This window comes from Proteus sp. G2669 (genome assembly GCF_009915245.1).
GTDB lineage: Bacteria > Pseudomonadota > Gammaproteobacteria > Enterobacterales > Enterobacteriaceae > Proteus.
In genome coordinates this window covers 1-46,528 of sequence record NZ_JAABLX010000053.1, presented here as the reverse complement: position 1 = coordinate 46,528, position 46,528 = coordinate 1, and the positions used below count along the sequence as shown (strand labels likewise).

The window sequence follows — 46,528 nt, the reverse complement described above, 5'->3', positions numbered from 1 at the left end:
CAGGAGCCGCTACGCCAACCAGTAACAACAGACTCATCAAGAAAGGTCTGAAGTTACTGTTGTTCATGCCGTTCTCTTAGTAATCCAGTACTGCACGACGGTTTTTCGCGTAAGCGGCTTCGTCATGACCCAGTACAGCTGGTTTTTCTTTACCGTAAGAAACGATTGACAGTTGATCAGCAGATACGCCTTTACCTTGCAGGTACATTTTCACAGCGTTAGCACGACGTTCGCCCAGAGCGATGTTGTATTCTGGAGTACCGCGTTCGTCAGCATGACCTTCTACAGTGATACGTACTGATGGATTTGCACGCAGGAATGCAGCGTGTGCGTCTAACAGGTTAGCGTAGTCTGAGCTAATGTCATATTTGTCGAAACCGAAGTAAACGATGTTTTGTTGTTTCAGTTGTTCTAATTGCTGACGTGCTAATTCTTCAGCAGTAGGACCTTGTTCAACAACTGGTACATTGTTTGTATCAGTTTGATCTTCGTTTTTGTTTGAGCTACATGCTGCAACAGCAACGAGTGGTAATGCTAACATCAACCCTTTAAACACTTTGTTTAATTGCATCTCTATTTGTTCCTTTATTTTGTTTGCCATACATAATTTTTATGCATCACATAAACGGTGACCAGGCAGGTGATTTAACCTGACCATCAGTCGCCGGAAGACGCGCTTTGAAACGTCCATCAGTCGATACTAGCTGCAAAATGGTGCCTAAGCCTTGTGTAGAGCTATAAATAACCATTGTGCCGTTAGGCGCGATGCTTGGCGTTTCATCCAGAAACGTATCTGTTAGATATTGTACGGAATTCGTTTCCAGATCCTGCTTAGCGATATGTTGCCTACCGCTTTCAGAACTCACCATAACTAAGAAACTACCATCTGGGCTTACTGCAGGATTTTGGTTTTGTTTACCTTCCCACGTAATACGCTCTGGTGTTCCACCGTTAATATTAACTTTGTATATTTGTGGACGTCCACCTTGATCTGAAGTATAGACTAAGGTTTGTCCATCTGGCATCCAATTTGGCTCAGTATTATTGCTTCTGCCATTGGTTACCTGTGTCATATTCCCACTTGCTAAATCCATAACATACAGATTTAAGCTACCACTCTTAGAAAGAGCAAAGGCAAGTTTAGAGCCATCAGGTGAAAACGAAGGTGCACCATTATGTCTTGGGAATGATGCAATTTGGCGAATTTCACCTGTTGCTAATGTTTGTACCACTAAAGCAGATTGACCGCTTTCAAAAGTTACATAAGCCAGTTTAGCACCATCTGGTGACCATGCTGGTGACATTAATGGCTGTGATGAACGATAAACACGATCTTGGTTAAATCCATCATAGTCAGAAACGCGCAATTCATAAGGATATGCGCCCCCATTAGTCACAACAACATAAGCAATACGTGTACGGAATGCGCCACGAATACCAGTCAGTTTTTCGAACACTTCATCACTGGCCGTATGAGCAGAATAACGTAGCCATTTAGATGGGACTTTAAACTCGCTTTGAGATAAAACCGCGCCTGGAGAACCAGCAACGTCAACTAACTGATAGCTTACTAAATATTGGCCATCCGCTGACGGTTGTACGCGTCCAACAACAACAGAATCAATCCCTAATGCAGTCCATAATGCAGGTTGGACTTCAGAAGCCGTGACAGGCTGTTGAGGTATACGTGATACATCAATAGGATTAAATTTTCCGCTATTACGTAAATCAGCTGCAATCACACCAGCGATATCTTCTGGCATTTGACCAGTGCCTTCCCATTTAAAAGGAACGACACCAATAGGGCGTGCAGTATTCACCCCTTGTGTAATTTCAATTCGAACTTCAGCGTTAGCCAGAGTGGTTACGCATAAAATTAAAAGTCCGAAGATAACATTTAATGCCTGCTTCATCATGTCTCCCTTTTATTATTGCGGTTATTACGCAATAACGCACAGAATAGTAACAAACGCTTTTCAACAACACCATACAACACATCAATAACATTCTAAAATAGCTATAAATTAGTGTATGTTTTCCTACTATCAGACAGTTTTATGGCTTAAACTCAATTGTCGATGATTTTACTTGTTCATAAACATCTTTTGGTGGCTTAGGTAATTTAGCAGTATTTGCTGCTCTTAATGCCACTTGGCATAATGCCGCGTCACCACCTAAAATTTTCGCATTAATTAACATCCCATCAGGTGCAATACTAATTCTTAGTTCACAAGTTTTACCTTTGTATAACTCTGGATCAATGAACTTCTGTTCTATTGCAACTTTCAGCTGACCTTTATAGCGATCTACACCTTCACCATTTGCACCAGTGCGGTTTCCACCACCTTGCCCTGCTGCAGAGGCACCGCTTTGTTTATTACCATCAGCCATTAAACCATCGAGCAAACTATCAACGGCTTTACTCTGCTGTTGAGCAGCGGCTTTCGCTTTAGCTTCTGCGGCCGCTTTAGCTTTTGCCTCTGCGGCTGCTTTTGCTTTAGCGTCTGCTTCAGCTTTCGCTTTTGCATCAGCTTCGGCTTTTGCTTTAGCATCTGCCTCGGCTTTAGCTTTCGCCTCTTCCGCTTTTTGTTTTGCGGCTAACTCAGCTTGTTTTTTTGCTTCGGCTTCAGCTTGTTGTTTAGCATCCGCTTGTTCTTTTAAGATGCGATCACGCTCTGCTTTCGCTTGCGCAGCCGCTTCTTCTGCCACTTTTTGTTCTTCTTTCGCTTTGGCAGCAGCTAACGCGGCTTCACGTTTTTGAGCTTCTGCTGCCTCTTTTGCTTGTAAACGTTCAACTTCTAACGTTTTCAAACGTTCTTGTTCTTTCATTTGCTGCTGACGCAACTCTTCTTCTTGTTGCTCTGCACGCGCTTTACGTTCTTGTTCTGCTTTTTGGACGTTAGCCTGTTGCGATTTTTGCTGGTTATACTGTTGTACTACAGCATTAGGATCGACCATAATAGCATCAATAACTTGCCCACCTTCACCACCGCCACCACCTAAATCCCACTTCTGAGTTAATGACCCCCAGATAAGCAATGCGATAACAAGCAAATGCAAGGCAGTAGACAAGATAACTGAACGGCTCAATTTACTTCGGATTGGCTTCGTCTTCTTTCCCACGCTATTATCCAAACTTATTTCAACCTATTACATAGGCTGAGTCATTAAACCTACAGATTTAACACCTGCTTGACGTAACATGTTGAGCGCTTTAATTATCTCATCATAAGGAACATCTTTAGCACCGCCAATCAGAAATATAACTTTCGGATTTTTTTCCAATTGCCGTTTAGCTTCAGCCATAATCTGTTCTTGAGGCAATAATTCTAATACTTCTTGATCAACACGAATATTATATTGCCCAATTCCTGCAACCTCGACAATCACTGGAGGATTATCACTGGTTGAAACAGTTTGTGTATCTGTTGCTTCAGGAAGATCAACTTCAACACTTTGCGAAATGATAGGCGCTGTTGCCATAAAAATAAGCAAAAGCACTAACAATACGTCAAGCAAAGGAACAATGTTAATCTCTGATTTTACGCCTCGGCGGTTACTGCGACCTCGTGCCATCAGCTATCTCCTTCTGCGTTAACTATTTCTTTTCTGCTGAGGCAAAAGCTTGGCGATGTAAAATCGTCAGGAACTCTTCCATAAAGTTATCGTAACTTTGTTCCAGTTTAGTTACACGCTGCGTAAACCGGTTATAAGCCATAACTGCGGGGATTGCCGCAAATAAACCGATAGCCGTTGCAATCAACGCTTCAGCAATGCCGGGTGCGACCATTTGTAATGTTGCTTGTTTAACACTACCTAATGCAATAAATGCATGCATAATCCCCCATACTGTACCAAATAGACCAATATATGGGCTGATAGAACCAACAGTACCGAGGAAAGGAATATGAGTTTCTAGTGATTCTAATTCACGATTGAAAGAGACACGCATTGCTCTTGATGCACCATTTACAACTGCATCAGGGGCATGAACGCTTGCTTGATGTAAGCGTGCAAACTCTTTAAAACCGGAATGAAAAATTTGCTCTGAGCCTGATAACTCATCACGACGAGCTTGGCTATCTTTATATAAACGAGCCAAGTCAGTACCTGACCAGAATTTATCTTCAAAATCTGCGGCTTCACGATCAGCGGCATTCAGAACTTTAGTTCGCTGAATAATAATCGCCCAAGATGCAATAGAAAATCCGATTAAAATCAACATGATCAACTTAACTAAAAGCCCAGCTTTTAGAAAGAGATCGATAACATTCATGTCAGCCACTACTTAAACTCCGCGATAATGGACTTAGGAAGCGCTACAGGCTTCATTTTTAATGAATCTACACAGACAACGAGCACATCTGCGCTACACAAAACACAACCATCTTGATTAATAAGCTTTTGAGAAAATGTCATTGAGGCACCACGTAATGTGGTAATTTCACTTTCTACTTGTAAAAGCTCATCAAGTCGAGCTGGTGCAATATATTCTATTGATAATTTACGTACAACAAATACAACATGATCATACTCCCGTAAATCATGCTGATGAAAACCTTTTTCTCTGAGTAGTTCTGTTCGGGCGCGTTCAAAATATTTTAGATAGCTGGCGTGATAGACCACACCACCGGCATCAGTATCTTCATAATAAACACGAACAGGCCAAAGAAACTGCATAATATCTTCCTTACATTTTCTGAGTTAAGTCCATAAATAATTAAGCTATAAGTCACTTAACTATACTTAAGAGGTAGCTCTAAGGGAATCATAGTAACGTAAAGAATAGAAAACACAGTTTTCAGGCGCCAATCATAAACTCTTCTTTGCAACACGCAATATGCTTTGTGCTCTGAATAGAAAAAATATTTTCATTAAGACAGCATAAAAATGCTTGCTAATTAGAAATTCATAGATTGTCTTATTTATTAGTATTATTTTTAATGGCCTAAAAAAACCAGTTTAAAAACTGGTTTTTCATATAAATCAATTAATTATTTATGATTGGTGTCTCATGGAGGTAGTGCCACTGCCAACTCGTTTCATGAGAATTGCGTCTCAATAACGCCACTGACTCCCGCATAAGAATTTTCTTATTTTCACTGTGTATTTCTTGATATCTGACAACCACCAAACAATCTGATTGATAAATTATTTTATAATCATCTGTTTTTATTTTCAGTCCACTTCTTTTTCCTGCATTTTGTCTGAACATCGCAATAACATCATCATAACTCACTGCTTTTCCATTGATCCCAACCATAGAAAACTCACTAGATAAAAGATTTTCTATCTTAGTTATTGCATCAATAGAAAGAGGAAATTGCGTAAAAACAGCTTCAATTTCATCATGTAAAGATCTAATGCTTTCTATAATTAAATCTGTATTAAATTTCATCTTGTATTTCCTGTACAATATTTTTTTTCTTTAATGTAAATAATAATGTGATAGGCAATATGCCAATTAAAGCACATATTAAAAATGTCATGTTATAAGCGGTTTGTGGTAAGCAAAAAAGTGAAAGAATATTAAATAACATAGCAACAACGGTTGCTCCGACACTAAAAACGACCTGCCTATTAATATTCCAAATAACACTGGCCTGAACTAATTTCTGTGAGTTAAAATCATATAATGCTGTTGTTTGCGCAGTATTAGCACCAATTCCGCCACCAATCCCGATAACTAAATAAGCAATAATTAATAAAGGTATATCCGTATTACTATTTACAAATATTAATAAAGCAATACCTATACTGTGTAATAACAGCGCGAAAATAAATAAACGTTTCATGCCTAATTTATTATAAAATACACCACTTATTGTCATTGAAATAAAAGCCCCAAGTGCATATAACAACATGAAAACACCTGTGCCTTGAGCAGTAAATTTTAAATATTGTTGTAAATAAAATATCGCAAGAATATTTACACCAGTGAAAACACCAGGAATACAGTAATAAACAAAAATAGAGATCGATAAATTTCTATTTTTTAATAATGATAAATTAATAACTGGAGATATATGGCGTCGATAATGATAATAATAAAGTACTGCAAAACATGCCGATAATGCCGCTATGACTAATGCAAGTAATGTTGAGTGATACTCACCATAAGCCGATAGAGCAAACAATCCTGAAACAATAACCAAACTAATAAGAATGATACCTTTGATATCAGGTATAGCGTTTTCTTTAGGTAAAGGCTCTTTTACCCAAATAAAAGCTAAAAGTGCGGTTAGTAATGAAAAAGGAATATTGCTATAAAATACCCAACGCCAAGAAGCCATATCAACAATAAATCCACCTAATGTAGGTGATATTGCTGGAGCGATTAAAGCTATCGCCATAATGATCGTTGATATTTTGCTTCTTTCATGTCCTTGAAAATATTGAAAAGTTAGTGCTTGTCCAATTGGGATCAATAATCCACCACTAACACCTTGAATAAAACGCCACAAAATAAGTTCACTAAATGAATGTGAGTCCCCTACTAGCGCCACAGACACACTAAACATCAGCATTGATGTCACCATCAATGCTCTAATACCAAAACGTTGTGATAACCAATGACTTAATGGAATAATTAACGTCAATCCCAAAATATAGCTATTTGAAACCCAAGTCACTGAAACAATGGAAATTTGCATATCATCAGCGACTGCGGGTAATGCAATGGCTGACATAAAAATGTTGATACAATCTATAAAGAAGCCCAGCAAAAATATAGATGCAATTCGATAGCGGTAAGTCATAAAAATCCTCCGCGCATAGAGTACGGAAGATTGACGAATTTCGTCTATCTGACAAAATAGAACTTATTGTTTAATCAGAGTAAACAATCATGCAAAATCAAATTGATCGAATTCGCTCTTTTATTGCTGTTGTTGATACAGGATCTTTTACTCAAGCAGCAAAATATTTACGCTTGAGTAAATCAATGGTGAGTATTCATATCAAAGCATTAGAAACCGAGTTAAATGTCTCATTACTCAATCGCAATACTCGTCGATTTTCACTGACAGAGACTGGAGAGATGCTTTATCAAGATTTTCGTCAAGTGTTAATTCAATTAGAGCAAACATTAGATAAAGCGAGATTGGGTCAGCAGGAACTACAGGGATCATTGCGATTAAGTTCAACAGCTGAATTTGGTGAATATTATATTTTGCCGTTACTTAGTCAATTTATGCAATTACACTCAAAGTTGAAAGTACAGTATGCGTTTAATTCTTCTATTGAGGATTTAATAAATCATAAGTTAGATTTGGCTATTCGTTTAGGCACATTAAAAGACAGTAATTATCGCTCTACCAAATTGGCTAATTACGAGATAAGTTTAGTTATTTCACCTGATTTGTTACAAAAATTCTCGATAAAAACTATCAACGATTTAAGCGCTATTCCTTATTTAGCAAACAGTAATTTACGTCAAAGTAAGCTTTCATCATCTTCAGAATTTAATACCCTACTCTCTCAGTTAGCTCAAGATGCTTATTTTGAAACTAACACCATTGCCGCATTAAAAAAAATGGCTCTTGCGCACTCAGGGATGACTATTTTGCCACATTGGTATATTCGTCAAGAATTATTAGAAGGCCAATTGGTTGTACTGTTTCCTGAACATGCACTTTTAACTCAATCCGTTAATATTATTTTCCCTTATAGCGAACATATCCCAAGAAAAACACGTCTCTTTATTGATTACTTAAAAGAAAATATCCAGCTATAACGCTAGATGTGCGAGAGAATTTAGAAGAAATAGTTAGGAAATAAAATACCTTATTTCTTTCTCATACACTGAGCAGAAATAAGGTATTTTTTAGAAGAAAAAGTAACTTAGCCCAACAACTAAAATAATAATTGCAGGGATTGGATGTAATAAACATTTTGCAACAACATGTTTAGGGCGAAATGCTAAACCAAAAGTTGCACCAGCACACACAGACCAAATAAGAAGGACACCTTGCCAAATTGCAAGTGAACTGGTGTTCGCTGCAAATCGACTAGGATCCCACATGATACAAAATGCCATTACCAACGCCATGATTAAAACAAGAGCCCTAATAGGGCCCTTGTCTAGTAGTTGGTAGCTTTTATCCAACATTATTCTTCACTTTCTGAAGCTTTTTTCGCTTCAGCGTGCTCGAAAGCTAGTCCTGCGATCACCGCAATACTACAAGCGAAGAGCGTTCCGAGAAGCCATGCAAAATACCACATTCTCTATGCTCCTTAGTACAGAGTATGATTATTGCCTTCGATAAATTTCTTATCGAGGCGACCATGCATTTTCCAGTAACACCAGATGGTGTAAAGGAGAACGATAGGTACAAAGATAATCGCAACAACTGTCATTACCTGAAGAGTAAACAGGCTAGAAGTTGCATCCCACATTGTTAAGCTCACATCTGGGAAAGTGCTTGAAGGCATCACAAATGGGAACATAGTCACACCACAAGTCAGGATAACACAAGCAATTGTCAGTGAAGTGAACAGGAATGCCCAACCACCTTTATTTGCTTTAGTCGCAACAATCGCCAGTAAAGGACATAACAGACCTAATGCAGGCAGAGCCCATAATACTGGATAGTTGTTGTAGTTAGTCATCCAAGCACCAGCTTCGTGAGAAACGGTTTTCAGTAGTGGAGATGAAGGACCAGCTGTATCAACAGTACTTGTAATAATGAAGCCATCGATACCATAGATTAACCATACACCAGCTAATGCGAAACCAACGAAAGTGATTAATGAGGTAATGTAAGTTGTCTTACGAGTACGCTCATGTAATTCACCAGTAGTACGCATTTGAAGATAGCTTGCACCGTGTGCAACAATCATCATTAAGCTAATTACGCCAGCTAATAAACCGTATGGGTTTAGTAGGTACAGCAGGTTAATGATACCGTTAGTTGTACCATTATAAGATACACGTTGCATGCTATCGACTTCTAATGGAACACCTTGTAACAGGTTACCAAAAGCAACACCGATAACTAATGGTGGAACGAAGCTACCAATAAAGATGCCCCAATCCCACATACCACGCCATTTTGGTGATTCTAATTTAGAACGGTAATCAAAACCTACTGGACGGAAGAATAATGCCGCCAATACGAAGATCATACCAAAATAGAAACCAGAGAATGCCGCAGCATAAACCATTGGCCATGCAGCGAATAATGCACCACCTGCTGTGATTAACCATACTTGGTTACCATCCCAGTGAGGTGCAACAGAGTTAATCAAAATACGGCGTTCAGTATCATCTTTCGCGATAACGCGTAGTAACACACCGACACCCATATCAAAACCATCAGTGACTGCGAAGCCAATCAGTAAGATACCAATCAGTAGCCACCAAACAAATCGCAATACTTCATAATCAAACATAGTGGACTCCTGTGTTACTTACTTTGTGCAGAAGATGCGTTCTTCTGTTCAAAGTGATAGCGACCCGTCTTCAGGCTACTCGGCCCAAGGCGACCAAATTTGAACATCAGGAACATTTCGGCAACTAAGAACAGAGTATACAGACCACAGATAAGACCCATAGATATTAGGATATCAGCCTGTGTCAGTGAAGAAGTTGCTACAGCCGTAGGCAGGATTTCACCAATCGCCCATGGTTGACGTCCATATTCTGCAACAAACCAACCTGCTTCAATCGCAATCCAAGGTAATGGAATACCCAGTAACGCAGCACGTAGTAACCATCTATAGTTACCAATACGGTTTGATAGAACAGTCCAGAAAGAGACAGCAATAATCATTAACATCAGGAAGCCAACGGCAACCATGATACGGAATGACCAGAACAGAGGTGCAACATTAGGAATAGTGTCTTTTGCAGCAGATTTGATTTGTTCTTCTGTTGCATCGACAACATTTTCAGTATAACGCTTCAGTAATAAGCCGTAGCCTAAATCTTGTTTAGCGTCATTAAATGCAGCACGAATAGCAGGATCAGTATTACCTGCGCGTAGTTCGCTTAATAATTCGTAAGCTTTCATACCGTTACGAATACGAACTTCATGCTGACTCATCAGATCGTTAAGACCTAATACAGGCGTATCGAAAGAACGCGTTGCAATAATACCCATGACATAAGGGATTTGTAATGCAAACGAGTTTTCCATTTTTTCTTGATTAGGGAATGCAATCAGATTAAATGCAGCTGGAGCGGCTTCTGTATGCCATTCACCTTCAATTGCAGCCAGTTTGGTTTTTTGCACGTCACCCATTTCGTAACCAGATTCATCACCCAGTACGATAACAGATAATACAGCTGCGATACCAAAAGTAGCGGCAACTGCGAAAGAACGTTTTGCAAAACCGATGTCACGACCTTTGAGCAGGTAGTAAGAGCTGATACCCAGAACAAAGAATGCACCAGTACAGTAACCAGCAGCGACGGTGTGAACAAATTTAACTTGAGCGACAGGGTTTAAAACCAGATCAGCAAAACTCAACATTTCCATTCGCATGGTTTCAAAGTTGAAGTCTGCAGCGACAGGGTTTTGCATCCAACCATTCGCAACAAGGATCCATAGCGCAGAGAAGTTAGAACCGAAAGCAACTAACCAAGTTACCATCAAGTGCTGCTTCTTACCTAAGCGATCCCAGCCAAAGAAGAACAATCCGACGAAAGTTGATTCTAAGAAGAACGCCATCAGACCTTCGATTGCTAAAGGCGCACCGAAGATATCACCGACGTAATGAGAGAAATATGACCAGTTAGTACCAAATTGGAACTCCATGGTCAACCCAGTTGCGACACCCAGAGCAAAGTTAATACCGAATAACTTACCCCAGAACTTTGTCATATCTTTGTAAACTTGTTTACCCGACAGGACATATATCGTTTCCATGATTGCCAGCATAAACGCCATACCTAACGTTAACGGGACAAACAGGAAGTGATACATCGCTGTTAAGGCAAACTGTAACCGTGACAGTTCGACAATATCAAACATCTTGACTCCTTGCTCCTAGCAGGAAGACACCGACTTGCGGCAACCCGACTTTATTAAATTATAAAGCCTCATAACTACCAGCAATAAATGCCTCTAAAAACAACAACGAATATTAAAGACCAAAAACACAATACCTTACAAATAGTACGCTTATATTTACATATAATAAATATATTTTGCGTGACCCAGATTTGAATTCTGAGCTTAGGTCAACAATACGACTTTTAGGTTTGTAACAGCATATTTGATCGTGTGCCAATTTAAGCATATTCAGAAATTTTTGCCACAATTAATAACTTGACCTACATCAAAAAAACACTTTAATGTTAACTAGTTGCGAATAAATTACCCAATAGTTACCATTGTGTTAATGCAATGTTGTTTTTATTTTTAAGTGTAATTTATCTCCTTATATTTTCCATAATAAAATTAACTTTTTATTTTCATAAAAGCCCTAAAAATAAACACTTTTAGTTGTGTTTTATTAATTTTAATATCAAAATCATTTTTTTGCAGGTAAAAAATAAATATTTAAAAAAAATAATCTATTAATTAATAAGTTGAAATTTACAAAAGTGTAAATACAGAAAATGACATCTAGTTAATTTATCAAATAAAGATAAAATTAAAATCCAATAGTGATTATCTATTTTTAATATTAATAACTATTTATTTTGTTTTTTATTTCAGATAAGTAAACTGTAATTAATCTATGTTATATACCTAAAATACAAATCAATAATTCAATAAAATTAAAAATAACCTTTTAAATCAATTAAATAAGAAAGCCATCAAACCAGGTTCACGAAAAAGGAAAACAATTTGTCTTTATTGTATTTTATTATTTTTGTGGAACATTTCTTACAACAATCATAAGTGTTTCATCATTACTCTTGATAGGTATAAAAGAGCCTAGTTTCAGCTTTAATCTCCTTTTTGATGCCCTATCATAATAAAAGAATATTTTCTCAGGCACGCTTCTTTACCTGCCCTCCTTTTCACTTATTCATTAACATGTTTAAAAAAACATTTTTGTAGTAAAAATGTGCCTTACAGCGATGCTGAAGGGGGATTTAGGAACCATTATTACGATACTTATAGGAAAGGTATGATGATCACAACATAAAATAACTACTTACTTTTTTGTTAGTCCGTTTTTCATCTAAAAACATGTATTTAAAATGTTATTTTTAATAACAAAGAATGGATACAAACAGTATTTATCGTTATTTTCATTTTATGTAAAAAGCTTATAAAAAGAAAAAAGAGCGATTTTGCATAGAGATCAATATTTAAAAAAATCAATTAAAAACAAGTAATTACAATTAATTCATATAGATGTTTAATGTGTTAATCACAATACTTGATATAGACATTAATATTTAAATGAAGCTAGATATAAAAATGCCAGCTCCTATTAAGAAACTGGCATTTAAGATAGTATCAACCTGAAATTATTAACAGTATTGTTACTTACTTGATCATTGATTTAATAGCTTCGCCAATATCGGCCAAGCTACGCACAGTTTTAACACCCGCAGCTTCAAGAGCAGCAAATTTCTCATCTGCTGTGCCTTTACCACCCGCAATAATAGCTCCCGCATGTCCCATACGTTTACCTTTAGGGGCAGTCACACCGGCAATGTAACCTACAACCGGTTTAGTCACATGATCTTTGATATAAGCGGCTGCTTCTTCTTCTGCTGTACCACCAATCTCACCGATCATCACAATTGCTTCTGTTTGTGGATCTTCTTGGAATAGCTTCAGAATATCAATAAAGTTAGAACCCGGAATTGGGTCACCACCAATCCCAACACACGTTGATTGACCTAAGCCAACATCTGTTGTCTGTTTAACTGCTTCATAAGTTAATGTACCTGAACGAGATACAATACCTACTTTGCCCGGTAAGTGAATATGACCAGGCATAATGCCAATCTTACATTCACCTGGAGTGATAACACCCGGACAGTTAGGGCCAATCATGCGTACACCCGCTTCATCTAATTTTACTTTTACTGTTAGCATATCCAACGTAGGAATGCCTTCTGTAATAGTAATGATGAGTTTGATGCCCGCCTCAATCGCTTCTAAGATTGAATCTTTACAAAATGGTGCAGGTACATAAATAACTGTCGCAGTTGCACCTGTTGCCTCAACAGCTTCGCGTACAGTATTAAATACAGGAAGTCCTAAGTGCGTAGTACCACCTTTACCCGGCGTAACACCACCAACCATTTGTGTACCATAAGCAATTGCTTGCTCAGAGTGGAATGTTCCTTGGCTACCAGTAAAACCTTGGCAAATTACTTTGGTGTTTTTATCAATTAAAATAGACATTATTTTGCCTCCGCTGCTGCAACAACTTGTTTCGCGGCATCAGTTAAGCTTTTAGCTGCGATAATATTTAATCCACTATCTGCTAATTTTTTGGTGCCTAACTCTGCATTGTTTCCTTCAAGACGAACAACCACAGGAACATTAACGCCAACTTCTTCAACTGCGCCAATAATACCGTCTGCGATTAAGTCACAACGAACAATACCGCCGAAAATGTTGACTAATACAGCACTGACATTTTCATCAGACAAAATAATTTTAAATGCTTCTGTTACACGCTCTTTTGTTGCACCACCACCTACATCGAGGAAGTTAGCGGGTTCGCCACCGTGAAGTTTAACAATATCCATAGTACCCATTGCTAAACCAGCACCATTGACCATACATCCAATGTTGCCATCTAATGCAACATAGTTCAGTTCCCACTGCGCAGCTTGCGCTTCTCGCGGATCTTCTTGCGATGGATCATGCAGTTCACGCATTTCAGGCTGGCGATATAATGCATTGCTATCTACGCCTAATTTACCATCAAGACAAATCAGATCATCTTCTTTTGTGATAACCAGAGGGTTAATTTCAATTAGCGCAAGATCGCGCTCTAAGAAAATAGTAGCTAATCCCATAAAGATCTTAGCAAATTGGCTGACTTGCTTGCCTTTTAAACCTAGTTTAAAAGCAAGTTCTCTTCCCTGATAAGGCATAGGGCCTGTCAGTGGATCAATAATTGCGCGATGAATAAGTTCTGGCGTTTCTTCCGCCACTTTTTCAATTTCTACGCCGCCTTCAGTTGAAGCCATAAAGACAACGCGACGGGTACCACGGTCAATAACCGCACCAAGATAAAGCTCTTTAGCGATATCAGTTGCAGCTTCAACCAAAATCTGTGTAACAGGTTGACCGTTAGCGTCTGTTTGATAAGTCACTAAACGTTTGCCTAACCATTGTTCAGCAAATGCGCGGATCTCTTCTTTAGATTTAACGACTTTTACGCCGCCCGCTTTACCACGTCCACCCGCGTGAACCTGACATTTCACGACCCAAGGGCCTTGACCGATTTTTGATGCAGCTTCTTCTGCCTCGCGCGGCGTGGAGCAGGCGAAACCAGCAGGTGCTGGTAATCCATACCGTGTGAAAAGCTGTTTTGCCTGATACTCGTGTAAATTCATGATGTTCTATCCATAATCTTGTTGAAAGTCGGGCTTTCTTATTTTTTTGACTATAAGCCAGAGAAATCTGACTTCACGAACACACTGTACTTCTTTGATGCTTGTGTCTGTTGCTAAGTAGGCAGGAGGAGCATCTCCTGCCTAGAAGCGATATTTATTACCTATACATCAAGTAATAAACGGGCTGGATCTTCTAGCATCTCTTTGACGGTTACTAAGAAACCGACAGACTCACGACCGTCAATTAAGCGGTGGTCATAAGACAGAGCCAGATACATCATTGGTAGAATAACAACCTGACCATCAACGGCCATTGGGCGATCTTTAATAGCATGCATCCCTAAAATGGCACTTTGTGGTGGGTTGATAATAGGCGTTGACATTAATGAACCGAAAACACCACCATTTGTAATAGTAAAGTTACCACCCGTTAAGTCTTCAACGGTTAACTTACCATCACGGCCTTTTACTGCTAATGCTTTAATGTTTTTCTCAATATCCGCCATGCTCATTGCATCCGCATCACGTAATACTGGTGTTACCAGACCACGAGGTGTTGATACCGCAATACTGATATCGAAATAGTTGTGATAAACCACATCAGTGCCATCAATAGAAGCATTCACTTCTGGGTAGCGTTTCAGTGCTTCAACAACCGCTTTAATATAGAAAGACATAAAGCCTAAACGGACACCGTGGCGTTTTTCGAAAGCTTCGCCATATTGAGCACGTAAATCTTTGATTGGTTGCATGTTGATTTCGTTAAACGTTGTCAACATTGCAGTAGTGTTTTTCGCTTCTAATAAACGTTCTGCAACACGTTTGCGTAAACGTGTCATTGGAACACGTTTTTCGCTACGATGAGATAACAGCGCTTGAGGCGCTTCTTCAACAGGTTTCGTTGCAGTTTTATTTGCAACATGACCTTCGATATCTTGGCGAGTTAAACGACCACCTACACCACTGCCTTTCACATCAGCAGGATTAACATCGTGCTCTGCAACTAAACGACGTGCTGTTGGACTTAATGCATCGTTATTACCTTTTTCAGCAATATCAGCACTTTGACGTTGTGCTGGTGTACTATCTTGAGCTGGTTTCACATCAGCAGGAATACCGGTGCTATCACCTAAACGAATGCGGCCAAGTAATTGGCGTGAACCAACGGTAGCGCCTTCATCTTCAAGAATACTTTCTAATACGCCCGCTTCACTTGCAGGAACTTCTAAAACAACTTTATCTGTTTCGATTTCAACCAGCACTTCATCGCGTTGAATGCTATCACCAGGTTTTTTATGCCAAGTTGCGACCGATGCGTCAGCAACTGATTCAGGGAGATCCGGTACTAGAATGTCTACACTACTCATTTTCTATCCTTATTTATTCAACTTTCAGTGCGTCTTCAACCAGAGCTTTTTGTTGCTCCTGATGAACAGAGGTATAACCGACTGCTGGAGAGGCTGATGCCGGACGTCCTGCATAACGTAATGTTGCGCCCGTAGGGATCGCATCACGGAAATTATGCTGGCTGCAATACCAAGCCCCCTGATTTAAAGGCTCTTCTTGACACCAAACGAAATCTTTCACATGGGAGTAAGATGCCAGAATTTGCGCAATATTTTCGTGTGGGAATGGATACAGTTGTTCAATACGAATAATGGCAACGTTGTTTTGCTCATTAGCACGACGTTGTTCTAATAAATCGTAGTAAACCTTACCTGAGCACATCACAACACGTTTTACATCAGCCGGTTTTAAATCATCCATTTCACCAATTACAGGTAAGAATTTACCGTTGGCTAACTCATCCAATGCAGAAACCGCTAATGGGTGACGTAACAGTGATTTTGGTGACATTACGATAAGTGGGCGACGCATACCACGTAACGCTTGACGGCGTAACATATGGTAAACCTGAGCTGGTGTTGATGGCACACAAACCTGCATATTTTGCTCTGCACACAGTTGCAGATAACGTTCTAAACGTGCAGAGGAGTGTTCAGGGCCTTGGCCTTCATAACCGTGTGGTAGCAGCATCACTAAACCACACATACGACCCCATTTTTGCTCACCTGAACTAATAAATTGGTCTATAACAACTTGAGCAACGTTTGCGAAGTCACCAAATTGTGCTTCCCAAATTGTTAAATCACGAGGTTCTGTTGTGGCATAACCATATTCAAATGCAAGAACAGCTTCTTCTGTTAATACAGAGTCCCAGACATTAAATTGCCCTTGAGCATTATGAATATTAGCCAATGGAACATAAACAGAACCATTAGTTTGATTATGAACAACGGCGTGACGGTGGAAGAATGTACCACGACCAGCATCTTCACCAGAAAGGCGAATTGTGATCCCTTGGTCAACTAAAGTCGCATACGCTAATGTTTCCGCAGCACCCCAGTCGAGTAGTTTTTCACCTTCTGCCATGACAGCACGGTCAGCATAAATTTTCTCAACACGAGATTGCATGACGATTTCTGATGGAACAGTACTCACACGGCGTGCTAAATCTTGTAAACGTGTTTTCTCTACTTTATGTGGATACTCTTCATTCCATTCGTGATTTAAATACGGCTCCCATGTGTAAGAATGCAGCCCCATTGGGCGGTATTCTTCAACGACACAATCACCACGATCCAGTGCATCACGATAGAGATTAACCAGTTCAGTCACATCATTGGCATCAAGCAGTGATTGAGCAACCAGTTTATCTGCGTAAATTTTACGTGGTGTTGGGTGTTTCTTGATTTTTTGATACATCAGAGGCTGAGTCGCATTTGGCTCATCCGCTTCGTTATGGCCATGACGGCGATAACACACCAAATCAATCATTACGTCACGTTTAAAAGTATTACGGAAATCCAACGCAAGGCGAGTCACAAACGCAACCGCTTCTGGATCATCAGCATTAACGTGGAAAATTGGTGCCTGAACCATTTTCACAATATCAGTACAGTATTGTGTTGAACGAGCATCTTTTGGATTTGACGTGGTGAAACCAACTTGGTTATTGATAACAATACGAACTGTACCGCCAACTTCATAACCACGCGCTTGGGACATATTCAAGGTTTCTTGAACAACACCTTGACCAGTTACCGCAGCATCACCATGGATTGTAATAGGAAGAACCATATTACTACGCGCTTCATCTAAACGATCTCGACGAGCACGAACAGAACCGATAACAACTGGGCTAACAATCTCTAAGTGAGAAGGGTTAAAGGCTAATGCTAAGTGAACTTGAGCCCCTTCAGTTGCAAAATCGGATGAGAAACCTTGGTGATATTTAACGTCACCAGTTCCCAAATGCTCTTTATGGATCCCCGCAAATTCATCAAATAAATCAGCAGGTTTTTTACCGAGGATATTAACCAAAACGTTTAAACGTCCGCGGTGCGCCATACCAAGAACCACTTCACGAGTATCTTGTTTACCAGCATGACGGATTAAATCTTTTAACATAGGTACTAGTGCATCACCACCTTCTAAAGAGAAGCGTTTCGCACCTGGGAATTTCGCACCTAAATAGCGTTCTAAGCCTTCAGCAGCTGTTAGCTCTGTCAGGAAGCGTAATTTTTCTTCTTTTGTAAATTGGTCTGCAACATTAACTGATTCTAAACGTTGTTGGATCCAACGTTTCTCTTCAGTGTTAGTGATATGCATATATTCAGCACCGATTGAACCACAATAAATGCGTTTCAGGGCTTCGTATAAATCACTTAATTTCATGGTTTCTTTGCCGATGGCAAAAGAACCAACATTGAAAGTTTCTTCAAAATCTTCTTTAGTCAGATTATGGAAAGCAGGATCTAAATCTGGAACAGATTCTTGTTTCCATAAACCAAGTGGGTCGAGGTTCGCATTTTGATGGCCACGGAAACGAAAGGCATTGATGAGCTGCAAAACTTTGACTTGTTTTGAGTCCGTTGCCGGATCGCTTACCGAGGTATGGTATCGAGTGGATTCTTTTGCGAGGCGTCTGAAGTAGTCGCGGGTCTGAGAATGCGACTGCTCTATGCCTTGACTTGCGGGCAGTTGTTGAAAAATCTCTCTCCAACTTTCGTCAACAGAGTTGGGGTCAGTTAGGTAATCTTCATAGATATCTTCTATGTAAGACTGATTCTCTCCTGCTAGAAATGTTGATTCTAGCCAGTCCTTCATTGCGCCGTTCTGCATTATGATCCCTTAAGCTATACAGCTTTAGTTCGCCGTGGATAACTAATACCGTGATTAAACGGTGTCGATTGCAAGGTTCTCTCATGACCCGCTATCTCGCAGGTTCTTTAAATATGGAGCTTTAGCTCTCAAGGAACCTTTAAGCACTGTCTAACAGTGTTTAAAGGTGCCTTACTATTTACCGCAAACGTCTAACTTAGTTTTTCCATTAACCGCCCTAACTATTTTAGGGCGGTTATTATTTTATGCACTACGTTTTAACAACATCGACTTAATATGGCCAATTGCTTTTGTTGGATTGAGTCCTTTAGGACATACGCTGACACAGTTCATAATGCCATGACAACGGAATACGCTGAACGCATCGTTAAGATCATCAAGGCGAGATTCTGTTTCTGTATCACGACTATCAATCAAGAAACGATATGCAGCTAACAATCCAGCTGGCCCGATAAACTTATCTGGATTCCACCAGAATGACGGGCAAGAGGTTGAACAACAAGCACAAAGGATACAATCGTAAAGTCCATCAAGCTTTTCACGTTGTTCTGGTGACTGTAAGTTCTCACGAGCAGGAGGATTTTTTCCATTATTAATTAAATACGGACGAATTTTCTCATACTGTGTATAGAACTGAGTCATATCCACTATTAAATCACGAATTACTGGTAAACCGGGTAACGGTCTGATCACAATTTTCTTACTTCCTTTCTGTAAAGATGAAATAGGTGTGATACAAGCCAAACCATTTTTACCATTCATGTTCACGCCATCAGAGCCGCAAACACCTTCACGACAAGAACGACGGAACGATAAGGTAGGATCTTTTTCCTTTAATTGAATTAATGCATCCAACAGCATCATGTCACGCCCTTCAGGAACTTCGAGGGTGTAATCTTGCATATGCGGCGCATTATCAACGTCGGGATTGTAACGATAAATCGAAAATTCAAGTTTCATATTTAAGTCTCCGCAACTTCAATAACACCGCTAATTAATATGTACGCACTTTTGGTGGGAAGGCTTCACGCAGTTTTGGCTGCATATTGACTTCACGGCGTGTCATTGTTTCGGTTTGCGGTTGATATAATGTATGGCATAACCAGTTCGCATCATCACGCTCTGGGAAATCGAAACGGCTATGAGCACCACGACTTTCTGTACGGAAGTTTGCAGATACTGCAGTGGCATAAGCTGTTTCCATCAGGTTATCTAATTCTAAGCATTCAATACGCTGAGTATTAAACTCGCTTGAATTATCATCCAGTCGGGCATTTTGTAAGCGCTCACGAATAACTTTTAGTTCTTCTAAGCCTTTTGCCATTGCATCGCCTTCACGGAATACTGAGAAGTTATGTTGCATACAAGATTGCAGTGCTTTACGGATCTCAACAGGATCTTCACCAGAACGATTGTTTTCCCAGCGATTTAAACGTGTTAATGCTGCTTCAACATCCGACTCGCTTGCATCACGCATCGTGCCTTGTTCCATCAGAGATTCTTTTAAGTGAACCCCTGCTGAACGACCAAATACAACGAGGTCTAACAGTGAGTTACCACCTAAACGGTTGGCGCCATGAACAGATACACAGGCAATTTCACCGACAGCAAACAGTCCAGGAATAACAACATCTTCGCCCTTCTCATTTACACGAATGGCTTGGCCTGTCACTTTTGTTGGAATACCACCCATCATATAGTGGCAAGTAGGAATAACCGGAATTGGCTCTTTGATAGGATCAACGTGTGCGAATGTACGAGACAGATCAAGAATACCCGGTAAACGTGATTCAAGGACTTCTTTACCAAGATGGTCGAGTTTCAATTTCGCATGAGGACCCCAAGGACCATCACAACCACGGCCTTCACGAATTTCAATCATGATAGAACGAGCCACTACGTCACGACCAGCAAGGTCTTTAGCGTTTGGTGCATAACGTTCCATAAAGCGTTCACCGTCTTTATTCAACAGATATCCGCCTTCACCACGACAACCTTCGGTCACTAACACACCCGCACCCGCAATACCGGTTGGGTGGAATTGCCACATTTCCATATCTTGCAGTGGAACACCTGCACGAACCGCCATGCCAACACCATCACCAGTGTTGATATGTGCATTTGTGGTAGATTGATAAATACGGCCCGCACCACCTGTGGCTAAAATAGTGGCATTAGCTTTGAAATAAACGACTTCACCCGTTTCGATGCAAATTGCAGTACACCCAACAATATCACCATCTTGGTTTTTCACGAGATCCAGTGAATACCACTCTGAAAAGATAGTTGTGTGATTTTTTAAATTTTGCTGATACAGGGTATGCAACAATGCGTGCCCAGTACGGTCAGCAGCGGCTGCAGTACGCGCAGCTTGTTCGCCACCGAAGTTCTTAGACTGACCACCAAACGGACGTTGATAAATACGGCCATCATCTAAGCGAGAAAATGGAAGCCCCATATGTTCCAGCTCTAAAATTGCTTCAGGGCCAGTTTTACACATATATTCGATTGCATCTTGGTCACCGATATAGTCGGAACCTTTTACTGTATCGTACATGTGCCATTCCCAGTTATCCTCATGAGTATTACCTAACGCAACAGTAATACCGCCTTGAGCTGAAACAGTATGAGAACGAGTAGGAAAAACTTTAGAAATTAGTGCGCAAGACAAACCCATTTGGGAAATCTGTAAAGCAGCACGCATACCCGCGCCACCAGCACCAATAACAACGGCATCAAACTCTCTTACTGGCAGATTCATTACACACCCCACACCACAATTGTTCCATAAATAAGATAAACCAACAGCGCAACAACAATAATCAGTTGTAAAGTCAGGCGTAATGCCAGCGGTTTAATATAGTCCGTTAACACTTGCCACATGCCTATCCACGCGTGGATAAGAATAGAAAGCAACGTCAAGATGGTGAACACTTTGGTTAGGGATGAGCTAAAGAACCCTCGCCATACTTCATAGGTAATTTCTGTGGTTGCAATAAAACCCACAAGATAAAGAACATATAAAACGATGATGATGGCTGAGGCACGCAGAAATAACCAATCCTGTATGCCAGTACGACCTAAAGTAGAAGAATTACTTACCATACTAATACCCCCGCCAATATTGATAAAATTACTGTAATAACCATAGATGCAGCCGCTGAATTGCGACCTACAACCAAGGTTTCATCAATAAAGCCGAAGTCCATTAACATGTGACGAATACCACCACAAATATGGTATGCCAATGCCGTTAGGATGCCCCACAAAATAAATTTTGCGAAGAAGCCAGTCATTATTTCAGCAGCTTGCTGAAAACCTTCAGGAGAGGAGAGAGAGGTGCCAAGTAACCACAGTAAGATGCCAACTGCGACTAACATGATAACCCCAGAGACACGATGCAAGATCGATGCGATAGCAGGGAGTGGAAACTGTATCGTCTGTAAATCCAGATTGACAGGTCTTTGTTTTTTCACAATTTATGCCCACACAGCTTTTATAATTTTTCCTTCCTCCGGACCTGGATGGAAATCAAACAGCGAATGGGGTACAAAGGCACATTTTAAGTAAAATGTTAAATCCGTCTATTTTACAAAAATTGTGGATTCGTTACGCTGGTTCTCCATACAACAAAGGTTCCGGAGACCTGCGCGCAGTATAAGTGGTTCACAAACTTATTACAATTACCACACAACTTGTGTGCTGGACATTTGCCTCGAACAGTGAGAGGGATCACTATTTAATATATCCGATGCAAAAATGATTATCATTTTTGACACACGCACAACATTTTTATTACATTTACCACATAATTTTAATGTTTATGTTTTTTTTGTGCGCAAACACGCTTCCAGAAACCTCAAACTTATGTAAAAGTGTTGTCAGTACTAATTCTAAGTGCATTGCATAAAAAAGCACCTAAAAAAACATAACATCAAAAGCTCCTTAACATAAGTGACACACTATAGACCCAGATATGACGGGCATAAAATAAAACCCGACTGGGTACCTTACATCAACTATAGTTTCACTATCGAAGTGCATCTTTATTCTTTATGGAGATACCCTCGACTTTGTTAGGAGACATATAAGCGCTAAGGAGATTATAAATGGCTGATAACAAAGCTAAGCTAACGATTGATGAAACATCTGTAGACTTGGACGTTTTATCCCCTACACTCGGTTCCAAAGTTATTGATATTCGTACTCTCGGCTCCAAAGGTTATTACACCTATGATCCCGGCTTTACCTCAACCGCCTCTTGTGAGTCAAAAATCACTTTTATTGATGGTGATAACGGTATCTTACTTCACCGTGGTTTCCCTATCGGGCAATTAGCGACTGAATCAACATACTTGGAAGTTTGTTATATCCTGCTGTACGGTGAAGCTCCGACCCAAGAGCAATACGACAATTTTAAAACGACTGTCACTCGTCACACCATGATCCATGAACAAATCACCCGTCTGTTCAATGGTTTCCGCCGTGACTCTCACCCAATGGCTGTATTGTGTGGTGTAACAGGGGCCTTAGCTGCGTTCTATCATGATGCATTGGATGTCAGTAATCCGGTTCACCGCGATATCACGGCTTATCGCCTGTTATCCAAAATGCCAACCGTGGCAGCAATGTGTTACAAATACTCAATTGGTCAACCTTTTGTGTATCCAAAAAATGACCTATCTTATGCGGGTAACTTCTTGCATATGATGTTTGCAACACCATGCGAAGAGTATGTCATCAATCCAGTACTTGAGCGTGCTATGGATAGAATTTTCATCCTTCATGCTGATCACGAACAAAATGCGTCAACATCTACAGTACGTACAGCAGGCTCTTCAGGTGCAAATCCATTTGCCTGTATTGCTGCGGGTATCGCGTCACTTTGGGGACCCGCTCATGGCGGTGCGAACGAAGCGTGTTTACGAATGCTGGAAGAGATCAAAACAGTTGAACACATTCCTGAATTCATTAAACGAGCAAAAGACAAAAATGACTCCTTCCGTTTAATGGGCTTTGGTCACCGTGTTTACAAGAACTACGATCCTCGTGCAACAGTTATGCGTGAAACTTGTCATGAAGTGTTAAAAGAATTAAACCTCAATGACAGCCTACTTGAAGTGGCAATGGAATTAGAACGCATCGCATTAAACGACCCGTACTTTATTGAGAAAAAACTGTACCCTAACGTAGATTTCTACTCTGGTATTATCCTTAAAGCGTTAGGTATTCCATCCAATATGTTTACTGTTATTTTTGCGATTGCACGTACAATTGGCTGGATTGCTCACTGGAATGAAATGCACGAAGATGGTCTGAAAATTGCGCGTCCTCGTCAGCTTTATACTGGTTATAATGAGCGCGATTTTAAAAGTGAAATTAAAAAGAAATAATTGAGTTCTATTAATTATTTATCTTGATAAGCCCCGTTTTAAATCGGGGCTTTATAATTTTAGCTACTATTAGCGACTAAAAGTTAATCAGCTTTTTAAATATTCTTGTGGCGTCTGCCCTGTCATTTTCTTAAAAAATGTAATAAAGGCACTGTCACTAGCAAATCCTAATATCTGACTAATATCTATATAACGATGATGAGTAGCTAATAATTCAATGGCTTTCATTAATCGCCACTGTTGACGCCATTGTTGGTAACTTAAACCTGTTTCTTTATAAAATAAACGCGTGATCGTTTTTTCACTCGCTCCCACATATTTCGCCATTTCTTGTAACGGTGGAGGTAAATCATCAAACGATAAACGTTTTAATCGCCTATCTTTCGGCATAAATAAATGATTGGGTTGTCGTTGAGCCTGCATGATTTCATCAAAGAAAACAGCTAATAGATTCGCATAACGCCCTTCTTCCCATTGCGTATCAAAATCAGCCACAGAAATACGCTCAAGAATTTCTCGCAAAAGAGGAGAAAGCGTAAATATCTCACTCTCACTTGGAAATTTATCATGATATTTATCGGAAATATAAACAGAACGATATCCCACAGAGGCATACATTTCGACTCGATGTTCCAATTTTGCAGGTATCCACGCAATTCTCATGGGAGGCAAAACAGAAACCCGAGAGGCTAAAGTAATTCGCATACATCCTGACTGCGTAAATAATAATTGTCCTCTATCATGAGAATGAAATCCTGAATCGTGCTTTCCCATTTCTGCTGCAATACCCACTACTGATGCAAGATGCTCTTCTGGCACAAAGTGGTCGTATTGATTAAGCCAAGCCATCACTTGTCCTATTTGAAAAATAATATGTCTTTATGTTTATAAAAAGACATTCATTATCTCTGTATTCTGTTCATCAAGATTTAAGGATGTAGGATAAAAAGATGAACAAAAAACTCTCTTTATGGTTAGCAATTGCGTTAATGATGTTTCCACAAATTGCAGAAACCATTTATAGCCCAGCACTTACTGATATTGCAAACGGCTTTTATGTCAGTGCAAACGAGGCTGGACAAACACTTTCGCTCTATTTCTTTGCATTTGCATTGGGGGTCATTATATGGGGTCGGTTATGTGATGTCATTGGTCGTCGTCCGACAATGTTAGCTGGGTTGTTTATTTATGCTATTGCTTGTCTTGGTGTTTTCATGACACAAGATTTTTCAGTATTACTTGGATTGCGCATGCTTTCCGCTTTTGGTGCTGCGGTAGGCTCGGTCGGCACACAAACCATTATGCGTGATGTCTATAATGGTGATGAGTTAGCAAAAGTATTCTCAGTTATGGGAGCGGCTATCGCCTTAAGTCCAGCAATAGGTATGTTAAGTGGTTCATTATTAGTGAGTTATGCAGGCTACCAAGGTGTATTTAGTGGCCTAGCCTTTCTTGCTGTGATTTTACTGTTATGGAGCACTTTTTCTTTACCTGAAAGCCGTCCTGAAACAGTAAAAACAGCGCCGTTAGGGGAAACTGCAATAAAAATGCTTAAAGATAAGCAAATTGCTAAAACAGTATTATTAATTGTTTTTTTTAATATCAGCCTCTTTGCTTATTATCAGTTAGCACCTTTTATGTTTGATAAACAAGGTTATAGCGCAAGCACTTTTGGATATAGTGGCATTGTGTTAGCAATAGGTGTCGGTATTGGCTCTTATATTAATAAAGCATTATTAAATCATCATTGGTCATGTGGAAGACTAGTTTTACTCGCGAGTTTTATTGCATTAGTCAGTGCTGTGGGTGTTTATTTTTTACGTGACCACATTAGCTTTATTATTCCGATGATGACGAGTGTTATTGCTTATGGCATTGCTATTCCAAATATCTTAGCCACAGCATTAGTACAGTATAAAGATCGCTTAGGTACTGCGGGGGCATTATTAGGCTTGTTCTACTATCTATTAATTGGTGGTGGGCTTGTACTTGCAGGATGGGGACAAAGCTTAGCAATCACCTTACTAATCTGTAGTCTAAGTTCATTGCTACTCTCTTTTTCTCGTCAAACGACAAAATAAAAAGGAATAAACTGACTAATATTACCTTGGTAGACGCTATTCATTGATGATTCTCTTATCCCGTACTAAATGAAAAGTACGGGATTATTTCTAGCAATATTAAGTTTCGTTTTTTGCTGTTAATTCTCAATCAATTTAACTAAGGGTTAATGCTTATTTTGTTAAACAGACAATTCTTAAATTTTTCAAATACCTCAAAAAATGCCTTTATTATCACTTCTTCATTTTCAGCACTTTTTCCTGATATAGCGTTTTATATATTGCAGAATTGAATATTAATAAAGCTAGGGTAGCTTTTTTAGCGTTTATATCTATAAATTTAACAAATGATATATCTTGCCATCGTTTCTAGTAGTGATAATCAAATTGTTCGTTTCGCTATTTCATGGTAAAAAAAACTGTTTATCCATACATAGCTTAAGGAACTGGCGTGATAAAAAAAATCTTAGACATTTTCCCTATTTTTGGGAAAAAAGACGTCGATATTACTGAGAAATATCTCCAAGAATCTCTTGTACTGCTTGCTATATTTGATGAAGGGTTACCTAAACGTGCATTAGATTATGTACTTACAGGCAAAAACCCTGAAATTCTTTTTGAATTAAATAAATTGGATGCAGCAAAAGCAGCCGTTTATTTTCATCGTGCAGGAACATTAGAATGGTGGTATGCCAGTAATGTTGATACAGGAAAATATAGTAAAGTTATCACCCAAGGTCTTAATGCCCGCCATAAGCTCTACTCTAAAGTTGGCGAAAGCTTTTCCTTAGAACAAGCCGCTCGTTATGCAAAAGTCATTGCAGCTGCATGCCAAGATATCAATATCAAAGTGACAACAACTGAAGTGCCAACTTGGGTTATTTACCTGTTAGTTGATGCGTTTTACACCACTTATGATAATGCACGTAATCTTAATTTAGAGCATCGTAAACATTGGAGTATGGAATTTATCGCTAATATGGTCGAAGCAGAGGCCAATATTCCAGGCGAAAATGCATTATTTGCAGTATTCGATAGAAAAGATATCTCTGAATATTATGCTTCTAATCTTAAACGTATTTATGAACTTCATGATTTAAAAGATTATCTACTTTCACATCAAGAATTTATTAGAACAGAATTAATCGAAAAACTGTCAGCAAATGGTTTAGTTGAGCTAATTAACTATCTAAATAAAAATACGATATTACGCGATACTTTTGCAGATATTATTGTTTTACTTGCCACCAGCAGTTTAAAAACAGTAAAAAAAGCCGCAGAACCTATTTTGAATACCTTACCGGCTGAAATTGTAAAAGAAAATTTAACTCATGTTTTAATGAATGGTACACCAAAACAACGTACACAAGCGGCTGATTTATTTGCTCGCCAAGGTGAAAACCGTGATGTGCTTGAAGAAGCGTTAAAACATGAAACCTCAAAAGCAGTCATCAAAAGCATTGAAAGTGCCCTACAACGTTTTAGCGTTGTTGATAACGCAAACACCGTTGATGCCATCGAAGCGCCTGATTTTACACCATTAGAAGATACGCCATTACCTGATAGTGCCCGTGATATTATGGTCAATAACTTCAATGAGATGTTAGCTAAAGCGAAAGAAAATGCTGAATGCGAAATTGAAGAAAATAAAACATCGAAGCACTCTTATAATTGGGCACAACGTCATTATAAAGATTTATCTAAGATTGATGAAAAACAATGTCGTGCATTAGTTGATAAACTCAATAGTGGGCAAGGCACTATTCAGTCGAATGAAATCCAAATTATTAAACACAAAAATCGTATTCCTAATTTGCCAGAATACACATTCTTCCATGCTGTGCGGGTGATAACTAACAACCGCCAACATGCCGATCACTTCTCCTCTCACTACTTTAATGGTGATATTCCTGAGCGTTTATTTAGTGATATTGAATTACGACAAGTTGAAAATGTATTAGAAAGATGTAGCTTCAAACGCGCAGCCCGTGTCACAGCGGCACTATGCTTAGAATCTTATCAAGATGGTTTACGCCGTTTTCGTAAACCAGAACAAGTTTGGCCTTTCTTCTCTCAGCATACTGATTATATTGCTGAAGCTCTAAACTTAATGCCAAACCAAAGCGAACATCGCTATCGTCAATTTGAAACATCACAAGGTATTGAAGTATTAGGTCGTTTCCCAACAATTCCTGCACAATTTATTCCGCGCATCATGGAATTGGCATTAGGTGAAAACAAAACACACCGCGTTTCTGCACAAAAGTTATTAGAAACACTGCCTAATATTCATTTAAGTGCACAAGAAGGATTAACCTCTAGTAAACAAGAGATCCGTGTTACAGCCATTGAATGGCTAGCTCGCTTAAATAATCCGGATTCCTTACCTGCGCTTAATACCTTATTGAAAAAAGAGAAACGCGAAGTAGTACGAGCCTCTTTACTCACTGCATTAGAGCAATTAGGTGAAGACATTTCGAGCTACTTATCGCCAAAAACGTTATTAGCAGAAGCTGAAAAAGGCCTTAAAGCCAAAGCACCAGCAAGTCTTGCTTGGTTTAATTTTGAGGCAATCCCTGCATTAACATGGGAAAACAAGAAAGCGGTTGATCCTGCGATTATTCGTTGGTGGATTATTCTGGCAGTAAAATTAAAAATGCCAGGAGGCAACGCGCTATTACAACGTTATATCGGCCTGCTTTCTACAGATAGCCAACATAAACTTTCTAGCTTTATTCTACATACCTTCGTTGCTCAGGATATTAAAGGGCCATCACTGGAAGAAGCCATGGTAGAAGCGCAACGTGAAGCGCCGGGACGTTTAAGTAATTATCAAAACTGGGCTAAACGTTATCCTGAATATTATGCTAAATATGAAAACTTCACATTAGAACAAGTGGTTGAAGAGATTAAAAACGAGGTATTACGTCGTTATTTAGGCTCAGCAATCAGTGATAAAGGTATACTTGCGCTTATCTGTGGTATTGAGGGTCATGTTGCGGTATCTGTACTACGCAACTATATGCGCGATCATTATCAGCGTCGTGCTCAAATTGAAGCGATGATTGATGCGGTTGCTTCAAGCAATGATCCTATTATCATCCAGCTTCTTCTTTCGTTATCTCGTCGCTATCGCACTGCATCTGTTCAGGAAAAAGCCCGTAATTTAGTTACGCAAATCGCAGAGCGTAATGGCTGGAGTGCAGATGAATTAGCCGATAGAACTATTCCAACCGCAGGTTTTGATGATACTGGAACACTAGTGCTGGAATATGGTGAACGTATTTTCACTGCAAAAATGGATGCCAAACAAAAACTTGTTCTGTTTAATCCAGAAGGTAAAGAGGTTAAAGCGTTGCCTGCTGCGCGCAAAAATGATGATGCAGAGCTGATTAAAGAAGCAAAAAAACTTTTCACTTCAAGTAAAAAAGAACTTAAACAAGTTATTGAATTACAAAGTGTGCGTTTATATGAAGCTATGTGTGCTCAACGTCAATGGTTAAGTGCAGATTGGCAAGAATATATTTTAGCTCACCCAATTATGCATAAATTAATCGAACAATTAGTTTGGCAGGAAGTTAAAGATGGCGAAGTGATCAATACGTTCCGCCCTTCTGATGATGGCGCATTACTTAACCTTGAAGATGACGAAGTCACTTTACAAAACGATTCATTTATTCAATTAGCCCACGCGGCATTAGTTAATGAAGATGAACGTAAAGCATGGATCGCGCATTTTAAAGATTACAAAGTGAAGTTTTTATTCTCACAAATGGAACATAAAATCCCAGAGTTAGATCTAACGCAAACAGAAGTTGAAGATCGAAAAGGCTGGATCACTGACACCTTCACTTTACGCGGTATTTTAACCAAAATGGGTTATCAGCGTGGCCCAGCAGAAGATGGAGGCTCGTTCTCCCACTATTACAAATTCTTCTCTAGTTTAAACTACTACGTCAACATCGGTTTCAGTGGTAGCTATGTGCCAGAGGAAAACATTCCTGCCGTCTTATTCGATTTAAGTTTTGAGAAAAATCAGCAAGATTACTGGGATCGCAATAATGTTGAGCTAAAAGAAGTTCCGCCAATTTTATTAGCTGAAAGCTATGCTGATTATCTAAAAATCGCTGAAGCTTGTGCAGGATTCGATCCTGAATGGGAAAAGAAAACACCTTGGTAATAATTAGGGATAACTAGGAAAGAATATGGCTAAAAAAGCACCCGCAGAACAACAAGCAATCAGGGAAAGTGCTGAGGTTCGATTTGCTCAAGAGTTAGAGCGTTTAACAAAAGCAGATGTAAATAATCCTAAACCACAAGGATGGCTTCGCTCTCCTCGTGCTGTACGCCAATTTATTTTAGGTGATGATGCATTAGGTATCACACCTAAGTTTTTCGGCGACGATGCCTTGGTTGATCGCGCAATTGTCACATTATTAGGCAAGCAAGGTTTAATGCTAGTTGGTGAGCCAGGTACAGCAAAATCAATGCTCTCAGAGCTTTTTGCTGCCGCCATCAGCGGTGATTCAGGATTAACTATTCAAGGCACTGCGGGCACTACAGAAGATCACATCAAGTACTCATGGAACTATGCGTTGTTATTAGCAGAAGGCCCAACGGAGCGCGCTTTAGTGGGATCGCCACTTTATCAAGGTATGTTACAAGGTAAAATTGTTCGCTTTGAAGAGATAACCCGTTGTCCCCCTGAAATTCAGGATGTACTGGTTTCTTTGATGTCAGAAAAACAGTTAATGATCCCCGAAATGGGTGATGGTGCGCGTATTAGTGCAAAACCTGGGTTTAACCTTATCGGTACAGCAAACTTACGTGATCGTGGTGTCCACGAAATGTCTGCCGCATTAAAACGTCGTTTTAATTTCGAAACGGTAAAACCCATTCGTGATCCGGCATTTGAAATCAGCTTAATTCAATCACAGCTAGAAAATGAATTAGGCTCTTTAGCTAATGAAGTGACGGTACCTGTTGATGTAGTGGAATTACTGGTAACCACATTCCAAGAATTACGTTCAGGTAATACACAAGATGGCGGTAATATCAAAACCCCTGATGCAGTTATGTCTACCGCAGAAGCGGTGAACATTGCTTATGCTTGTGCCTTAGAAGCACATTATTTAGGTGATGGCGTAATGAATGCTGGTGCGATTGCACGCCAATTAATCGGTGTTGTATTAAAAGATAATGCTGATGATATTAAACGTATTCGTTATTACATGGACAATGTAGCTAGAGAACGCGCAAGAAACAGTAAAGAGTGGAAAGCGTTCTTTGATGCATCAAAAGAGTTTTGGCAATAACACGCTGAGATTAATTGCTACACAATAAATACGTTATTTATCAATTAAAGGCAGAGTTTACTGACTCTGCCTTTTCACCCAGAAAAGGGATCGACACGGTGACGCTACCTTCAATACCTTTGCCAGAAAGAATTGACCAAGCACGACTGAAATGGACGTCGTTACAGCAACAACATCTCTATTTTGCCCCTGTACGCCATCACAGCCCCGCTTGTTCTTATGCTGTTTTATCACTAATTAATTCGGTAAAGCCTGACTATATATTAATTGAAGGCCCTGATACCTTTAATTCTCTTATTCCAAGCCTGACTGATAAAGACACCCTGCCTCCGGTGGCTATTATGGGGCAAGCAGAATATTTGCATAATGATGGTAACCAAGAAGAGCGAGAAAAATCACTGCACTCTGCCTATTTTCCATTTTGTGAATATTCTCCTGAATGGCAGGCATTACGAGTTGGTTTACGCATCAATGCAAAAACACGCTTTATCGATTTGCCATGGGCGGCTCAAGTTAATAACGAAGAGTATAGTGATTCACAAAGTCGCAGCTTACAAAAAGAACGTTATTTAGCCCATAGCCAATTTATTGCACAATTAGCCAAAAAATGTCATTGCCGTGATCATGATGATGTTTGGGAGCATCTTTTTGAGCTACGCAACATTGAAGCTTTAGCTGATTGGCAAGCCCTCTTTAATGATACCTTTATTTGGTGTGCTCTTGCGCGTCTTGATTATGAGCCAGAAGTACTTGAATCAGAAGGTTCTTCGCAACGTGAAGCACATATGCTCACTCATATTAAAACCATCAAACAACAAGAGCCCAATGCCAAGATTTTAATTGTAACAGGAGGATTTCATACCCTTGCATTAATTGAAGGTCTAGCTGATTCACAATCTCAATCTTTCGCCATTTCTAGCACAGAGCAAAAACAATTCACTAAAATGCAAAGAATGGCCGAAAAAGAACAAGCTTGGCTTATTCGTTACAGTTTTGACAGATTAGATGCACTTAATGGCTATGCTTCTGGTATGCCATCTCCGGCTTTTTATCAACAAGTTTGGCAAAGTTTGATGCTACAACATCATGATAAATTAGAAAATAATGCTCTTGCTAAACAGCCAACACAAATTTATCGCAATAAAATGGGGATCGCATTTTTAAGCTCAGTGGCTCAATCTATTAGAGAAAAACAATTTGATAATCCACCTAGCTATTTAGCCGTAAAACTGGCTGCCGAGCAAAGTTTACGCCTTGCTTTACTTAGAGATCATGCTGGTATGGGTCGCTATGATTTGCTTGATGGTTTACAAAGTGCCTTTATTAAAGGCAGTTTAGATGATAGCCAAAGCGAGTTATGGACAGAAATTAAAACCTGTTTTTCCGGCTATCTATTAGGCAAAATTCCATTAGGTACAGCAACACCACCGTTGGTAAATGAAACCTATGAACGTGCCAGAGGTTTTCGTTTTAAACTTGATGATACATTAGCAAAAACCACTAAATGCGATGTTTACCGCAACCCTCAACATCGCTTAAGAAGTCGTTTTTTACATTTACTGGCTTTCTTAGAAATCCACTTTGCACATCGAATCAATGGCCCTGACTTTCTTTCTGGTCATCAATTGGATTTATTGTTTGAAGAGTGGCAATACGCTTGGACACCCAATGTGGAAGGAGAGCTGATTTCATTATCAGAGAAAGGCTCACAACTTGAAGCTATCGCCTTAACTAAGTTGTTATCTATGGAAAAACAGCTTGAAGAACAAGGCCAAGGTCGCTCAAGTCAAAGTGCTGTCACTTTATTAACACAAGCAGCATTAATAGGCCTCCACCAGCGCATTCCATCACTCTTTAAACTATTAGATAGCTATATTCAGCAAGATTTTCGCCTTGAGTCATTAACTCAATGTGGACATAAATTGATCCATTTATGGCGAGGTCGTCAATACCTTGATATTACTGATGAGCTAGCACTGGAAAATCGACTACATCACGTTATCCCTCAAGCATTTTTTTGCTTAGAACAACTCGCTCAAGGTGATGAACAACAACAAGAAAGCAATTTACAAGCTTTGCTCTCTTTACGTGAACTGATTGAATTTATGCCATCACTCAATAATCCTCATGATTACAAAAGCGATTTCTATCAGCAACTTAATCGCCTTGATGGTCAACTAGATGCAGTTCCTTTATTAAAAGGTGCTGTTGATGCATTGCGCTATTTAGGCTCATATATTGATGAAACCACGCTGACAAACGCATTAAATGCCACGTTTAGTACAGGAAGTTCTCCTGAACAAGCTATTGGTTATTTTGTCGGGATTATGCGAACAGCACCAGAGCTTGTGATCCGCTTACCTTTATTGGTTGATCACTTAAATACCCTGTTACAACAATGGGATGAAGAGCGTTTCATTCAGATCTTACCTGATCTGCGTTTTGCATTTAGCCAACTTAATCCCAAGCAAAATGCAGAGCTTGCACAATATATTGCCAACGATATTGGTTTAGATACACAAGCGTTATCATTATGGCAGTCAGAATTTAGTGCCAAACAAATGATTGAAGCCACTAAACTCAATCAAAAACTGCAACAGCGTATAACAGAGCAAGGCATAATTTCTTGGTTTGATACTAAGAAAGCAGAGAAAGGAGACAATGCCTATGAGTCAGCATAATGGCGATATGCCTGAAGATAAAATACAACAAGCAAAACGCTGGCGCCTGATTTTAGGTCAATATGCGGATGATGCTCTTGGGCAAGCGACTTTTAATGCTGATGATTTAAAAGTTGAACGTACACTCGACTTTCTCTATCGCCGAGAATATCAGCGCCGAGGGCTTCGCCAAGAGCGAGGACGCCATGGTTCACTCGATGCATCGCAACTTACTGCGGTAAACTGGCTAAATCAAGCACGTAAGCTATTTCCTAATAGCACCTTTGAACGTATGCAATCACAAGCTATTGAACGTTATCAAATCAGTAGCTTTCTTAAAGATCCTAATACGTTAAAAGCAATGGAGCCCACAAAAGCGTTAGCCAAAACACTATTAAGCTTACGTGGACGAATGAGCGAAGAAACACGAGATGCTGTTAAAACTATTATTCGCAAAGTGGTTGAAGATATTTTACGTCAAATTCGTAATAATTTTCGCCAATCATTAACGGGACGTCGTAATCGCTTTAGACGCTCTTTGGTGCCTAATAGTCGCAACTTTGATTGGCGCGCAACTATTGCTGCAAATTTAAAACATTACGATACCCAAAATCGTCGCTTAGTCATTGAAACACCTTATTTTAACTCACGGATGCAACAACATTTTCCGTGGGATGTTATTCTCTGCGTTGACCAAAGTGCGTCAATGTCTAGTTCCATTATGTATGCTGCTGTTTGTGCCAGTATTTTAGCTTCATTGCCTGCCGTTAAAGTCTCTTTAGTGGTTTTTGATACTCAAGTTGTCGATTTATCTCATTTAGCAGACGATCCTGTTGAGGTTTTAATGACTGTACAATTAGGAGGCGGTACTGATATTGCTGGTGCAATGCAATACTGTGAAAGTTTAGTCAAAAACCCTAAACGTACCGTTATTTCACTAATCAGTGACTTTGAAGAAGGTGGCTCATTAAACCGATTATTAGATTGCACACAACGTCTTAATAGCCAACAAGTTAAATTATTAGGGCTTGCGGCACTTGATGATGAAGCTCAACCTGTTTATGACTCTGCGATTGCACAAAAACTTGCGGACAGAGGTATGCAAGTTACCGCCTTAACACCAGAACATTTCGCACAATGGCTAGCAGAGGTAATGCAATGAGTTGGCAAACCGTTTACTTTCATTACGATGAAGATGCGCTCACTGTATTTGCTAATGCAGGATTATTAAGACGCGCAAGAAAAGACGTTGATAACGAAAAAGTATCACTCACTGATGCCAATACAGGGCAATTCAGTAGTGATGGACAAAGTGTTGTTTTACACGAAGCAGGTATTCAACAAGCCAGTTGCGATTGCTCTGCATCTGGTTGCTGTAAACATATTTTAGCCGCCGTTTTATGGCTACAAGCTAATAATAATGCTGATAATTCAAATAACGATAATAGTGATGAAATATCATCAGAAACCATTACTGAACCTGTTGAAATCATCCCTCTGCTACCCACATTATTTGCTCTTGATCCAGAAGCATTAATCAAAAAAGCGGGTAAACCAGCCTGTCGGACAGCAATTAAATTAATTGAGCAATGGGAAAATATAACATTCAATCTAGAAGACACAGGAATTCAGTTAAAAATTCAACTTCCTGATGTTGATGAGCCTGTTATTTTCTTACAAGCGAGTGGTTACGATGGCATGTTATCACCATTTTCCGACTCACATAAAAAAGCCTTTCATCTTGCTATCGTGGCTAAATTATTTGAGCAATACACGAAACCTTGGGCATGGCCTGAAGATTTAATGACGGTGCAATCTTCTAAACGTCCCCTGAATGATGAAGAAATAGCGCTAATTAATACCATTGAACAATTTATTTATGATTTATTACGCCAAGGGCTATCACATATTAGCTTAAGCAGTGCCACACAGTTGCACTTATTAAATATGTCCGCTCGAGCAGAAGGTTTACCTCGTTTAGCGTCTTATTTACGAACATTAAGCACTCAAGTCAAACTGTTGGCAGAAAGACATTTCACCATGGATGAAAGCAATGTCTTGCGTTTATTAGCCCATATTTCTGCCTATCTATTCCAATTATCTAATGCGACACCAGAACAGTTAAAAGTGTTACGAGGGCAACTTCGTCGTCAATATGATGATAAAAAAAATAGCCTTTCTCTTATTCCGGTTGGGGCAAATTGGTGGACAGCACAAAGTGGCGCATTAGGAGCAACGTTTACCTTTTGGGATAGCGAAGAAAAACAGTTATTACAAGCGACACAAGCGCGCCCTAATCAGCTCGATACCTTGTTTAATCGTTATGGTGTTTGGAACAGTTTGTCATTATGGAAACAAACTGCGGATAAATTAATGCGTCGTCCTTTTTTATTACAAGAGCCTCGTATTTCTGATGAAGGAAAACTCGCCACTATTGGTGATAGTTTTGCTCAAAATCAAGCAGACTTTCTTGATATGACGGACTACAACAATTTACAAACTGAGCTAGGCATCAATAATTGGCGAGATTTGCCCGATTACTTTGCCCATCAAACAGAAGGTTTTCTTTCCCCTCTTGTTTTGCATATCAAAAACTATAAACCTTTAATTTGGTATGAAGTAGAGCAATGCATAATTTGGGAAGTGTCAGATAATCATGAGAATTCAGCATTCTTGCGCCTTTATTGGGAAGGAACAACACAAAATAATCTAGAAGAGTTGCGCTTTCTTACCAAAAAAGAGTTAGAAATTGTCGCAATCACGGTGCAACCCGTTCGACGTGATCTCAATATAGACTTGTTACCAACGACTATTTGGATCAAAACAGAAAAAGGCATTGAACTGTTTTATCTCGATTTTGACCAATTTCCACGTAAGAAAAAACAATCAGGCTTTATTAGCCGTATTCAAGAATATATGGCTAAACGTAAGCAACAAACAGCAATGCATCACAGTGAACCGACTCTAGCACAAAAGTTCTGTCGCCCTATTTTATCGGTATTAGAAGCTCAAGCGTGTACTGGACGGGAATTACTTTCAGAAATGCAAAAAGAGCAATTAGAAATAAGCAAACATACCGCAGATGATTTAGGAATGACATTAATAGCTGATCAATTGGCTTATTATTTGGCGTTAACTTCCCGCGACTCACGGACGTTATTACAGTTAATTTGGCTATGCGATAATCTGCAACAATTACAAAGTCCGTTACCTATTCAACTTAACGAATAATTGGTATTAGCGAAAAAAAGCTATCTCTCAAATTAAAGAGAGATAGCTTTTAAGATAAGAATAAATAATGGGTTTATGCTGGATTATCAATATCAACAAATGTCACATCTAAATGATGTGTTTGAGCCAGCCATTCACCTAATGCTTTAATACCATAACGCTCTGTTGCATGATGCCCAGCAGCAAAGAAATGAACCCCCATTTCTCTTGCGATATGAATTGTCTGTTCTGAGACTTCACCTGTCACAAAAGCATCTACACCTTGCTCTGCAGCATCTTGAATAAAGCCCTGTCCGCCGCCCGTACACCAAGCAATATTACGAATAGTTTCAGGGGCATTATCACCACAATGTAATACATTGCGTTGTAACGCTTTTTCTAAACGTTCTTTTAATTCAAGAGGTGTTAAAGGTAAATCAAATACGCCTTTAGGCAATAAAGGTAATATTTCACCTTCAACTTTAACCCCCATTTTTAATGCTAATTGAGCATTGTTACCTAAGATTGGGTGAGCATCTAACGGCAGGTGATAACCAAAAAGATTAATGTCATTGCAAAGTAATGTCTTTAAGCGGTTACGCTTCATTGAACGAATAACAACGGGCTCATTTTTCCAAAAGTAACCGTGGTGTACTAAAATTGCATCAGCGTTTAATCGTACTGCTTCATCGAGTAATGCTTGGCTTGCAGTCACACCCGTGACTATTTTTTGAATATGAGGGCGTCCTTCGACTTGAAGTCCATTAGGCGCATAATCTTGAAAGTTCTCAATGCTTAACTTCTCATTAATCACTAATTCCAGATCAGTATTCTTCATTTCATTTATTTCCCTGTTATCACGAATACCACTATTTATATAACAATAGTAAAAATAGCAATAGGTTAGTGGCATTCGTTTAAATGACTCATTATTGTTTATTGTAACGTAAAAATTGAAGATTATTTGAAGTTAAGAAAAAACGAGAAGATAGCATTACAAAAATGCTTAAAAAAGAGGAATAAAAATAACGCCTACTTATGTAAGCGTTATTTTGATGTTCTGTTATTTGTGGCTATTTAATGCCACTTCTGATTTTGCCAGCCAAACTGGTTTATCACTTGTTTTAGACCATACACGGTGTATATAGCTATAAAATTGTGCACGTTTAGGATGGAAAACCATAACAGGAAATGCCGCAACACCTAGCGCAACAGCACCAGTACGACGGGCCAAAACATGTTTTTTTGTATATTCGTTATAAGCTGGCATAGTGCTCTCCTGTATAGAGATTAATTTGATGTTGAAATTTTACCTCATTAGATGAAATTTTACTACTGATCAGACCACTCAATTCGTGCGAAAAATCACCTTTATTTTGCTTGATATGTAATTAAATTTCATAATAGAAACAAAAATGAAACATAAATGACACAATTGTTAACGGAATTAGATCGGTATTTTTACTTAATAAAAGTTGTAGTAAATAATTTAGAGGATAAATTATCAAAAAAGAAAAAATCAAATAAGAGAAGAGAAGAGAAGAGAAGTAGAATATTCAAGAATGCAGGTTTTAGTATTAACAACATAGATCTGCTACTAAATAATATACGACTGAATAATACATTTAGCAGTGAGTAATGAAGTATTTATTCAGGAAAATCAAGAAAATCAACGTCCATTGAATGATGGATAAGGCGAGCGATAAATAAGGCATCATTTTTTGGTAGATAATAAATTGAGTGTTTTTTAAACTCAAATCGTCTCATGCCATCACACACCCAATTGCACTCTCGCCCAATCCAAGGTGCTCGAGCAAGTAGCTCAAATGTCTGTTTTAACTCATTATGGTATTTTTTTGCCTGAGTTACACCAAATTGCTGAATGGTATAACGTGCAATTTGATAAATATCTTCTTCTGCTAATTTAGAAAGTTTATACATTTAAGTCCTTTTCAGCTCTTGTAAAAATATCATCCATGTTATTTTCACTTTCTGGTGAATTCACACCATCTAGTACCATTTTACGAATTATTTGGATCCGTTCTTCTCTGATTTCCATCATACGTAAAGCATCTCTGATTACCTCGGAGGTATTTCCATAACGTCCTGAATTAATCATTTCACCAACAAAATCATTAAAATGTTCACCCAAAGTTACGCTAGTTACTCGTGCCATAAATCCTTCCTACATTGTATTACTTAGTAATACAACAGTAGCAATAAATTTATTAATTTGCCATCTAATACCATAAAAAAACACCCCACTATTGAAAACCAATTTTGAGGTGTCATCAGTAAATAGAGAATTTTATAGCTTAAAATACCCTGAACTTATTTCTTAACTGCTTTACCTTTACCACGTAGGGTTTCGGTTAATCCTTTCAGGAAATATCTTACAAGCTGATCGCCACAATTACGGTAGTTTTTATGCCCTGGTTTACGAAATACAGCACTTAATTCAGGCTTAGAAACACGGAAATCCGCAAGCTCATAAATATTTAGAATATCCACATCTTTTAATTCAAAAGCGACACGCAGTTTTTTTAGGATAATGTTATTTGTGATACGCTTTTCAACTTCAGGTGCTGGGAAGTTTTCATCTTTTCCACGACGATAAAAAATTAGTCCATTTAAAAAATGTCCCATCGCATTATCGTCACACTCGACAAATTCAGGTTCATCGTCTTTTTTCAGCCAGCTATTTACTAACTCTTTTGTAACTGTAAAATCAGCCAATTTCATGATTTCAACAACATGTGCATCACTTAGATCCAGCATGTAGCGTACACTTCGTAAAACAAAATTATTTTGCATTGTATTGATTATCCACTCTATTTTTAATTCTAAATCAACCTCAATGATGGATATCAATGCTGTGATCTAAAAATATTCAATAATTAAAAAAATACACTCTACCTTTGGGTAGAGTGTATTCTATATAAATAGTTTATTGCACTAACTTATTTGTTAGCAAAAACATTATTTACTATTTCAATCGCTTCTTTTTCAATTAATTCACGATGCTCAGGGCCTCGGAAGCTTTCACAGTAAATCTTATATGCTTCTTCAGTACCAGAAGGACGAGCAGCAAACCAACCGTAATCAGTCATCACTTTTAAGCCACCAATAGATGCGCCATTACCTGATGCATGTGTTAAACGTGCAGTAATCGGATCGCCTGCTAATGTGCTTGCAGTCACCATTTCAGGTGATAAGCGTGACAACAGCGCTTTTTGTTCATGAGTTGCTGATGCTTGAATACGATTATAGCTTGGTGAACCAAAGCGTTGTGCTAATTCGTTGTAATGCTCTTGCGGATCTTTGCCTGTTACCGCTTTCATTTCAGCAGCTAATAGACATAAAATGATGCCGTCTTTATCGGTTGACCATGGTTTGCCATTAAACCGTAAGAAAGATGCACCTGCGCTTTCCTCACCACCAAAGCCAAACTCACCACTAAATAAACCTTGAACAAACCATTTAAAGCCAACTGGTACTTCAACAAGTTCACGACCTAAATCTGCCACAACACGATCAATCATTGCACTTGAAACCAGTGTTTTACCCACTTTTACATCTTGAGCCCATTGTGGACGATGACGGAAAAGATAGTTAATTGCAGCCGCTAAGTAGTGGTTAGGATTCATTAAACCAGACGGTGTCACAATACCATGGCGATCGTAATCAGGATCGTTAGCAAAAGCTAAATCGAATTTATCACGCAGTTGTAATAGACCTTCCATTGCCCAAGGTGATGAACAGTCCATCCGAATAACGCCATCATGATCGAGCGTCATAAAACGGAATGTCTGATCGACTTGATCGTTAACTAATTCAAGATCAAGGCCATAATATTCACCAATGCGTTTCCAGTACTCGATACCAGAACCACCTAATGGATCAACACCTAATTTTAAGCCTGCTTTCTTAATGGCTTCCATATCAACAACGTCACCTAACGCTTTGACATAAGGCATAATTAAGTCTTGAGCTTCAATATAATCACTCGCCAAGGCTTCATCATAAGAAAGACGTTTGATCCCTGCTAAATTACTTTCAAGCAGTTCATTAGCACGTTTTTCAATAACAGAAGTTAAATCGGTATCAGCAGGCCCGCCATTTGATGGGTTATATTTAATACCGCCATCTTCAGGTGGGTTATGTGATGGCGTGATCACAATACCATCAGCAATATCTTGATGTGCATCGTTGTAAGTCAAAATAGAAAAAGAGACTGCCGGTGTGGGTGTATAGCCATTATTTTCTTGAATAATCACTTTCACTTTATTAGCAGCGAGTACTTCTAAAACAGAAATAAATGCAGGCTCTGACAGTCCATGAGTATCTTTACCCACGTAACATGGCCCTGTTACTCCATTTTTTGCACGTACTTCAGCAATAGCTTGTGCAATTGCCAAAATATGGGCTTCATTGAAGCTATGGCGATTTGCACTTCCGCGATGGCCAGATGTACCGAACTTCACACGATGAGCATTAATGCTAGCTTGTGGTTTAAGTGAATAATATTGCGACGTTAATTGTGCCACATTAATCAGATCACTTTGACAAGTATGCTGCCCTGCTCTTGGATGAATTGCCACAAATCTTCTCCTATTTGACATCACAAGCACGCTTTAAACAAAAGCCTTTGCAATGCATCAATTAACAATAGTGGTTAGATAGTTCCACACACCTTATCAATCTCATTCGCAGGGAATTGCATATCCTGCATGATGCTTTGTACCATTGTTCTTTTACGCTCTGTATTGGAGTTAGTAATAACCCAAAATGGCGTGCCTGAAATATGGCGCGGTTTTGTATGACGTCCACTATCGAGTAATGTTTGTTCATCACCAGCAAAATAGATGCGTGTTCGTCCATGTACTGTTTCAGCAGATTGAGTAAAAGTAGCACTATCTAGGCTATATAACGTAGAAAGGATCTGTAAAAAACGATCAACTGATTTTGTTTTTTCTGCATAGCTGTCAGATAACAACAGTTCTCGCATTTCACGGACCGGATTTTTTGCTGGTGTAATCGATTTAGGTTCAGCTTCCTGTTTAATAACAGGTGCTTGTACTGACTCAGTGACAACGACTGGCTGTACGGGCTGTTTGGCATCAAGCTTCAGTAGACGCCTTAAAATATCTGAAGCGCTTTCACCGATATGTCTAGTTTCGCTAGCAATATAGCGGTAAAGTTCGTCATCAATTTCTATCTTTTTCATTGCTACCCAGTACTGTTTTCAAAAAAAAGTAATTAGGATTATAAGATATAATCTTTAAAAACAAAATAGGTAAAATTTCAATAACTTAAAGAAGATCTATACAAGATCCAGCCATTTCAATGGCTAAGCTTGGTATTTATCCTATTGTTTATCTCGGTATCATCTTCTATTCTTTGAACTTATTCAAACAAAGCCTGCTTCAAATACCGCCTTCTCACACTACACCAACCATCAAATAATATAAAATTCTAAATATTTATTTTTGAGCAATATCAAGATTTCAACTTTTTAAATAAGTTTAGAATAAATATCTAGATAATGTCACTTATCTAGTTTTTTATAAATTTCCCTTATCAATTATTTCTGCTCTTAATCACTCACGCATATTATTACGATAAGTTGGCTTAGCACCTTGTGCATGTCATCATAGAAAAAATCGCAATTATTTTTTGGTCATTAACATGAAACTCAATACATTATTAAATTATCAATTACATCAACCTGAAACAGCACCTGCATCCGATTTACCTATTGTTTTGATCCACGGTCTTTTTGGTGACTTAAATAATTTAGGCATATTAGGGCGAGATCTACGCAAAGACCACTCCGTGATCCAAATTGACGTGCGTAATCATGGACATTCTCCTCATAGCGAAAGTATGAACTATCAAGATATGGCACAAGATGTACTTACATTACTTGATAGTTTACATATCTCAAATGCCATCATTATTGGGCACTCCATGGGGGGGAAAATAGCAATGACAATGACGGCATTAGCACCAGAGCGAATTGCTCGCATTGTCGTAATAGATATGTCACCTGTAGCTTACAATGTCCGTCGCCACGATAACATTTTTGCGGCACTCGAAGCCGTCACTAAAGCTCAAGTTACACGACGTCAAGATGCATTAGAAATTATGAGTCCCTTTATTAAAGAAGAGGGAGTTATTCAGTTTTTACTTAAATCATTTAAAAGTGGTGAATGGCTATTTAATTTATCTGCAATCAAAAATGCTTATTCAGACATTATTGGTTGGAAAGAAGTTCCTGCTTGGAATTATCCGGTGCTATTTATTCGCGGTGGTTTATCACCTTATATATTAGATGAATACCGTAATGATATTGCACGCCAATTTCCGCAAGCTAGCGCTTTTGTCGTAGCAAATACTGGACACTGGGTACATTCAGAAAAGCCTAGCACTGTTATTAACGCTATTCGTCGTTTTTTATCCAAAGCTTAATTTATTGCCTAAAGTGACGCCATTAAGAAAGTAATAATTTAGCTGAATGTATAATTATTGTACTTAATCACGCAATCTGTCGATAAAAAGACCAAATGACAATAGGTTAAACTCAGGAAGCAGTGGCAGGACGCCACTATGTGGGGTATTATTGGGCGTTTCGCAATTTAGTCATTGGTATACGCCCTTTCACAGCAAAATTTATGGCAAAAGAACAAACTGATCGCACCACACTGGATTTGTTCGCAGATGAACGCAGACCTGGGCGACCTAAAACAAACCCGCTTTCTCGGGATGAACAGCTTAGAATTAATAAACGCAACCAATTAAGACGAGACAGAGTCAATGGTTTACGTCGAGTTGAGTTGAAATTAAATGAGGACGCTGTGAATGCACTTAATGAGTTGGCGACTGCAAGAAATGTTAGCCGTAGCGAGCTTATTGAAGAAATATTACTAGAACAATTGGCGCAAAATCACGCCTTGAAAATACATCAAAATGAGAATAGCTAGCAGCTAAACCACACAAATTCGACAGAATTACACTGCTATTTTCGTCAAAATACGTTTTTTAGTTTTCTATTATGAAAACAAGATGTTTATTTTTCACTAGTAATTGTTCAAACACAGACAAATATACTCTAACTATTTTGAAGTGTGGCTAGGTGGTAAGTAAAGGCGTTACTGGTACATACAAAGTATGTAATTAGTACGAATTAACGTAGCCAACAACGCAACAATTTGAAGTATAACGAATATAGAATAAAAGAGGTTATCTCACTTTATGGCAATCATAGGTATATTCTTCGGCAGTGATACCGGCAACACTGAAAATATTGCCAAAATGCTTCAAGAAAGACTGGGGGCTGATAATGCCGAAGTTCATGATATCGCAAAATCCAGTAAAGAAGATATCGAAGCATTTGATATTCTGTTACTAGGTATTCCTACTTGGTATTATGGTGAAGCACAATGCGATTGGGATGACTTTTTCCCAACACTAGAAGATATTAATTTTGACGGTAAGCTGGTTGCACTGTTCGGTTGTGGCGACCAAGAGGACTATGCAGAATACTTCTGTGATGCAATGGGCACAATCCGCGATATTATTGAACCTCGTGGTGCTGTCATTGTGGGTCACTGGCCAACAGAAGGTTACCATTTTGAAGCCTCTAAAGGGCTTGCAGATGATAATCACTTTATCGGCCTTGCGATTGACGAAGACCGTCAACCAGAATTAACCGAAGAGCGTGTTGATGCTTGGGTTGCTCAAATCAAAGAAGAAATGAGCCTAGATGAAATTTTGGGATAAATAAATACTCAATATTGAGAATGATAATTATTCAATGGTGTGCTAAGATAGTGTGATAGGTAGGGGTGTTTATTTTTAAATATCATGCCTATAATCAATAAGGTTATTTATTCACCCGAGTGTTAATGAATCAACCCTATTAGTGAGCACAAAAATTAAATTCACCATTAGCAACAGGATTAAATCCGCATGACCGACAATAATAAAGCGTTAAAAAATGCTGGGTTAAAAGTTACACTTCCTCGCTTAAAGATCTTGGAAGTGCTCCAGGATCCTGAGTGCCATCATGTCAGTGCTGAAGATCTCTATAAAAAACTCATCGATATCGGTGAAGAGATTGGTCTGGCAACCGTGTATCGCGTCTTAAACCAATTTGACGATGCTGGTATTGTTACCCGACATAATTTTGAAGGTGGTAAATCAGTATTTGAATTAACTCAACAACACCATCACGATCATTTAATTTGTCTTGATTGTGGTAAAGTTATCGAGTTTACAGATGATGCGATTGAAGTGCGCCAAAGAAACATCGCTGAACGTCATGGTATCAAGCTTTCCAATCATAGCCTTTATTTATATGGCCACTGTGCTGAAGGCAATTGTAAAGAAGATAGCCACGCACATGATGAGAAATAATTCATTCTGGATAATCTCTCAGTAAAAAAAAGGAACTGTCTACAGTTCCTTTTTTATTGCCTATGACCCGTCCTAAATAAGGTTGACACTTTTCCAATCTGAAATTGGAGAATGTAATGAAACCAATCACTAAACGGACTCAACGCGATTATTCTCTCGCTTTTAAATTACAGCTTGTTGACCAAGTTGAAAAAGGCGAAATAACCTATAAACAAGCCCAAGATCACTATGGTATACAAGGATGCTCTACTGTTTTAGTTTGGCTTCGTAAGCATGGTAGGTTAGATTGGTCAAACGGTACCCCTGATACTTTTTATAGAGGTTCAGCTATGACCCAATCTTCTAAACAACAAACGCCGGAACAACGCATTAAGATCCTTGAAAAGGAACTTGAAGAAGCTCGGCTTAAATCCGATTTTTTCGAAGCTGTGGTTAAAGTCATGGATAGAGACTTTGGAGTTCGTTTGTCAAAAAAGCGCAAAGCCGAGTTATTAAAGAAAAAACGGTTAAAAACCTCACCGTAACAATTGCTTGCCGTTTTATGCAGATCAGCCGACAGGCTTATTACAAGAGGCTGGATAGAACTGAGGAACGAAAGAAAGCAGATTCGGCCATTATTGATGTTGTTAAATCTGAACGAGTCTTACAACCTCGACTGGGTGGGCGTAAATTACATTTTATTTTAAAGCAAAAACAGATGGTTATTGGTCGTGATCGGCTATTTTCTTTATTGAAAGAACATCAGTTACTGGTGCCTAATAAACGGGCTTATCATCGAACAACCTTAAGCCATCATCGTTTT

At 38.9% G+C, this 46,528-nt stretch carries 40 protein-coding genes and 1 pseudogene; 13 read left to right on the top strand and 28 right to left on the bottom strand.

Features of this window, described 5'->3' with window-relative positions:
• Positions 1-76 precede the first annotated feature (76 nt).
• The 8 genes from pal to GWI68_RS17010 all read right to left on the bottom strand — a co-directional run bounded on the left by pal (position 77) and on the right by GWI68_RS17010 (position 6,758).
• Entirely contained in the window at positions 77-571 is a 495-nt protein-coding gene (gene pal / locus GWI68_RS17045) for a peptidoglycan-associated lipoprotein Pal (RefSeq protein WP_072070586.1), read from the bottom strand.
• Between the two features lie 46 nt (positions 572-617).
• Positions 618-1,913, bottom strand: coding sequence for a Tol-Pal system beta propeller repeat protein TolB (tolB, locus tag GWI68_RS17040; RefSeq protein ID WP_023581196.1), 1,296 nt, complete (start codon positions 1,911-1,913; stop codon positions 618-620).
• 142 nt (positions 1,914-2,055) lie between these two features.
• Entirely contained in the window at positions 2,056-3,123 is a 1,068-nt protein-coding gene (gene tolA / locus GWI68_RS17035; RefSeq protein ID WP_109410026.1) for a cell envelope integrity protein TolA, read from the bottom strand.
• A 27-nt stretch (positions 3,124-3,150) separates the two neighbouring features.
• Positions 3,151-3,576: a colicin uptake protein TolR gene (gene tolR / locus GWI68_RS17030; RefSeq protein ID WP_072070589.1), complete on the bottom strand. Its 426-nt coding sequence runs from the start codon at positions 3,574-3,576 to the stop codon at positions 3,151-3,153.
• Between the two features lie 22 nt (positions 3,577-3,598).
• Complete coding sequence (gene tolQ / locus GWI68_RS17025; protein WP_072070590.1) at positions 3,599-4,285, bottom strand: Tol-Pal system protein TolQ; 687 nt, start codon at positions 4,283-4,285, stop codon at positions 3,599-3,601.
• Positions 4,285-4,680: a tol-pal system-associated acyl-CoA thioesterase gene (ybgC, locus tag GWI68_RS17020; RefSeq protein ID WP_166541040.1), complete on the bottom strand. Its 396-nt coding sequence runs from the start codon at positions 4,678-4,680 to the stop codon at positions 4,285-4,287. The genes tolQ and ybgC overlap by 1 nt, the downstream gene beginning before the upstream one ends.
• Before the next feature lie 310 nt (positions 4,681-4,990).
• On the bottom strand, positions 4,991-5,398 hold the full coding sequence (locus tag GWI68_RS17015; RefSeq protein WP_166541039.1) for a hypothetical protein: 408 nt from the start codon (positions 5,396-5,398) through the stop codon (positions 4,991-4,993).
• Positions 5,388-6,758, bottom strand: a complete 1,371-nt coding sequence (locus GWI68_RS17010) for an MFS transporter (RefSeq protein WP_166541038.1) — start codon at positions 6,756-6,758, stop codon at positions 5,388-5,390. Before GWI68_RS17010 ends, GWI68_RS17015 begins: the two co-directional genes overlap by 11 nt.
• 89 nt (positions 6,759-6,847) lie before the next feature.
• Here GWI68_RS17010 and GWI68_RS17005 point away from each other — a divergent pair, with 89 nt between their 5' ends.
• The gene (locus tag GWI68_RS17005) at positions 6,848-7,735 is read left to right on the top strand and encodes a LysR family transcriptional regulator (RefSeq protein WP_166541037.1); all 888 of its coding nucleotides are present in this window, start codon (positions 6,848-6,850) and stop codon (positions 7,733-7,735) included.
• A gap of 90 nt (positions 7,736-7,825) precedes the next feature.
• Here the strand turns inward: GWI68_RS17005 and ybgE are convergent, their stop codons facing one another.
• The 12 genes from ybgE to sdhC form a co-directional block, all read right to left on the bottom strand.
• Positions 7,826-8,110: a cyd operon protein YbgE gene (ybgE, locus tag GWI68_RS17000; RefSeq protein ID WP_166541036.1), complete on the bottom strand. Its 285-nt coding sequence runs from the start codon at positions 8,108-8,110 to the stop codon at positions 7,826-7,828.
• Complete coding sequence (gene cydX, locus GWI68_RS16995; protein ID WP_069370099.1) at positions 8,110-8,223, bottom strand: cytochrome bd-I oxidase subunit CydX; 114 nt, start codon at positions 8,221-8,223, stop codon at positions 8,110-8,112. Before cydX ends, ybgE begins: the two co-directional genes overlap by 1 nt.
• Before the next feature lie 12 nt (positions 8,224-8,235).
• Entirely contained in the window at positions 8,236-9,393 is a 1,158-nt protein-coding gene (cydB, locus tag GWI68_RS16990) for a cytochrome d ubiquinol oxidase subunit II (RefSeq protein WP_166541035.1), read from the bottom strand.
• Positions 9,394-9,407: 14 nt separating this feature from the next.
• The gene (cydA, locus tag GWI68_RS16985; protein WP_166541034.1) at positions 9,408-10,976 is read right to left on the bottom strand and encodes a cytochrome ubiquinol oxidase subunit I; all 1,569 of its coding nucleotides are present in this window, start codon (positions 10,974-10,976) and stop codon (positions 9,408-9,410) included.
• 1,473 nt (positions 10,977-12,449) lie between these two features.
• Complete coding sequence (gene sucD, locus GWI68_RS16980; RefSeq protein WP_072070202.1) at positions 12,450-13,319, bottom strand: succinate--CoA ligase subunit alpha; 870 nt, start codon at positions 13,317-13,319, stop codon at positions 12,450-12,452.
• Positions 13,319-14,485 (bottom strand): ADP-forming succinate--CoA ligase subunit beta, encoded by a 1,167-nt coding sequence (gene sucC / locus GWI68_RS16975; RefSeq protein WP_072070203.1) that lies wholly within the window; start codon positions 14,483-14,485, stop codon positions 13,319-13,321. The genes sucD and sucC overlap by 1 nt, the downstream gene beginning before the upstream one ends.
• Positions 14,486-14,646: 161 nt before the next feature.
• A complete protein-coding gene (odhB, locus tag GWI68_RS16970; RefSeq protein WP_109410020.1) occupies positions 14,647-15,852 on the bottom strand; it encodes a 2-oxoglutarate dehydrogenase complex dihydrolipoyllysine-residue succinyltransferase in 1,206 nt (401 codons plus the stop codon).
• Positions 15,853-15,865: 13 nt separating this feature from the next.
• Positions 15,866-18,670, bottom strand: a complete 2,805-nt coding sequence (sucA, locus tag GWI68_RS16965) for a 2-oxoglutarate dehydrogenase E1 component (protein ID WP_166541033.1) — start codon at positions 18,668-18,670, stop codon at positions 15,866-15,868.
• Between the two features lie 243 nt (positions 18,671-18,913).
• Positions 18,914-19,630, bottom strand: coding sequence for a succinate dehydrogenase iron-sulfur subunit (locus GWI68_RS16960; protein ID WP_006537662.1), 717 nt, complete (start codon positions 19,628-19,630; stop codon positions 18,914-18,916).
• Between the two features lie 34 nt (positions 19,631-19,664).
• Positions 19,665-21,431, bottom strand: coding sequence for a succinate dehydrogenase flavoprotein subunit (gene sdhA, locus GWI68_RS16955; protein WP_109410018.1), 1,767 nt, complete (start codon positions 21,429-21,431; stop codon positions 19,665-19,667).
• Positions 21,431-21,775: a succinate dehydrogenase membrane anchor subunit gene (sdhD, locus tag GWI68_RS16950; RefSeq protein WP_006537664.1), complete on the bottom strand. Its 345-nt coding sequence runs from the start codon at positions 21,773-21,775 to the stop codon at positions 21,431-21,433. Before sdhD ends, sdhA begins: the two co-directional genes overlap by 1 nt.
• Complete coding sequence (gene sdhC, locus GWI68_RS16945) at positions 21,769-22,149, bottom strand: succinate dehydrogenase cytochrome b556 subunit (RefSeq protein WP_162557032.1); 381 nt, start codon at positions 22,147-22,149, stop codon at positions 21,769-21,771. The genes sdhD and sdhC overlap by 7 nt, the downstream gene beginning before the upstream one ends.
• Positions 22,150-22,779: 630 nt before the next feature.
• On the opposite strand from sdhC, the gene GWI68_RS16940 reads away from it, so the two are divergent.
• Positions 22,780-24,063 (top strand): citrate synthase, encoded by a 1,284-nt coding sequence (locus tag GWI68_RS16940; protein ID WP_166541032.1) that lies wholly within the window; start codon positions 22,780-22,782, stop codon positions 24,061-24,063.
• A gap of 87 nt (positions 24,064-24,150) precedes the next feature.
• On the opposite strand, the gene GWI68_RS16935 is transcribed toward GWI68_RS16940, so the two are convergent.
• Positions 24,151-24,912 (bottom strand): helix-turn-helix transcriptional regulator, encoded by a 762-nt coding sequence (locus GWI68_RS16935; protein ID WP_109410015.1) that lies wholly within the window; start codon positions 24,910-24,912, stop codon positions 24,151-24,153.
• A 101-nt stretch (positions 24,913-25,013) separates the two neighbouring features.
• Between GWI68_RS16935 and GWI68_RS16930 the strand changes: the two genes are divergently transcribed.
• From GWI68_RS16930 to GWI68_RS16905, 6 genes are all read left to right on the top strand, one after another.
• Positions 25,014-26,144 (top strand): multidrug effflux MFS transporter, encoded by a 1,131-nt coding sequence (locus GWI68_RS16930; RefSeq protein ID WP_166541031.1) that lies wholly within the window; start codon positions 25,014-25,016, stop codon positions 26,142-26,144.
• A 430-nt stretch (positions 26,145-26,574) separates the two neighbouring features.
• Complete coding sequence (locus GWI68_RS16925; protein WP_166541030.1) at positions 26,575-30,303, top strand: DUF4132 domain-containing protein; 3,729 nt, start codon at positions 26,575-26,577, stop codon at positions 30,301-30,303.
• Between the two features lie 25 nt (positions 30,304-30,328).
• A complete protein-coding gene (locus GWI68_RS16920; RefSeq protein ID WP_166541029.1) occupies positions 30,329-31,438 on the top strand; it encodes an AAA family ATPase in 1,110 nt (369 codons plus the stop codon).
• A 98-nt stretch (positions 31,439-31,536) separates the two neighbouring features.
• The gene (locus tag GWI68_RS16915) at positions 31,537-34,119 is read left to right on the top strand and encodes a DUF5682 family protein (protein ID WP_166541041.1); all 2,583 of its coding nucleotides are present in this window, start codon (positions 31,537-31,539) and stop codon (positions 34,117-34,119) included.
• Positions 34,106-35,260: a VWA domain-containing protein gene (locus GWI68_RS16910; protein WP_166541028.1), complete on the top strand. Its 1,155-nt coding sequence runs from the start codon at positions 34,106-34,108 to the stop codon at positions 35,258-35,260. Before GWI68_RS16915 ends, GWI68_RS16910 begins: the two co-directional genes overlap by 14 nt.
• Positions 35,257-37,329 carry an SWIM zinc finger family protein gene (locus GWI68_RS16905; protein WP_166541027.1) on the top strand — a complete coding sequence of 691 codons (2,073 nt, stop codon included), beginning with the start codon at positions 35,257-35,259 and terminating at the stop codon, positions 37,327-37,329. Before GWI68_RS16910 ends, GWI68_RS16905 begins: the two co-directional genes overlap by 4 nt.
• Before the next feature lie 73 nt (positions 37,330-37,402).
• On the opposite strand, the gene GWI68_RS16900 is transcribed toward GWI68_RS16905, so the two are convergent.
• From GWI68_RS16900 to seqA, 7 genes are all read right to left on the bottom strand, one after another.
• Positions 37,403-38,146, bottom strand: a complete 744-nt coding sequence (locus GWI68_RS16900; RefSeq protein ID WP_166541026.1) for a type 2 GTP cyclohydrolase I — start codon at positions 38,144-38,146, stop codon at positions 37,403-37,405.
• A 225-nt stretch (positions 38,147-38,371) separates the two neighbouring features.
• Positions 38,372-38,578 (bottom strand): YbfA family protein, encoded by a 207-nt coding sequence (locus GWI68_RS16895; protein ID WP_072070216.1) that lies wholly within the window; start codon positions 38,576-38,578, stop codon positions 38,372-38,374.
• Between the two features lie 377 nt (positions 38,579-38,955).
• Positions 38,956-39,249, bottom strand: coding sequence for a type II toxin-antitoxin system RelE/ParE family toxin (locus tag GWI68_RS16890; RefSeq protein ID WP_166541025.1), 294 nt, complete (start codon positions 39,247-39,249; stop codon positions 38,956-38,958).
• Complete coding sequence (locus GWI68_RS16885; RefSeq protein WP_166541024.1) at positions 39,242-39,484, bottom strand: type II toxin-antitoxin system ParD family antitoxin; 243 nt, start codon at positions 39,482-39,484, stop codon at positions 39,242-39,244. Before GWI68_RS16885 ends, GWI68_RS16890 begins: the two co-directional genes overlap by 8 nt.
• A gap of 155 nt (positions 39,485-39,639) precedes the next feature.
• Positions 39,640-40,122 carry a DUF1456 family protein gene (locus GWI68_RS16880; protein ID WP_166541023.1) on the bottom strand — a complete coding sequence of 161 codons (483 nt, stop codon included), beginning with the start codon at positions 40,120-40,122 and terminating at the stop codon, positions 39,640-39,642.
• Positions 40,123-40,268: 146 nt separating this feature from the next.
• A complete protein-coding gene (gene pgm / locus GWI68_RS16875; protein ID WP_166541022.1) occupies positions 40,269-41,909 on the bottom strand; it encodes a phosphoglucomutase (alpha-D-glucose-1,6-bisphosphate-dependent) in 1,641 nt (546 codons plus the stop codon).
• Between the two features lie 74 nt (positions 41,910-41,983).
• Positions 41,984-42,535, bottom strand: coding sequence for a replication initiation negative regulator SeqA (seqA, locus tag GWI68_RS16870; RefSeq protein ID WP_072070220.1), 552 nt, complete (start codon positions 42,533-42,535; stop codon positions 41,984-41,986).
• 461 nt (positions 42,536-42,996) lie between these two features.
• Here seqA and ybfF point away from each other — a divergent pair, with 461 nt between their 5' ends.
• The 5 genes and pseudogenes from ybfF to GWI68_RS20515 form a co-directional block, all read left to right on the top strand.
• Positions 42,997-43,779 (top strand): esterase, encoded by a 783-nt coding sequence (gene ybfF, locus GWI68_RS16865; protein ID WP_166541021.1) that lies wholly within the window; start codon positions 42,997-42,999, stop codon positions 43,777-43,779.
• A gap of 203 nt (positions 43,780-43,982) precedes the next feature.
• Complete coding sequence (gene ybfE / locus GWI68_RS16860; protein ID WP_109410031.1) at positions 43,983-44,291, top strand: LexA regulated protein; 309 nt, start codon at positions 43,983-43,985, stop codon at positions 44,289-44,291.
• Positions 44,292-44,562: 271 nt separating this feature from the next.
• Positions 44,563-45,090 (top strand): flavodoxin FldA, encoded by a 528-nt coding sequence (gene fldA, locus GWI68_RS16855; protein ID WP_109410002.1) that lies wholly within the window; start codon positions 44,563-44,565, stop codon positions 45,088-45,090.
• Between the two features lie 189 nt (positions 45,091-45,279).
• Complete coding sequence (gene fur, locus GWI68_RS16850; protein ID WP_006537692.1) at positions 45,280-45,726, top strand: ferric iron uptake transcriptional regulator; 447 nt, start codon at positions 45,280-45,282, stop codon at positions 45,724-45,726.
• Between the two features lie 116 nt (positions 45,727-45,842).
• A pseudogene (locus tag GWI68_RS20515) lies at positions 45,843-46,528 on the top strand (IS3 family transposase); the annotation flags it as partial.

Bases quoted from the DNA above. Each gene is read 5' to 3' on its own strand.
- tolR (WP_072070589.1), bottom strand. From the start codon at position 3,576: ATGGCACGAGGTCGCAGTAACCGCCGAGGCGTAAAATCAGAGATTAAC.
- GWI68_RS16905 (WP_166541027.1), top strand. From the start codon at position 35,257: ATGAGTTGGCAAACCGTTTACTTTCATTACGATGAAGATGCGCTCACT.
- sucD (WP_072070202.1), bottom strand. From the start codon at position 13,319: ATGTCTATTTTAATTGATAAAAACACCAAAGTAATTTGCCAAGGTTTT.
- GWI68_RS16960 (WP_006537662.1), bottom strand. From the start codon at position 19,630: ATGAAACTTGAATTTTCGATTTATCGTTACAATCCCGACGTTGATAAT.
- GWI68_RS16895 (WP_072070216.1), bottom strand. From the start codon at position 38,578: ATGCCAGCTTATAACGAATATACAAAAAAACATGTTTTGGCCCGTCGT.
- GWI68_RS16920 (WP_166541029.1), top strand. From the start codon at position 30,329: ATGGCTAAAAAAGCACCCGCAGAACAACAAGCAATCAGGGAAAGTGCT.
- GWI68_RS16935 (WP_109410015.1), bottom strand. From the start codon at position 24,912: ATGGCTTGGCTTAATCAATACGACCACTTTGTGCCAGAAGAGCATCTT.
- ybfE (WP_109410031.1), top strand. From the start codon at position 43,983: ATGGCAAAAGAACAAACTGATCGCACCACACTGGATTTGTTCGCAGAT.
- odhB (WP_109410020.1), bottom strand. From the start codon at position 15,852: ATGAGTAGTGTAGACATTCTAGTACCGGATCTCCCTGAATCAGTTGCT.
- ybgE (WP_166541036.1), bottom strand. From the start codon at position 8,110: ATGTTGGATAAAAGCTACCAACTACTAGACAAGGGCCCTATTAGGGCT.
- pal (WP_072070586.1), bottom strand. From the start codon at position 571: ATGCAATTAAACAAAGTGTTTAAAGGGTTGATGTTAGCATTACCACTC.
- sucC (WP_072070203.1), bottom strand. From the start codon at position 14,485: ATGAATTTACACGAGTATCAGGCAAAACAGCTTTTCACACGGTATGGA.
- ybfF (WP_166541021.1), top strand. From the start codon at position 42,997: ATGAAACTCAATACATTATTAAATTATCAATTACATCAACCTGAAACA.
- seqA (WP_072070220.1), bottom strand. From the start codon at position 42,535: ATGAAAAAGATAGAAATTGATGACGAACTTTACCGCTATATTGCTAGC.
- GWI68_RS16880 (WP_166541023.1), bottom strand. From the start codon at position 40,122: ATGCAAAATAATTTTGTTTTACGAAGTGTACGCTACATGCTGGATCTA.
- fur (WP_006537692.1), top strand. From the start codon at position 45,280: ATGACCGACAATAATAAAGCGTTAAAAAATGCTGGGTTAAAAGTTACA.
- GWI68_RS16930 (WP_166541031.1), top strand. From the start codon at position 25,014: ATGAACAAAAAACTCTCTTTATGGTTAGCAATTGCGTTAATGATGTTT.
- GWI68_RS17015 (WP_166541039.1), bottom strand. From the start codon at position 5,398: ATGAAATTTAATACAGATTTAATTATAGAAAGCATTAGATCTTTACAT.
- sdhA (WP_109410018.1), bottom strand. From the start codon at position 21,431: ATGAATCTGCCAGTAAGAGAGTTTGATGCCGTTGTTATTGGTGCTGGT.
- ybgC (WP_166541040.1), bottom strand. From the start codon at position 4,680: ATGCAGTTTCTTTGGCCTGTTCGTGTTTATTATGAAGATACTGATGCC.
- fldA (WP_109410002.1), top strand. From the start codon at position 44,563: ATGGCAATCATAGGTATATTCTTCGGCAGTGATACCGGCAACACTGAA.
- cydA (WP_166541034.1), bottom strand. From the start codon at position 10,976: ATGTTTGATATTGTCGAACTGTCACGGTTACAGTTTGCCTTAACAGCG.
- GWI68_RS16890 (WP_166541025.1), bottom strand. From the start codon at position 39,249: ATGTATAAACTTTCTAAATTAGCAGAAGAAGATATTTATCAAATTGCA.
- GWI68_RS17010 (WP_166541038.1), bottom strand. From the start codon at position 6,758: ATGACTTACCGCTATCGAATTGCATCTATATTTTTGCTGGGCTTCTTT.
- tolB (WP_023581196.1), bottom strand. From the start codon at position 1,913: ATGAAGCAGGCATTAAATGTTATCTTCGGACTTTTAATTTTATGCGTA.
- cydB (WP_166541035.1), bottom strand. From the start codon at position 9,393: ATGTTTGATTATGAAGTATTGCGATTTGTTTGGTGGCTACTGATTGGT.
- sdhD (WP_006537664.1), bottom strand. From the start codon at position 21,775: ATGGTAAGTAATTCTTCTACTTTAGGTCGTACTGGCATACAGGATTGG.
- GWI68_RS16940 (WP_166541032.1), top strand. From the start codon at position 22,780: ATGGCTGATAACAAAGCTAAGCTAACGATTGATGAAACATCTGTAGAC.
- sucA (WP_166541033.1), bottom strand. From the start codon at position 18,670: ATGCAGAACGGCGCAATGAAGGACTGGCTAGAATCAACATTTCTAGCA.
- GWI68_RS16885 (WP_166541024.1), bottom strand. From the start codon at position 39,484: ATGGCACGAGTAACTAGCGTAACTTTGGGTGAACATTTTAATGATTTT.
- GWI68_RS17005 (WP_166541037.1), top strand. From the start codon at position 6,848: ATGCAAAATCAAATTGATCGAATTCGCTCTTTTATTGCTGTTGTTGAT.
- GWI68_RS16900 (WP_166541026.1), bottom strand. From the start codon at position 38,146: ATGAAGAATACTGATCTGGAATTAGTGATTAATGAGAAGTTAAGCATT.
- cydX (WP_069370099.1), bottom strand. From the start codon at position 8,223: ATGTGGTATTTTGCATGGCTTCTCGGAACGCTCTTCGCTTGTAGTATT.
- GWI68_RS16910 (WP_166541028.1), top strand. From the start codon at position 34,106: ATGAGTCAGCATAATGGCGATATGCCTGAAGATAAAATACAACAAGCA.